This is a genomic window from Micromonospora sp. LOL_021 (assembly GCF_048060215.1).
Lineage (GTDB): Bacteria > Actinomycetota > Actinomycetes > Mycobacteriales > Micromonosporaceae > Micromonospora_E.
In genome coordinates, this window is sequence record NZ_JBHMIN010000006.1 from 1 (window position 1) to 57,671 (window position 57,671).

Here is a 57,671-nt window from a genome sequence, read left to right on the forward strand (position 1 = left end):
TTGATTGTCCGCTTTGGACTACGGATCAGAAGGTTAGGGGTTCGAGTCCCTTCGGGCGCGCGAGATCATCAGGGGTCTGACCTGCCGAAACGGCAGTCAGGCCCCTTCACTCTTCCATCCCTTGTGGTCGGTTGGGTGCTCGTACGACGAGCATCCCTCACCTCCGGCCCCGGGCTACCGTACCGACTGCGCCGCCGCCCGCGCGGAGCCGGCGGCGCCCCAGAGGAAGTCGTTGGCGGCGTTGCCGTAGAGGACACTGCCGGCACCTCCGGCCACGATGTCTCCGGCGATTTGGGTTCCGGTGCTGACTCCGCCCTACGCGCTGGCTGCTGCGCACTCACCGGCGCCGAGAGCGGCACCGGTGAGTGCCCCGGCCCTCGCGCCGACGGCGATCTTCGAAGGCAGGTGTTGCGGTCGTCGCCGCTGAGCCAGCAGTCGATGCCACCGAACGTCGAGGGCCGCACCGCCGCCCCGACCTGCTCCGGACCCTGCGTACCTGCTTTCCCACGATCCGTCTCGTCGGGGCCGACAGCGGCTGCAAGGGTAGAGTCGGGGCCCGGCCGCCGCCCGCCTCGCGATGACCGTGCGCATCGGCCGGTCAGACCACGATCGTGGTCCTGCGCCGCGGGTAGGCATGGAGCGACATTGATCAACCGGAGCCGCCGCACCGTCCGCGACTACGAACGGCTGCGCGAGCACCACTCCGATGGTCCAATGAGCCATGGTCATCGTGATGACCCGCCGGCTCGCCCGCCATCAGGCCACCTGAACCTCTTTTACCAGGCTTTAGGGCCTGGTAACCAGCGACGCGCTAATCCTGGCCTCAGGTTGATCGGAGAAAATGGGCGGCGAAAGCATCGACTGGGAGGGGGCAGCAGCGTGCGGATCATGATCGCGGATGATGACGCGGCCATCCGTGAGTCGCTGGTGCGGGTGCTACAGGTCGAGGGTTACGACACCAGCACCGCCGCCAACGGTCTCGCCGTGCTCGACGGGGTCGGTGGGGCCGGCGGTGACACGCTGGACCTGCTGATACTCGACGTGATGATGCCCCACCTCGGCGGGTTGGAGACCTGCCGGCGGTTGCGGGCCGCGGGTCGGGATCTGCCGGTGCTGATGCTGACCGCCCGGGACCAGGTCTCCGACCGGGTCGCGGGGCTGGACGCGGGCGCCGACGACTATCTGCCCAAGCCGTTCGCCACCGAGGAGTTGCTGGCTCGGGTGCGGGCTCTGTTGCGTCGGCGTGCGCCGGGCGACGGGGAGTCGCAGATCCTGTCGTTCGCCGACGTCCGGCTCGATCCCGACCGGTTTGAGGCGTGGCGTGGCGGGCGGCCGCTGCGCCTGACCCGGACCGAGTTCTCCCTCCTGCAGGTCCTTGTGTGCAACGCGACCCGAGTGTTGACCCGAGACGCGCTGTTCGAGGCAATCTGGGGCTTCGACATGAGCGCCACCGCCAACAACCTCCAGGTGTATGTGAGCTACCTGCGCCGCAAGATGGAGGCCGAGGGTGAGCCGCGATTGATCTACACGCTGCGCGGCCTGGGGTACACGTTGCGGGAGACCCCTCCGTGAGCAGGCCCGCAGGTCGGGAACCGCGCCGGCTGACCCGCTGGTGGCGCTGGCGGTCCCTGCGGACCAGGCTGACGGTGATCGCGGCGACGGCCATCGCCGTCAGCGTGTTCATGGCCTTCCAGGTAGCCAGCGAGCTGCTGGACTGGCAGCTGCGGGACACCGCCGAGAATCAGCTGCGCGCCGACTCCCGCGTCCTGGCGACGAACGCGGAGCGCGCCGGTCTGGCGCAGGTACCGCTATCGCCGTACCTCGGATCCGGTCAGCTGGTGCGGGTCATCCTGCCCGACGGCTCGACCCGGACGCCGGCCGGCCAACCCGCGCTGCCCCCGGTCAGCGAGCACGCCGGGCTCGTGGCGCAGGGCGGCTTGGCCGACCTGATGGAGTCGGACGACAGCGACGAGGACGGCTACCTCGTCTACACGCTGCGGGCGGGCAACGGCGCGGTCCAGGTGGCCCGCGTCGTCGACGACAGCCCGGTCAACCAGTTCGGGTTCGGTATGCTGCTGATCGGGCTGCTCTGCGTGGTCGGCGGCGCCCTTGTCGGGCGGGCCGTGGCGCGGACCGGGTTGGCACCGATCGACCGGCTGACCGCCGCCGCAGAACGTGTCGCGCACACCCAGGATCTCGGCGCCCACATTCCGGATGAGGGTGGTGGGGAGATCCGGCGGCTGATCCAGTCGATCAACGACATGCTCGCCGCGCTCCGGGACTCCCGACAGGCCCAGCGGCTGCTCGCCGAGGATGCCGCCCACGAGCTCAAGACCCCGCTCACCAGCCTGCGCCTCAACGTCGAGCTGCTGATCAGGCTCGATCGACGCGGCACCCTGGACAGCGCGCTGCCGGCGGAGAGCCGGACCCGGCTGCTCAACGATCTCGGCGCCCAGGTGGCCGAGTTGAGCACCCTCGCCGCCGAGCTGACCGACCTGGCGCGCGGCGACGTCAGCGACGAGAGCACCGAGCCGCTCGACCTCGCCGACGTGGTGGTGGCCGCCGCAACCCGGGCGCGTTCCCGCATGCCCGACATCGAGGTCGCGCTCGACGTGGCCTCCGTGTGGGTGAGCGGCCGTCCCGCTGCGCTCCAGCGGGCGGTGATCAACCTCATCGACAACGCCGGCAAGTGGTCACCTGCGGACCAGCCAGTCCAGGTCCGGCTCCGGGCCGTGGGCGCGTCGGCGGTACTCGAAGTCGATGACGCCGGGCCGGGAATCGACGCCGCCGACGTACCGCGGGTGTTCGACCGGTTCTACCGTGCCGACAGCGCCCGGGCGTTGCCGGGATCCGGTCTGGGGCTGTCGATCGTGCAGCGGGTCGTCAACGCCCACGGCGGCCGGGCCACCGTCGCTCGCTCCGCACGCGGTGGCACGCTACTTCGGGTCGATCTTCCGGCCGCCCCGATCGCGCGGCTCGCCGCCGGGCCGGCTCGGTCACCAGATCCGCCAGCCGATCAGTAGGGTGCGGGCCGGCACCAGGACCGACCGCACCAGCGGGGCGTCGAGCAGCACGCCGAAGGCGACCAGGGACCCGACCTCGATCAGCATCGCCAGCGCAAGCGTGGCGACGCCCGCGAACGTGGCGACAACCGCGAACGTCAAGTGACCGCTAGGACCTGGCTTTCCGGCGTGATACGCCACCGGTGGCGGGGAGGACTTTGGGCGTGGCTTCTCTGGTGCCGAGTCGCACGGTCTCCGCCCAGGCCCAGCTGACCAGGAAGACGTAGTAGTCGACGCAAAGCGCCACCATGAACCCGCTGCCGACGAAGGCCGCAGCGAATGGTGGCCATGTGGACCAGCGGGGCCACGATCGCGTGCGGCAGCAGTCCGAGGATGCTCAGGACGAGACCGAGCACCAGCGGGATCGCCAGCTACTCGTCGCGGCTGGTGGTCACCTCGGTGTCAAGGTTCTCCACACTCGGCCCGCCGACGCAGGATCTGGTCCTGTTCCCGCAGGGCGCCGGTGTTGCCGGCCAGCCCGATGGCGAGCACGCCGAGGATTTCGAGCGAGCTGAGCATCGCCACCCACCGGCGGCGGCTGATGGCGGTGCCAAGCCGTCCCCACAGCCCCGGCCTCTCCTCCACGGCCGTGCTGAACCGCAGGATGGCTGGGAACAGCGTCCGCATGGCCACCAGCGTGCACTGGATGCCGGCAGCGCCACACATAGCGGAACAGTTCGCAGAGCGCGGTGATGGACAGGGCGAGACCGAGGCCGACCGCCAGGCCCAGCGTCGGGTTGGATGCATAGGCGGCGCCGCCGAGGTAGCCGATCAGGCCGGCATAGCTGGCCCAGGTGACGGCGGCGATGGCGGTGAACAGGGTGAAGCGGGCAGGCGGGTAGCCGGTGGCACCGCTGGCGGTCACGATCGCGGTGCGACCGCCGGGGACGAACCGGCCCGCGATGATCAGGGCGCCGCCCCGGCGGTGCAGGTGCGGGGCGATCCTGTCGGCGGCGCGGATCAGGCGGCCGCCCGGGCGGCGCTCGCGCAACAAGCGTCCGATGAGGTAGCCGATGTGATCACCGACGAAGGCGCCCAGCGCGGCGAACACGATGATCAGCGGAAGCGACGGGATGCCCGACACGGCGAAGACCGCCGCCGCGATGACGACCGACTCCGACGGCAGGAACGGCAGGAACGCGTCGAGGATCGCCAGCGCGAGGATCGCCAGATAGATGACCGGAGAGGCCATCGCGTTCTCGATCATGGCCATCAGGTCCATCGGGACCGCTCCTCGCCTTCGAGCACCCAGGCGCAGAGCCCGACTACGACGAGCACGAGCGCCAGCAGAACCCGTTCGGCCAGACCCGCGAACGGGAGAGAACCTTGTCCGAGCAGCACCGCGGGCCCGTTCACCGCCGCGAACGCGACGCACGCGGCGAGCGCGGACCATCCGGCCGCCCGCAGCCAGCGGACCCGGGCCGGGTCGGCCCCGCGCCCGGCACGCTTGGCGATGAGCAGGGCGAAGAGCGGTGGCAGCGCCGCCATCAGCGCCGCGCCGAAGCGATGCACCCCGGCGGCGACGCCCGGTTCGGTCCCCGGCAGGTTCGTGGGGAACACCACCACCGCGACCAGGGACACGCACCACACCGACAGCAACACGGTGAGGGGCCAGGCCGGTGGCAGCACACGCCGGACGCCGGCCAGGAGCCATGCGCCGGCTGCCGCGAGCCCACACGCCGCCAGGGCCAGCAGGACGGCGCCCGGCACGGTCCGGATCGATTCGCTGACCATCTCGTCCACCGGGTCGACATCGCCGACCAGCAGCAGGCCCGTCCCGGCCGCCGTGCCCACGCCCAGGCTCAGCTGGACGTTGCGATACCAGCGGGAGGTGCCCGCCGGGACGATCGTCGCTGTCATGCGGCGACCTCGACGGGCGCGGGCGTCGCACGGCCCGGACGGTTCTGGTAAAGCTGCTCGAACGCGGACACCGTGCGGGTCTGGTCGTGCTGCTCGGCCACGGCACGAGCCCGGCGCCCCAGGTCTTCCGCGTGCTTCGGGTCGCAGAGCACCCGGAGCAGTCGCTCGGCGAGCACGACAACGTCGCCGGGCGGGAACAGGTAGCCGGTCTCCTCGTCCCGTACGAGGTGGGGCAGGGCTGCGGCATCGGCGCCGATCACGGGCCTTCCACTGGCCATCGCCTCGAGCGTGACCAGGCTCTGCAGCTCGGCGGTGCCCGCGTTGACGAACACCGTCGACGCCGCGTAGGCGGAGGGAAGGTCCTCGTCAGAGATGAAGCCGGTGAACGTGACATGCTCGGCGACGCCCAGCTCCCCGGCGAGCGACCGCAGCGTCCGGTCCTCGGACCCGGTGCCGACCAGGAGCCATTGGGCGTCGAGGGAAGCCCGCACCAGCGCAAACGCCCGCATCACGACGTCGAGGTTCTTCTCGGCGTCGAGTCGACCCACGTACGTGATGGTGGGCTTGTGCGCGAGGCTGTAGGCCCATCGGAACTCGGCCGCGGGCGTCTGCTCCCGGAAGCGGGTGAGGTCGATGCCGCACGAGATGGGCAGGACCGGCCCGGACACACCGGAGACGACGGCGAGCGCGGCGGCGTACGGGGTCGGGGCCGTGACGATGTCTGCCTTGGCGAACACCCGGGCGGCGTCGCGCCATGCCCACTCGTGCGCCCTCGTCCGGCCAGCGTTACCGATGGGCAGGTAGTGGATCAGGTTCTCGGGCATGAAGTGGTTGGTGGCGATGACGAACAGGCCGCGCTCGTGCGCCGCGTCGACCACCGCCCGGCACAGCGGGAAGTGGCTCTGCACGTGCACCACGTCGGGCTGAACCTCGTCGAGGATCCGGCGGGCTGCCGCGCGCAGCCCAAGTGGCGGGCAGAACCGGAAAGGTGAGTGGCCCGGCACCGGCAAGGAACGCACGCGGTGCTCGACGACGCCGTCGCTGGACCTGCCGGCATAGCTGCGGGTGTCCGTCGACGGCGCGACCACGTGCACCTCGTGCCGGGCGGTCAGTGCCACGGCCAGGCGCTGGGCGAAGTAGGCCGCTCCGTTGACGTGCGGCGCGTAGGTGTCGGCACCGATGAGGATGCGCATGGGACAACTACCTTTCGTAGGAGGTGACGCTACCTTCCGTAGGTGGTAGCGCTTCATGACGAGGTGGAAGACAGCGACCGGCACGACGACGGCCGCGGTGAGCAGGAAGATGCCGCCGGGCAGTGCGAGCAGGCCGGACAGCTGGCTACCGAGCAGAGCGCCGAGACCGATCAGCACCAGGCCGCGTACGGCGGCGATGGCACCCACCCAGGCGGCGAATCTCCGGTACGGGAGCCCGACGAGCCCCGCCGACACGAACGCCGGGAATGCGAAGACGTCAACGAGCTTGGCGGTGATCACCAGCCGAGGCAGTGACATCCCGGCCAGCCGGTCGAGCAGCGCCGTCACCTTGAGCCTGTTCAGCAGGGACGCCACCCAGGGCCGCCGGGCCGACCGGCCGACGAGGTAGAGCAGGCTGTCGCCCACCACCTCGGCCAGCGCGACGATCACCCAGATCGGCCAGAACGCCGCAGCGCCGGCGCCGACCAGGGTGCCCGCGGTGATCGTCGCGGCCGGCCCCTCGATCAACACGAATAATCCGAGCAGCAGGTAGGGGTGATCGAGCACAGCCTGTGTCACAGCCACCATCACTAGCCCCCTACATGCGGGTCACATCCGCTTTCTCTGAGACCTACAAGTACCGAGCGAACCTGAGGCGACCGTTAATGCGCTGCTCAGACCGGGTGACCGAACCAGGTGCCCAGCGCACGCACCAGCCTGGTGACGTCGAGGTCCTGCCCGGCGGACAAGGCCCAGGCGACACACAGCCGTCGGGCCGGATGAGCGACGCGTCAACGTCCACCCGGTTCGTACGGATGGTGAACCGTTCGGTCCACGCGGCTACGGCGTCGCGGACCTCCACGCGGATCGACGAGGTTGAGCAGGAGTCCACGACCCTCGCGCAGCAGTCCGCCGACCAGGTCGCCGCAGCGCGAAGTGGGATCAGATCTTGGATCGGTACGGGCATGCTGCGGGGACTCGTAGGGGGTGAGCCCGGCCGAGTCGCGGGCAGCCCAAGCGCTGGGTCGCTCGCGGGAGGGCCGGTCAGCAAACTGCATCTGCTGGCTGAGGGACGCGGCAGCAGCCTGGTCATACGGCTCGCACCGGGGCAAGCGTCTGACACCAGGGAACTCGGTGGCGGAAATTGCGGTGAGCGGGCCGTACGTGGCGCCGAAGCAGTCGCTGACCCGGACGTACCCGGCCAGCGCCAGGCTCGCCAGCCACCACAGCGCGGTGGCCAGCGTCGCCCCGAACAGCAACCAGGACAACGCCGACCGAATGCGGCGCGGCGTCTACTCGAACAGCAGGCCGACCGCGAACGCGATCAGCACCAGGCTGAGCGGCCAGCGGACAACGTCCCACGCGGTGCGGGTGCCGCCGCGCCAGCCGAGCGGGCGTCGCGCCCACGGTCGATCCCGTCGGCCTTGTACCAGCTGACGGAGTGCAGCGTCACCTGCGCACCTCGGCCGGCGCCGCGCATGTTGGGCCGCAGCACCCACCACAGCAGGCGATTTTCAACACGGACAGAACGACCCAAGCCGGAACAACGCCGGGGCCGTGCTGCAAAGGCAAGGTGGCGAAAGCCTGGAATCGGCCCGGATAACTGGCGATCGGCCCGTCCACGAGTTGCCGGTTGAGACGATAGGCAAGGTCGATGCCCCGGGACGGGCGGTGACGTGGGCGGCTGCACGCGGACCCGGCAGCGGAGCCGGTCGATCACGCGGAGCGGAGCGGATCGGCCCGGAGCGGTGCGGCTGGAATCTACGGCCGCGCCCTCGACGGACGCGCGAGATGAAGCGCTAGTTCGGCCAGGTGAGTCTCAGGTCGTAGGCGAGGGTGACTGCCTGGATCCGGTCCCGTGCGCCGATCTTGGCGAGGACCCGTCCGACGTGGGTCTTCACCGTCGACTCCGACAGCGTGAACCGTTGCGCGATCTCGCCGTTGGTGAGGCCGTGGCCGATGGCGACGAGGATCTCGCGCTCCCGGCCGGTCAGGGAGTCCAGCCGGGGATCCTCCCGCATGGGCCCGCAGAGGTCATTGTCGAGCCGGTCGGCGAACGCGTCGAGCAGCCGCCGCGTCAGCGCCGGCGCGATCGCCGCGTCCCCGGCGGCGACGGCCCGGATGCCGGCGAGCAGTTCCTCCGGGCGGGTGTCCTTGAGCAGGAAACCGCTCGCCCCGGCCCGCAGCGCGGCGAACGCGGACCGGTCCACGTCGAATGTCGTCAGCATCAGGATCCGCGAACGCCCACTGGGGGCGACGATGCGCCGGGTGGCCTCGATACCGTCGACGCCCGGCGTGCGGATGTCCATCAACACCACGTCGGGATGCAGCTCGGTGGTCCGCCGAACGGCCTCGGCGCCGTTCTCGGCCTCGCCGACGATCTCGGTGTCGGGTGTGCTCTCCAGCAGCATGCGAAACCCGAAGCGCCGCAGCGGCTGGTCCTCCACCACGAGCACAGTGATCATGAATGGCTGCCTTCCCGGGTCGCGTGCACGATCTAGCCGCCGTCCGGTGCGGGACCGGCACTGACCGTGCGCCGTGGGACACGGCGCACCTTCGGCCATGCCGCCGAGGCCGAGACCCGCGTCGCCCGGCGATGTCCACCTCATACCGAGCGAACCTGAGACGACTGTTAAAACCAGTGCGTACGGTGCGCATGCCGCCGACGTCGTACTCCCACACGTCCGGGTGACCGAGGAGAAACTTTCCCTCCGCCACCAGCAGGACTTGGTGCTCTGTCGCCCGGGCCTTGCCTACCGGGCAGTACCTCGACGCCACCACGCTGGTGGATGCGCTGGGCACCTGATTCGGCCACCCGGCCTGACCTCCGCATTAACGGTCGTCTCAGGTTCGCTCGGTACGAAGCAGGGACAGCACGCCAGCTTCCAACCCAGATCACTCGCCGCGTCCGGACATCGATCCGCGAGGCAGACCTGCTCGATGAGACAGCTGCGGTGCCGCCGGGCCTGTGCATGCACACCGAACCCGACCCGGAAACAACGACAAAGTTATAGAGCACCCTCGGTTCCATGGGAACACCGTGTGAACCCTAACCAACCACTCATCGGAGATCTCGTGTCCTCACATCCAGATTCAACGGTCGTCGACCGGCAGGCCGCGAGCGCGCTGTCAGCCAGTGCTGATGACGCTGCGGCCACGCTCGTCGGCGCCGTCAAGCGGTACGGCTCCGGCCAGTCGGCCGTCGTCGCGCTCGACGACGTCACCATCGCGTTCCCGGCGGGGAGGTTCACGGCTGTGATGGGCCCGTCGGATTCGGGAAAGTCGACGATGATGCACTGCGCCGCCGGGCTGGATCAACTGACGTCGGGCCGCGCATTCGTCGGCAACACCGATCTGTCGGCCCTCGACGACCGCGAGTTGACCAGGCTGCGCCGAGAACGGATCGGGTTCGTGTTCCAGGCGTTCAATCTCGTGGCGACGCTCACGGCCGAGGAGAACATCTGCCTGCCGTTGACGTTGTCGGGACGCCGGCCGGGTGCCGCGGTGCTCGATCAGGTCGTGTCGCTGCTGCGCCTCGGTGATCGCATGCATCATCGGCCGACGGAGCTCTCGGGTGGCCAGCAACAGCGAGTCGCCGTCGCCCGGGCGCTGGTCGCCCAGCCGCAGGTGGTTTTCGCCGACGAGCCCACCGGCAACCTCGATACCCGGTCCGGACAGGAGATCCTCGGATTCCTGCGATCAGTAGTCGAGCTGCATCACCAGTCGATCGTGATGGTCACGCACGATCCCAACGCCGCTGCCTGGGCGGACCGCGTCGTGTTCGTCGTCGACGGCCGAGTGCACGACGTGATGGATCACCCGTCGGCCGATTCGGTGATCGACGTGATGAAGGGCCTGGGGCGATGAGCCAGATGATGCGGAGTGCGGCTCGAAGCGTGCTCGCGAGTCGGGGTCGGTTCGTGCTAACGGGCACGGCGATCACGCTGTCGGTGGCGTTCCTCGTCGCAACGCTGGTGCTGTCCGACTCGATGCGTGGCCGAGCGGCCAGTGACATCGCCGAAGCGGTGGCCGGGACGGACGCCGTGGTGCAGGGCGTCGTCCTCGGCGAGCCCGGCGGAGGGCCGGGAGACCCGGAAAGGTCGGTTCGGCGATCACTGGATCCCGACATCACCGAGCGCGTGGCTACGGTCGATGGCGTCGACGGGGCCGCCTCGCAATGGGTCGGCTTCGCGAAGCTGGTGGTCGACGAATCGTCAGTCGGAACCGGCACGGCGAGCGACGTGGGTCGCAACTGGATCGCCGACCCGGCGCTCAACCCGTTCCGGCTCACGAGCGGGCGACCACCGATCGAGGTCGGTGAGATTGTTATCGATCGATCGCTTGCCGGTGACGCAGGCTCGGCTCCGGGTGACGTCGTACAGGTCCTGACGACGACGGGGATACACGACGCGACTATCACCGGTGTCGCGACGTTCGCGTCGGCGGACGCGGCACCACTGCAGCGAACGGTGCTGTTGCCCGACGCAGCGGTGTCCGCCTGGCTCGACACCGCGGCGCCGACGGAGGTACTCGTCGACGTCGCAGAGGGCGCTGACCACGCCGAGGTACTCGACCGCCTGTCGACACTGACCGATGCCGAGGTCATCGACGGGCCCGACCACATCCGGACGATGCAGGAGGCCGCGACGTCACCGCTGCAGTTCCTGACTGTGTTCCTCCTGGCCTTCGCCGTGGTCGCGGTGGTGATCGGTGTCACGATCATCTTCAACACGTTCGCGCTCACCGTCGCCTACCGCCGACGGGAGTCGGCGCTACTACGCGCGATCGGTGCGCAACGACGCCAACTGCTCGGCGCAGTGGTGATCGAGGCGGCGATCGTCGGGACGATCGCCACGCTCGTCGGCCTCGTGTGCGGAGTCGCGGGAGTGGGCGCGCTGCGCTGGCTCGTCGGACTCGCCGGGGTCACGTTGCTCACCGGGCCATCGATCGTGAGCACGACCTCGATCGCGGTCGCCGCGACCGTCGGTATCGGCGCGACGATCCTTTCGGCATGGATCCCGGCTCGCCGCGCGGCGGCGACGCCGCCGATCGAGGCGCTGCGCGAGAGCGCGGCGGAACCCCGGGTCGTGCGCCCGGCGCGAACGGCGAGCGGGCTCGTGCTCGCCGCGGTGGCGATCGCTGGAGGAGCTATGGCTGTGGTGCGCTCGAACGCGACGTGGGTCATGCTCGTCGCTGCCATCGTCCCGGCGCTCGTGCTGTGCGGCCCGGCGATCGTGACCGCCGCATCGCGTGGGAGCACTCGGGTGGCCCGCCGCGTCGCCGGTGTGTGTGGCTCGATCGCAGCGGGCAACCTGGCTGCGAGTCCTCGTCGATCGGCGTCGACGGCGCTCGCGCTCATGCTTGGCACCGCGATGGTGACGATGTTCGCGGTCTTCGCGAGCTCACTGACGAGCGCGGTCGGGACGGACGTTCGGGACGGACTGCAGGCGGACCTGGTGGTCACGTCGGCGACCGCCGACTTCCCGACGATCGACGCCACCCTGGCCGGCCGGATCGCAGAGCTGCCCGACGTCGACGCAGTCGCTGCGCTGTCGGTCGCCGAAGGGATCGTGGCAGGCAAAGCCGAGGCGGTCGGCGGCATCGACCCGACGGCGCTGCCCAGCTTGTTCGACCTCGACGCGATCGCCGGCGACCTCGCCGACCTGAGCGCGGGGGGCGTGGCCGTGGTCGGCGACGACCCGACGCTGCTCGGCGGCACCCTCGTGATCGAGTTCGAACGCTCGACACTCGAGGCGCCGATCGTCGCCGTGGTCGCGAGGAGCACCGGCGGTTTCGAAGCCCCTTTGTACTTCGTCGACCGTGCAACACTCGACGCCTTGGTCGGTCGCCTGCTCGACGCTCGGTTGTTCGTCGACCTCGCCGACGGAGCGGTCGCAGACGCCGACGAGGACGTGAGGGCGCTGGTCCGAGCCACGCCTGGGTCGTTCTTCGAGACTCGGGCGGAACACGTCGCCAACAGCGGGAGCGGAATCGCCGCGTTCCGGAACTTCATCGACGGGATGCTCCTCCTCGCGGGCTTCATCGCGCTCCTCGGAGTCGCCAACACCACGGCGCTCGCGATCAATGAACGCTCCGGAGAGCTCGGGCTGCTGCGAGCCGTCGGCGCGACTCGCCGCGATTTGCGTCGAATCGTGCGGCTCGAGGTGGCACTCCTGTCGTTCCTGGCAGCATCGATCGGTATCGCCGTCGCAGTCGGTCTCGGCTGGGTGCTGATCGACGTCGCCGGTGGCACGGAGATCCCATCCGTCGTCGTACCGTGGCCCCGCCTCGCAGCAACGCTCGTCATCGCGGTCGCAGCCGGCGTCGCCGTCGCGGCGTGGCCCGCGTTCCGGGTCTCCCGGGTACCCGTCCTCGAGCTGGCGAGCCGGGACCGCTGATGCATGGGTCCGCACCGGGGCCGGGCAGCCCACGACCGGTCCCGGTACAGGGATTGCCATCACGTCGGCGCGGGCACACGCCGCCTCGCCACCCGGCGGCTCTGTGCAGGCAACGACGGGCCGGGTGACCCATCCGGCCGCTGTGCCGAAGCGGCGCTGACCGTCAGGGCGGTGCGATTCTCGGAATCCGATGTCGGAGGTACGATGAGGTCGAGCAGCAGGTTCTCAGGCAACTCGGTCAAGTGACGCTTGTCCGCCAGCGTCGGTGTCCCGGCGGTACCGCAAGCCGCCAGAGCCCAGTCGTCACCAAGAGTTCATCTACTCGCACCGGCCGGCGGATCAGCCCTCCTCGGTCGGGTCTGAGCTGCGGATTCGTCCGCCGGGGGCGGGCTGCGGCCGCCACGGGCCGACCACCGCCCGTGGCTACCATCAGGGCGCGGTGGCGCCGTACCCGGGCCGGTGACGGGCGGAGGAGGAGCACGGTTGGACACGCCGTCCTTGAGCGATCTCGGCCGGTTCCTGGACACCAACCGGCAGACGCTACTCACCGTACTCACCGTGCTGGAGCTGTTTATCCTGCTGATGGTGCTGTTGCGGTGGTTCGACCGCCGATACGGCGTTCGGGGCACCGGGCGGCGCATCCGGCGCGGTATCGCCGGCGCGGCGCGGGACCTGGCGGCACCGATCGTCGGCTTCGTCCGGCTTCGGCGAGGGATGCGGGTGGTCGCCCGGAGCTTCGCCGGATCGGGCCCGGTGCCGGTGGCCCGAGCCTTGATCGAAACATCTCGATCGACACTGGCCAATTGGAACGATTTCTGGCCATACCTGGTGTTGCTGGGCCATGGGGAGCTCAGCGTGCGGATCGCCGGCGCGGGAGCGGACGTGCCGCCTCCGGCAGCGGAATCTCCGTGGCAGGTCATTGCGCCGCGCCACTGGCGGGCCCGCAGTGCGCCGCCCCCAGGTTCCGCACCGGCCACCGGCGGCGCACTGCCGATCGCCGTAGGAGTAAAGGACAGGACGATGGTTCTGCTGGATTTCGCCCGCTGCCCCGGAATCCTGTCCGTGCATGGTGCGCCGACACCGGCGGAGCGCCTGGTGTCCGCGCTGGTCGTCCAGCTGGCCGCGCTGACCGGCGGGCACGGCGTGCACCGCCTGATCGTCGCGGCGGAACCCGGCTACGGCTCCGGGGCGGTCGGCATCGACCGGATGCCGCTGTCCGAGGCGCTGGCAGCTCTCACGACCCGTCTGACACCGGACGGGCGTACCGTCCTGGTCTGCCGGCGGCCCGATCCGCAGACCGCGGCGCAGCTCGCCGGCCTGGCCGCCGATGATCCCGGACTGCTGGTCCTGGTCGCCGGCTACCTACCCGGATCACGTTGGCGGTTGCGGGCCGACCTGGCCGGTCGGGTGACCGCGCCGGAGTTGCTGCTCGACGTGGACTCCACGCCGCTTGTCCGGTGCCTGTTGCCCCGCCGCCGGACCGCGCCCCCGGCCCCGCCGGCGCCTGCCTGGGCCGAGGAGGAGTTTTCCGGGTCCACCGCCCTCGGCGCAGCATCCTCTGCGCCAGCGGAACCGGCCGTACTTGGGAGCCCTCGGCGACCCGCCCCGGCGGCGGCAACGCTACCGGCCGCCCATCAACCGCCCAGACCGTCGGCTCCGCCCACCGCCAACGATGACCTTATCGAACAGGCGCATGACGGGCAGCGGCCGACGGCGTACTCCGGCGTCGAGTCGGTCAGCCGGAGTGGAGACCATGTCAGCCGATCCGGAGACCGATAGTGCGCCTGCTACTGACCGTCGTCTCCGGCGGTGCCGACCGGGACGTCGCGATGGATCTCGAGGCGGACACCCCGGTGGGTGCGTTCATCGAGCAGGACGGCTCCCGGAGCGACTGGTATCTCGACGGAACGCGGCTGGATCCGACCTGGACGGTCAGCCAGGCAGGGCTGGTCGCCGGAGTCCGGCTGGGCGCCGGTGCGCCGGTACCCGGTGGCGGGGCGCGGTACCTGCCGGGCGACCCTCGGACCCATTGGCTGGAGGTGCACGGCGTCGGTGGCCCGAGCGCCGGGCGAGTCTGGCCGGTCGGCCTGGGCTGTCACGACATCGGCTCGGCACCCGGGTCCGCGATCGATCCGGGCGGCAGCGGGGTGCCCGCGCACGCCGCTCGGCTCACGATTGACGAGCAAGGTCGCGCCTGGGTGGCCACCCGTGGTGCCGGGGCGCGTCTGGCGATGCCACGGCCCCCAGCCCAGAACGACCCGATGCCCGCACCCGGGCACCCTGGTCACATCGAGCAGCGCGGGTCGAATCTCCGGGCCGGACACGGTCCGGAGCACCCGGATGAGCCCGACACCTTGGGACCCGGACGCGATGCATCCCGCCGCTGGCCGACCGGCGTGGACCTAGCGGTGGGCGGCAGCCTGCTACGGCTGGTGTCGCGCCCGGCACCGGATGCCGCGGTAACGCCGGCCGTGGACGTGCCGATGCTGGATTTCAACCGGCCGCCGCGGATCGTGCCGCCGCTGCTCTTCGCACGGCGACGGCTGCCCAGCCCGCCGATCAAGCCGAACAGCCGCCCGATCCCGCTGTTGATGATCCTCGCCCCGATGGTGATGGGGCTGGCGTTCGTCTTCCTCTTCCGGTCGTATTTCTTCCTGCTGATCATGGCGCTCAGTCCGATCCTGGCACTGTCGAACTGGTACACCGACCGACGCAGCGGCCGTAAGCGGTACCGCAGGGATTTCGCCGAGTACCTTCGTAAGCGCAGCCGCATCATGCGGGAGTTGACGGCAGCGGTCGCCGAGGAACGGTTAGCCCGGTGCGAGGCGTCGCCGGACCCGGCGACCGTTCTGTACACGGCCGTCGGCCCTGGCCGTCGGCTGTGGGAACGTCGCCGCCGCGACCCCGATCATCTCGTGCTACGGGTCGGCACGCTGGATCAGCCATCGCTGATCGAGGTGGAGGACCCGGCTCGCGCGGACACGGACCGCCAACTGCGCTGGACCGTGCCGGACGCGCCGGTCACCGTGGATCTGGTCGACCGGAAGGTGATCGGTCTGGCCGGTGCGGCGGAGATGACGTATGCAACGGCACGCTGGCTCGTCCTCCAGGCCGCCGCCCTACACAGCCCACGTGACCTGCGGATTCACGTGTTGACCGAGCCAGCTGGGGAGGAGCGGTGGGGCTGGGTGCGCTGGCTGCCGCACACCCGACCGGCCGAGGACGGCGTCCAGACCGGACGGCCCTACACGCTGGTCGGCAATGACCCGGAGACCGTGGCGAACCGGGTGGCCGAGCTGGTGGCGCTGGTCGCCGCACGGACCAAGGCCCGGGGCTCGCAACTCGGCCAGGTCCTGTTCAGCGAGCCAGACATACTGCTGGTCGTCGACGGCGCCCGCCGGCTGCGCGACGTGTCCGGCATGGTGCAGGTGCTCACCGACGGGCCGGCAGTGCAGGTATTCGCGATCTGCATCGACGCCGAGGAACGGCTGCTGCCGGAGGAGTGCACCGCGGTGTTACGCGCGGACGCGGACGGGCTGACGGTACGGCAGACCGGTGTGCCCGAGGCCACCGGTGTACGTCCGGACGTGATCACCGCCCAGTGGTGCGAGCGGGTGGCCCGGGCGATGGCTCCGCTGCGGGATGTCACCCCGGACGAGACGGCCGGGTTGCCCGACCGCAGCCGACTGCTGGAGCTGCTGGACGCCGACCCGCCGGACGGCGCCGAGCTGGCCGCACGTTGGTCCCGCCAACCCGCCTCCACGAGCTTCGTGATCGGTAGTGGTTTCGACGGAGCGGTTGCGCTCGACCTGGTCCGCGACGGACCGCACGCGCTGGTCGCCGGCACCACCGGCGCAGGCAAGTCCGAGCTGTTGCAGTCCATGGTGGTATCTTTGGCCGCGGTGAACCGCCCGGACGAGATGACCTTCGTGCTGGTCGACTACAAGGGCGGTAGCGCATTCCACAGTTGTGTACGGCTGCCGCACACCCTCGGCATGGTCACCGACCTGGACAGCGCGTCGGTGGTCCGGGCATTGGAGTCGCTCGGCGCGGAGTTGCGCCGCCGCGAGGAGATCCTGGCCCGGGCGGCCGCCAAGGACCTCGTGCAGTACCGGGCGATGCGTGGCCGCGACCCGTCGCTGCCGGCGGTGCCCCGGCTCGTCCTGGTCATCGACGAGTTCGCCACGCTCGTCCGGGAGGTTCCGGACTTCGTGCCCGGGCTGGTCAGCCTCGCGCAGCGTGGTCGCTCGCTGGGCATCCATCTGATCCTCGCCACCCAACGCCCGGCTGGTGTGGTGACCACCGACATTCGCGCCAACACCAACCTGCGCATCGCGCTGCGGGTGACCGATCCGATGGAGAGTTCGGACGTCATCGACGTACCGGACGCCGCGATGATTCCGGCGGCGACCCCGGGCCGGGCGCTCGCCCGACTCGCCCACCGGTCCACCCTGCCCTTCCAGACCGGGTACGTCGGCGCGGTGTACCAGGGTGTCGGCCCGGACACCGCTGAGTCCGGGCCGGCCGCTCCTGTGTACGGCACGGAGTTGCCCTGGTCCCGGCTGGGCCGGGCGCTGCCGCCACCGGTGGTGACGACCCGTGGCGGTGCCGCACCTGACGAGTTGGCCGCCACCGACCTCGACGTACTGGTCGACGCGATCGAAGCCGCCGCCCGGGAGGTGGGCTGCGAGCAGCAGCCGAGCCCATGGCTACCGCCGCTGCCGCCGGTCGTGCTGCTGGACGACCTCACCCTGCCGGAGTCGCGCACCGGGCCCGGTCTGCCGCCGGTACCGTACGCGCTGGCCGACCTGCCGTTGCAGCAGAGCCAGCCGGTGCTCGCCTGTGACCTCGCCGCACTCGGACACCTGTACGTGCTGGGTGCCTCCCGTTCGGGACGGTCGCAGTTGCTGCGCACGCTGGCCGCGTCGCTGGCCCGGTCGCTTCCCTGCGCGGACCTGCATCTGTACGCCGTCGACGCGGCCGGCGGATCGATGATGGCGCTGGCGGAGTTTCCGCACTGCGGTGCGGTGGTGCCCCGGGCCGATCTGGAGCGTCTGGAACGCCTGCTCGGCCGCATGCAGGGCGAGCTTGCCCGCCGACACGAGTTGCTGGCCCAGCATTCCTGCGCCGGCCTCGACGAATTGCGGTCGGCGCTGCCGCCAGCGCAGCGTCCGGCACACCTGATGCTGCTGGTGGACGGCTGGGACTCGCTGGCTGCCGTCCTCAACGACCACGACGGCGGACGGCTGCTGGACCAGTTTCTCGGCCTGCTACGCGAGGGGCCGGCCGCTGGGCTGCACCTCGTGATGTCCTCGGAGCGGTCGCTGTTGACCGGGCGGGTGGCGAATCTCAACGACCACCGGATCATGCTGCGGATGGCCGACCGCACCGACTACTCGGCGATCGGTGTCAGTCACCGTCGGGTGCCGGAGGTGGTGCCGCCCGGACGGGGCTGGCACTCGGCGGACCAGGCGGAGATTCAGGTCGCCCTGCTGGACCTGGATCCGTCCGGCCCGGCGCAGGTCGAGGCGATGCGTCGGATCGCGGCTCGGGCCGCCGCCCGCGACAGCGCGGTGCCGGCGCAGCGACGGCCGTTCCCGGTGGCCGGACTGCCCGCCGCAGTCACCTTCGCCGAGGCGTTTGCACAGGTCCCGGCTGAGCAGCGGCATCCGCTGCGGGCGCTGCTCGGGATCGGCGGCGACGCCGCCGAACCCTGCTATGTGGATTTCGCTGGCCGGCAGGCCACCTTTCTGGTCGCCGGTCCGCCCGGCTCGGGCCGCAGCAACACGCTGGCCACGCTCGCGGTGTCGCTACTGGCCGGGGGCACCGCGCTGGTCATCCTGACGCCCCGCGAGTCGGTGTTGCGCCGGTTGACGGTGCATGACCGGGTGCGGGCGGTCGAGGGGCCTGCACCGGACCCGGCGCAGGTGACCGCCGCGCTGGATGAGCTGGGCGGCCCGTTGGTAGTGCTGGTCGACGACGTCGACCTATTGGGTTTCGCCAATCCAGTGGAAGCGGTACTGCGCCAGGTGGTAGGCAGCGGCCGGGACCGGGCACTCGGTCTGGCGTACGCGGGAACGGCTGAGACCCTCACCCAGTCGTTGGGTGGCTGGATCGCCGAGGCCCGTCGCTCGCGGCAGGGCGTGCTGCTGGCGCCGCAGTCGGCGATCGAGGGTGACCTGGTCGGAGCCAGGGTGCCGCCAGGGCTGCTGCGCTCCGGTGGGCGACCTGGTCGCGGCTACGTTCCGGATCCGGCGACCGGCGCATTGAGTACGGTCACGATTCCGCACACCGTGCTGCGCTGACCCGACTCGGACACGGTCACCGGGGCCACGCAGGGCACGCGGCCCGGTAGCTGGTGACGGCTACCGGGCCGCGCGGCCGACGCGGGCCGCAAGAGGCGACGTGGGTCAGCTCGTGGGTGGCGACTGGGACAGCGCCTGATCCATGTCGCTCAGGTTCTTCGCGATCATCGAGAAGCTCGATGCGAAGGTCTCCAAACTGTTGACCGCTGCGGTCAGCGACTCGGTGAAGTCGGTGTACTGCGAGTCCATCACCGGGCTGGCCTGCTGCAGCCAGAGGCCGCCCTGGCTGGTCAGCAGCTCACTGACGCTAACCTGCAGGTTCTTCAGCACGCTGGCGATCTCCGCGCCCTCGGTGGTCAGCCGCCCGGCGACGGTGTTGACCAGGGCGTAATCGACGTTTACCTCTGCCATCGGATGCCTCCAATCGGTCGGTCAGGCCGAGCTGCTCGAGGCCGCGATCTGCTCGTCCATCGTGCTCAGCTGAACGGTGATGTTGTGGAACTGCTGGGCAAAGGAGCGAATGTTCTCGATCGCCGCGGTCAACTGGGTGTTGAAGGTCTGGTACTGCCCGCTGAGGGTGGGGCTGGACTTCTGCAACCACAGGCCACCGTCGCTGGTGAGCAACTGGGACACCGCAGTGAGTAGATCCTCCAGCCGGGGCACGGTCTGCGTCACGGCGGAATTGAGCTGTTCATTGACCGCCTGCACCTTGCCGAAGTCGACGGTGATGTTGGGCATGGCATTGCTCCAAGGGTGATTGGGTCACATGGTGACGGTGGTGAAGGGGATGTAGTCGTCGTCCTCGGATGACTCCTCGGAGACGAGCGTCCACTCCCCGGTGTTCGGATTGCCGGTGTACTTCTTGGTGCCATCCGAGTCCACGACCGTCTTGGTGCCGGAGTCCGGTCCGGTCACCACGATGTCGGTCGTGGTGGTCTCGCCCTCGTGGTCGACGGTCACCTGGTGCGATCCACCGTCGGGCTTCGGGGTGACGGTGCTGGTTGTGGTGCCCTCGCTGGTGGTGGAGGTCACCACGAACGAACCGTCGTCATTGGTCTTCTTTACGATCTTCTCCTCCATGCCGTCGGAGTGGGTGACGGTGGAGGTGTAGTCGACGACATCAATCTCCCCGTCGCCGTCGGTGTCACGGTAAGTGAACTCGGTCGTCTCGGTATAGGTCAGTCCGTCGCCGGAGGTGACCGTGGTCGTCTCGGAGATGACGTTGCCGTCTTCGTCCAGCACCGCCGAGGTCTTGTTGCTGCCCACCTCCGCGGTGCCGTCGATGGAGGTGGGCGGATCCCCCGGCTCCGGCACCGGGTCACCACTCCACAGCGGCACCGAACCGTCGACCAGGTTCCCGTCCTTGTCGTAGTACTGGAAGGTGATCTCCCGGTCCTTGATGTCGAGATACCGCTCGTACGCGGCGGTGTCGGCCTGCCAGCCGTTCACGCGGGCCTTGAGGCGGTCCAGGTTCACCTTGCCAGCGACGTCCGCGTCCAGGTCGAAGTAGGCCTTGGCGATGCTGTCGAAGGTGTTTGCCAGCTCGTCAAGCAGCTCCATCGAGTCCTTGAACGGGGAATGGCAGGCGGAGAAGAAAGCGCTCAGTGTGCCGTACAGGGCCGAGTTGCCTACCTGGCTGGAGTCGACGACGGTCCCGTCGGAGGTGACCACCGCCCGACGCGACCCGGTCTCCACATCAAACTCGATCTTGCTTTTCAACTCACGCAGGCTGCCCGCGAGACTGTGCAGCAGCGCGTAGTCGAGCACCAGGTCGGCCACCCCGCGCCCCTTCCTCCGGCTCGTCGGCGTACGCCGTCTGTGTGATTCGACGCGGCTGGGGCCGCCAGCGGTTCACTTGTGAACCTCCGCGCGGGTGCGCCACGTCGAACAGGACGACGGCGTCCGGGGCAGCGGGAGGGTCCGGTGGGGGTACGGCCTGGTGACTGGTCACCGCTCACGCTGTCGGGTGATCCCACCCCCGGCGATCCGGATGTGCTGCGCAGCGTCGCCAGCTACATGGACATCATGGCCGACCACGCCAGGACCGCCGACGACGGACTCGCCGCGGTACTGCGCCAGAGCGGGGACGGGGCGTTCGTCGGCAAGACCGCAGACTGGCTGCGCGAGCAGATCAGCAAGGAGATGAGCGGCTTCATCGCAGGGGTGCGGACAGCCTTCTCCGCCGCCGGGCCGGCGATCCGCACGTACGCCGAGGCGCTGCGCGAGGCTCAGGCCACGGCGGACCAGGCGCTGCGTGACGCGACCGGGGCCGGCGACGACGAGGAGCGAATCAAGGCTCTCAAGGCCACCGCGGAGAACGCCGCCGCAGACGTGGAATCCGCAGCGGGTACGGCTCGGCAGGCCATTCTCGACGCGACCGGCCACATCAAGTCACCCGTGACGCCGAAGTCGGCCTGTGAGGTGTTCTGGGAGATCTTCACCTGGTTGACTCTCATCGTCACCGTGGTCGCCATCTTCGTCGGCGGCCCGATCGGTTTGATCGCCTTCGCGATGAACGCCGCGTTGGCGGTGAAGGCGACCCTGGATTTCGCCATGGGCAAGACGAACGCGCTGGGTCTGGCGCTCGGGCTACTCGGGCTACTCGGCCCCAGCACCCGACCGCTGATCGCCCTCGGCGACCTCACCAAGCTGGCCACCTCCGCCTGGCGCAACATCACTCAGTTCAGCCGGCACAGCTTCAGCATGGCGCGCGCCGGCATCAACGACTTCTGGCAAACGGTGTCGACGCTGAGCCTCAGCGGGGCCATGCGCGGCATCGGCGACATCGGGGTCACCCTTGCCAACTCGGTGAAGGTCGGCGCGCTGATGATTCCCCGGATCGTCGGCCCGATCGACGGTCTGGCCGCCCGAGGATTCGTGGCCCTGGAAAAGTTCACCCTGGTCACCGTCCCGGCAGCGGTGACCAGGATGGGGAACGTCGGACAGCAGGGTCTGGTCCGGTTCGCCGGTGTGACGGCCGACGCAGGCAGGTTCATCGCCACCAACGCCGTCAGGTTCGGCAACCTGATGGCCCGTGAGTTCGGCGGCTGGCAATGGCTTCGGATCTTCCTGCCCCTGGCCGGTCATGAGATCCGCGCTGTCGGGGTGTCCGGGGCGTTCAAGCTCGGCGTGCTGGGTCGCGGGCTCGGAATGACCCGGTTCGACGGACTTGCCGCGCTCGGCGGCGGCGTCCGGCTCGCCAACGGCCTCACCACGGTGCACGTCGTCAAGCCCGGCGACGCGCCGCCCCCAGCCGGTGGGATCAACTTCAGTCCGAGTGGGCTGCACCTTCCCGACCTGGTCGAAAAGCCGATGATCGGGGCGCCGGCGGCGCAGCAACTCAGCTTCTCGGCCCGTGGTCTCGACCTGTCCGCGGCACGTGGAGCGCTCGGCCTGCACGACCTCGCGGGGCTTCGCGGCGTACAGGACCTGGACGTACCGGTGCCGGGAACGGCCGGTACGGTCACCCCGATCCCCGCAGCCAATCTCCCCGGCGCGGCGCACGCGGTCGACCTCGGCCTCGTCTCCCGGCTGGATGCGCCGACCGTCAACCCGGTACCTGGGATGAACGGGGTCACCATGCCGGCGGTGGCCACGCCGAGCGCGGTGACCTTGCCGAACATGCAGATCGGCAACCTCAGCGCCACGCTGAACCGGGCTGCCGGTGGCGTCGAGGGCCTGACGGACTTCGGTCGCGCCGAGCTGCGCAACCTGCACATGGGCGAGGTCAGCGCGGTCCGGGTCTCGGAGACCGGGGTGGCGTTCAACCTCGGCGCACCGGAGAAGGCGTTCGGCGATGTCAGCCTGGCCCCGCCCACACCCGCGTCCGCGCCTACCCCGACACCTGCCTCAATGTCCACCTCGACGCCCACCTCCGCGCTCACGCCTAACCCGGTGCACCTCGGCAGGACCGCCGACCTGACCACCGTCCACCAGGCGCTGAACCTGCTCGACGAGCCCGGTGCGGCGGCGCTCACCACCCCGCACCGGCTGGAACCGCCAACGGTCACCCCACCCACCGGCCTCGGTCGTGATTTCTCGGCGCCCGCACCGCCCAGGCTGGATCAGGCCGGTGGCCCGTCACCGCAGCAGCTCAGCCACCTGCAGGCGCTGGAGCAGCTCAAGAAGGCACAGCACACGCTGGCCAACGTCTCCGGGGACGCGTTGACCCTGGCCCGCGCCGAGAAGGACGTCCGGGTCACCGAGGCGCTGGTGCGCCGGACCGCAGACGGGCTCAAGATCGAAGCCCCTGAGGTCTCCCACGCCGTCGATACTTCACCGGCCCACCTGACCGGTGCGGTCGCACCAGACCTCGCGGCGGCCAAACCGGCCTCCGCACCCGACCTGGCAGCGGCCAACCCAGCCGGGACGGCGGATGAGTCCGTGCAGGCGCTGCAGGCCCGGCTGGAGAACCTGCGTGGCCCCGACGCCCCGCGCACCGACCTCGCCGGGCTGGAACTGGAGCACCGGTTCGCCCAGCTGCGCCCGGCAGCCTCGGCCGACCTTGCCAAGCTGCCGGAGGTCCCGACTCACCAGCCCGGTACCAGTATCGCGGAGCTGGAGAGTCGGCTGGCCGCGCTGCGCGGCACCGAGCTGCCCTCCCCCGCAGCCCGCCAGTTGGAGCTTGAACACCGCCTCAGCCAGCTCCGCCCGGGCGCAGCGGCCGAAACCCGCCCGGTCGATCCGGCGATGTTCCCGGACGTCCCCACGATCTCCCCGGTGGAGGCGACCGCCCGCGCCACCGCCGTCGAACGCCTCACCGACCTGGAAGCCCAGCTGGTCGCCGCCCGCGCGGAGACTCCCACCAACATCGGTCCGACATCCCTCGACGACGCCGGAGCTGCGGCGTCACCGCAGGTCGACAGCGCGGGTCGACCGCAGACCCTCGACCAGATGGGTACGCCGGGCCGAGCTGAAGGGCCCGATGGCACGGGTACCGGCGACAACCTGCTGGACCTGCCCAGCGTGCCGCGAACCGATCCGGCGGCCACCCCCGGCGCGGAGGCGCTCAGCCAACGGTTGACCGAGCTCATCTCCGACGCGCGGGGGGTCGACCTGCCCGAGCCAGAGCTGAGGGTGCTCAGCGCCGAGGTCCGTACCGCGATTGAGCAGGGCCGGCACGGTGACGGGGCCCGCGCACTCAACACGCTGCACGACCGCATCGACCGACAGGCCCTGTTCCAGCGGCTCGACTCGTACCGGGCGCATGTGGACGCCGGCCACCAGCGCGCCGCGCAGCTGGACATGGACAAGTCGACCTGGTTGCAGCACGCCATCGACATCGAGCGGGCGACCGCCGCCGGACACACCGACGAACTGCACCGGCTGCTCAACGACTACGAGAACAGCCTCGCCGGCAAACTGGCCGAACAGAAGCTGCACGACCAGGTCGGACCCGATGCGACGCCGGGCCGCACCCCCGACGAAGCCGGGTCGACAGGCGACGTCGACGAGTTGCAGGCCCGCCTCGACGCGCTGCGTGGCGACCGCACCCCCGACGCGCGCAGCACCGAGCTGGAGCTGGAGCTGCGGTTCGCCAATCTGCGCGGCTCCGACGGCCCCGACGTACCACTCCCCCGGTTTCCGCAGCCCCCCACGTTGCCACCCGGCAGCGTCGACGACCTGCAGAAGCGCCTGGACGCGTTGCGCGGGGACAGCACGCCGGACCTGGACCTCGCCGGACTGGAACTGCGCCACCGACTTGCCGCGCTACGCGGTACCGACCCGGGCACCAATGTGGGCAAGCTCGAGGACCTGCCCGACGTACCGACGCTGCCGCCCGGTGCTCTCGATGACCTGCCCGACCGGATTGCCGACCTGCGCGCCCACCGGGAAGAGATGCTCGGCATGCCGCCGGCCGAACGGGCCGAATGGGATGCCGAGTTCGCCCGGACCGGAGACGAGGCCGCCGACGCGGCAGTGCTGGCCAGGTACGAAACGCGCATCGCAAACCTGGAGCGCGAGGTTCGCGTCGCGGAGCTGCGCGGCGGCAGCGGCCCGCTCTCCGCCGACGAGTACCGGTCCTGGCAGGACGCGCTCGCCCGGGTCGGCGACGATCAAGCCGGCATCGACCACGTGCTGTCCCGATACGCCGCCCGGCTCGACGAGCATCGGCTGGACAGCGCCACCCAGATCAACACCGCGCTCACTTCCCCCGACCACCTCCGTCCACTCGACTCCCGTCTGGACGAGGCGCTCGGTGGTCTGTCCCAGAGTCTGCGGAACGACACCGCAGCGCGGCACACCACCCTCGGTGACCGGTTGGCCCAGCTGCGCGGAGCGGACGCCCCACCGGCACCCGGCGGGGCCACAGGCGACCTGCCGATGCCCGGGCCACGGGCCGATGACGCGACGATCGGCCACCGACTCGGCCAGCTGCCGAGCCCGCCCCGTGACCTGCCGGCGCCTCACACCGGTCCCGCTGGCGCCGCCCCCGGGCGGACCGACCCGTCCGTACCCGCACCGACCCGCACCGACCCGCCCGGCGCGGACGTACCGGCGGTCGGCAAACCTGCGGAGCCGTCGACGGCCGCCAAACCGGTCGGCGGGCCGGCAGCGATGAAGCCAGCGGAGACTCCGACGGTGGACAAGCCGCAGGACGGACCGGCACGGCCGACGCCGGCGGCCGGCGACGAGGTTCTCCAGCTGCCGGCACCGCGCCGCCCAGCCGACGACATCTCTGCCGCGCCGCCCGCCGAGCAGGTGACGATGCCACCGCGCAATCTGCTCGGCGACGGCCAACCCGCCGGCCCGGCCCGGGTGATCGAGGTGGACGCCGAGCGGTGGACGCCGTTGAAAGACGCTTTCCGCTTCGAGCCGTCCGCCACCTCCGGCCAGCCGCCGAAGGTGACCCGGCCACCGGCAAGCGGCGAGCGGGTCGGTGTCGGCTATCGACTCAGCGTCACCGATCAGGACATGCACTTCGCGCTCAAGCTGCACCTCGACGCCGCGCCCGGCGTCACGGCGGCAGAGATCGCCGAGGTGAAGGCGCGCACGATCGAAGGGTTGCAGCGATACGTCAACGCACCCCGGCACCACCTGCCGGGCTGGGACGTGCCGATGCGGGTGACCGTCGACTTCGTCGATGACCCGGCCAAGGCGCGTGGCTCCATCACGGTCGCTCCGGCCGGCACGCAGATGTCCCAGCAGACCTGGGCGGCCGACGCGTCGCCGGCCAAGTACGCCCACGAGATCGTGCACAACCTCGGCGTCAAGGACAGCAAAGCGCCGCCGAACGCGTTGCTGCGCGACACCCACCAGCCCGAACACGGCGACCTGATGGGCAGCCACCCGCACGGTGTCGACGGTTTCGTGCTGACCCCCAGGGCGCTCGGTCAGATCGCTGGCGTGCTCTCGCCGCACTTCTCGGGCTCCACCGCCCCACGGCCGGCACCGGACGCCCTTACCGGCAACGCCGCCGAAGAGTTCTGGGCCTCCGGCGTGGATGTCCCGCCCCAGGTCACGGAGCAGGCCACGGTGCCCGCCCCGGCCGAGACGGTATCCACTCCGTCGGGCACCGCACCGGCGCCGCTGGCGACCGGCGCCACGGGCCAGATCGCCGAGCCGCTCACCACGACGGGCTGGACCATCACATCCGACCGCAGCTATCAGTGGCAGGGTGCTGGCTCTCCTCATCGGGCGCTGCCGCCCAATCTGATGCCGGGCACCGCCAGCGGTGCTGAGAACCGCTGTCTACTCGACTCCCTCGCCCAGCTCATCAACGCGCACAGCGCTGACCGAACCAACTCCGACCACCTGCGTACACACCTACTGGAGAACCTGCCAGACTCCAGCAGCGTCCGCGACGACCTGCTGAACAACCGGATGATCGACGTCTACGAAGACGAGCTCCACCAACTCCTTATCCGCAACTTCGGCATCCGTGTCCAGGTATTCGAAACCACTGACCACGGCACCACCGCACACCCGCTGCGCGGCGTCGAAGGTCCGGTCTTCTACCTCCACCATGAGAACCTGCACTTCGTCCCTCTCTGGCCTGCAGCCACCACCACCGCAGCCACCACTGCCGTCAAGACCGCCACCGCCACTGGGGAAACCGCGGTTGTCGAGGCAGAACTCCAGCAGCAGCCGTCGACGGGATCGCTGGCGGACAAGCAGTTGCAGGCGGAGGAACCGCTACCCACTGTCGCTGAGGCGAAGGCCCGGCACGACCAGCTCGCTGCGGAGGTGCAGTCTCTCGCTGAGGCACTGCGAAACCTGGAGAGCCACGTCCACGATCTTTCTGCGAAACTCGAGGAAGCGCGACAGGTTCAGCAGGAGCGTGGCAAGGTGCTGTCGGCGGCCGATGCCGCAGCTGCGGCATCGGCCGCGCAGCGGCAGGAGCAGCGCGAGGCCGCCGAGCGCGAGGCGCTGAGCGCCGCAGATCGCCGCCGCGGCGAGCGTGTGGCCGCGCGTCGGGAGGCCGAACAGCGAGACGCCCGCCGCCAGGTGTTGGACGGGGAGGCGGCGCAGCGACAGGCAGCGCGCGCGGAGGTAGCGCGGCAGCGGTTGGCCGAGGATGCCGTGTTGGAGTCGGTACGCGCCGAAGTCGCCGATCGGACCGCGCGACGCGCAGCTGCGCGGGCTGAGGCTGCGCGGGCTGAGGAGCAGGCGGCAGCGGTCGGCAGCGGCCCCGCCTCGGGGACTCGCGTCGATGCCCGCAACGACGCCACGCCGCCGGTCTCTCCACGCCAGGCCGAGCAGGACCAAGCCCGGCAGGCCGCCGAGCAGCAACGTGACGACGATCGGCTCCAGCAGGCCCAGCAGCGGTGGGCCGAGTTCGACCGGGCAGCGAGGCAGGCTGAGCTGGAACGCGGTCAGGCCGACGTCGATGCCGAGGCCGTAAGACGGGAACTGGACCAGGCCGACCAACTCGCCAGAGTCGCGGAGGCCGGCCGCCAGCAGGCCGAGCGGCAGGAGGCCGCGCGGGCTCTCGAGCTGGAGGAGACCCACCGCCGCGAGGAGGAACAGGACCGTATCCAGGCCGTGGAACGTCAGGCGGAACGCGATCAGCTTGCCACGGCTGTGCGGACTCACGAGGCAGCGCTCGGTCAGGGTACCGAGGAGGCTGTGCAGGCTCGCACCGCGTGGGAGAGCAAGGAGCAGGAGCTTCACGACGCACGGACAATTCTTCAAGAAGTTGAAGATGCTGCCAGGAAGGCAGCCGAGGAGGCGGCAAAGAAGGCCAAGGCGGCTGAGGAGGCTGAGGAGGCTGAGGAGGCGGCTAAGGCTCGGCCGACCGCGACGCCGTGGTACTTCACCGACGGGGCGCTTGGTGAACTGGCGATCGCCCAGGTTCAACGCCGAACTGCCGACGAGATTACCGAAACCCTCGAAGCGCTCAACGCGGCGCTGCCGACCGCTCAACGCACCCGCATCACCGACGTCGAGATGGCAGTATTGAAACCCGGCCAGGATCCGCAGGAGCCAGGCGAGCAGAGTCAGGTGCGGATCGCGGACCTCCCGGATCTGGGCAACGCCCGACAGGAGCAGGGCATCCGACAGAAGATCAAAGATACAATTCGCGAATTACTCGAGGCCGACCCGAAAGACCTGGCTGGCATCGACAAGAATCGCGCCCGGTGGGAAAATGCGTTGTTTCATGGGATCACGATCAGTGCCGGTGATCGACTGATCTGGATCCGCCCGGTACCGCATAATCCACAGAAGGCACCGAATGCCGACGGAGGCAAGGAACGCGAGTACGTGGTCTCATTCGGCTCGACCGCCACCGGCAGGGAGACCTCCCAATCTAGTGGTCTGGACCACGACGGTGCCGCCGAGCTGACCTTCTCACTGCCGACCCAAAAGGCATCCCGGATGCTGACGAAGCTGCCATCTCTGGCCTTCGGCAGCGACATCGCCCGGAAGACCTCGGAGCAGACAACGGTCATCTCCGGCCGGAAGATGTTCGTCTCCGAGTCGACGAAATTCAACAGTGGTGTGGAGTTCCAGATCTTCGTCAACGGCGTCAAGTGGGGACAGTCCCCAGTCGCCGGCGAGGCGGACCTTCTCGGAGTCTCCCTACCAACCGCCTACGCTCGCACACCCCCGGAAGGCGATACCACCACCGCATACGCAAAACCGCCAGCCGGAACCACCGCCACGCATCCGGTCTCCCAGGCGCGGGAGACACTCAACGCGATCAGCCTTGACCAGGTCATCACCGACTGGCACAAGGCCCTGAGCGCGGCGCTGCCGGCCGACGTCGCCGCGAAGGTGGCCGGACTGGCCCACGAACGGCTGCTGAACGAGCGGACCACCCGCAACCGCAGTCGCTACCTGCTCACGAACGGCGACCAGACAGACACTATTCGCGAAGGCAGCGGCCTCCACCGCTTCAACGGATACATCACCACCGCAGTCCGCATCCGCGAAATCCAGTTCCTGGAAACTACGGAGGGCATCACCACCCGGGAAGATCTCGGCGTGGTCTCTACTGTTAACTACCAGGCGTCCGGGAGTAGCGACGTCAGCATGTCCGCTGGAGGCAGTCTGCTCAGACTAAGCAGGGGCGGCTCCAATCCGGACAACGACGACTCGGGCGGGCAGACCACCGGCGGTCTGCAATTCGGCGCTGGGCTCTCTGCCGAAAGCAGCGCCGCGTTGGGCGTTGGAGAAACCGCATCGAACCACACCGTCCTTAACAGAAAGTCCCACCAGGCCCGATACCAGGCCATCGTCGACTTCACCCTCGCTACCCACGGGAACAAGAACATCCCACCCATCACCCGCCAGGTCACTGCCGAAATCGCCATGCCCGCTGCTGAAGCGGCACAGTTCGAACGCAGCATCTTTGGCGCTGTGTTCACCCCCAGGTTCGGAGGCCCCGGCACAGGACGTCCCCGAGTAGTACTCACCCCAGCCACGGAAGTCGAAGCTGGCGTCAAGACGCAAACCAAGACCGTAGCCGAATCCGGCACCAAAGCCGAGGTTCCGCCCATCCGGGGGTCCGCCGTACCGGCGCCGGCGTCTGCTGAGCGGGTGGCCGCGACGTTGCGGCCGGTGATCAACGGGGCACCGCAGGCGCGGCAGGCGTTCGTGCCGAAGGACGGGACCGGCCCGGAACCCCTGGCCCTGGCACTGCGCCGCGGGCAGGGCCTAGGCATCACCGGCAACCTCCCCGGATCCGAACAGGTCGCCAACCTCGTCATCGACGTACTCAAGGCACGGACCGGCCTCGACGACATCGGTGCCAAGGCACGCCGGGACGTCATGATCCGGGTCAGTCGTGCCGTGCTGGAGGCCGACCCGAGCCGGGTCCAAGCCGGCCGCAAGTTCAGCGTCGCCAGCAACGGACGCACGTTCGAGGTGCTGGCGACCGCTCACCAGTTCGACCTGCTGGATCGTACCCGGTACCCGATGACGGTCAACGCGCGTGCGCTGACCGGGGCCGCCACTTCTGGCGCCCGGTCCGGCGAAACCACCGGCACCGGCGAATTCGGCAGCGGCCCCTCGGTCCGCGTCGGCGACCTCGACGGGCAGCACCGGGGCGGAATCAGTGCCCCACGCGTCGGGGTGTCCACCAAGGCGGGGTGGAGCAACGAACAATCACTGAGCCGCAACGTCCAGGAGTACGCCCGCACCGAGACCGTCGGTGACATCGTCGACCATCGTTACCGCACCGTCTATGAGGTCGCGATCCGTGAGGTCACCGACCCCGACCGTCCGAGCCCACGTGAGACCTGGCTGATCGGGGACGACCCGAACCTGCAAGTCACCACCCAGACCGCCATCCCGATCGAACATCTCCCCCCCGAAGGCACCACCTACAGCGAACAGGAACTCAGAAACCACGGGAGGGCCGAGGTCAGCGACGATCCGAAGGGCGCCTGGGAGCCCGGCGGCAAGGCATCCCATCTCCCCTTGGACACCCTCGGCAGCGCCGGGCTCTTTCCCGCTTTCCGGCACATCCCGGAACTGTCCGCTACCGCCGCGAAGCTCTACCAGCAGGTCAACGGCCTTTCCGACACATGGTTCAGCGAGCCGATGAACTGGCCCGACCAGGTCCTGGACCTCTCCGCCCCCAGCGAGCTCGCCAGTCAGAGTCCTGACATCGTCGACGAGTACGGCTGGGAGATACAACTACCCGCTCGCGACGGATACGACCAGTTCATCCGCGTCCGGGGCCGCCTGTTCAAGGACAGCCTGGACCACCAGAAGAGCCACCAGGACGGCGTCGAACTCGAACACTACCGGCAGTTCGCGTCCAGCCACGGCGATGCCCGGAGCAAGGAGCTCACCACCAAGGGCAAGATCGGATTCGGCGGCCACTACCAGAACTACAACGTCGACACCGAGGAGCCCTTCGAGCAGGGCCGGCTCGGCGGCGGGATCGACGCGGAGGGGGAGGTGTCCACCGGCATGTCGACAAACAGCACCAAGGGCGCTACCGACATCACCCGCGCCACCTACAACGACACCGTCCACTCCTACAACGGTCGCATGGTCTTCGAGATCACCGCGATCCGCTCCAAAAACGGCGCCCAGAACACCTCGGCCGGACCCCATTACATCAACGCCCGCCACGCCCTCGACCTGTTGATCACCGACCGCGCCGCCGAGGATCTCGAACTCGTCGGCGGCACCGCCGTCAACGCGCCAGCCCTTGAGCTGATCGACCCGAAACTGCTGCCCGCCGTCGGTCACCCCGAACAGCTACGGGCCAACGACGTCCTGAGATCGATCCTCCGTGCGCTGGAGGGGCAGGGCCTCATTCCCGCTGGAGAGAACGCCACCAGCCCACTACGCCGCGCGGTGATCAGCAACTTCCGCAGCCGAGCCCTCACCGCGCAGTACTTCCCCTTGTCTGGGCAAGGCGTGTACGGATGGTTCCCCATCCCCGGTCCTTACCCCACCCGGTACCTGTGGATTCGCGTCGCCGCCACCACCGACCACATACCATCATCCGACCGACCCCGCGACCAGGTCAGCCTCACCCTCCGCGGACAGACCAGCGACAACGCACAGGGCAGCAGCAGCTCCGGCTGGGGCTGGTCCGCAGCTTTCGACTTCCACGGCCGCGGTGTGGTCAGTAAGGCAAACCGCGGCGAGCTCGGCGGCCTTGGCCATGGCCGCTACGGAAAGTCCTACTCCAGCGAACACAGCAACCAGTCCGCCACCAAGGACATCTTCCGCACCTCGCCCAAAAAATCCCACGAGTTCGAACACCCACTCAACTTCATGATCGAACTCGCCACCACCACCCAACTACCCAAAATCGCCGAACTCATCGTCGCCACTGGCCGTGCCATACTGTTCTCGATCACCACAGCCGCCGCCGGCCTGCGGCCAGGCCTGAATCACTCCGTCCAAAAATTCTGGTACGACCACACCCCCTTCGCTTGGGATAACAATGATCTGACTGCCGGTGGCCGGGTCCGCCTCATCGTCCCCAAATCCTTCACGCAACCCAGGAACACCGACAACAGCGGGTGGCGCGGACCCAAGCCCACGCCTCCCACAGCCAAGCCGGCAACCCCCGCTCCGCGACCCATACCGCGCTGGGCCGAGGACACCAGCCCCAAACCCGCCGGGGCGAATACCGAACTCCTCGAGGACCGCGCCCTGCACCCGTGGCGGATGGAGGCGGCCGCTCGTGAGTTCGCCCGTTGGGCCGCCCTGACCACGGCACGACCCAGCCTCCGCCCCGGCACCGACCTGAAGGTCGACGGCGCCTGGAAGGTACCCGGCGTCGACAGCCGCAGCGCCCTGCACCACCTGATCACTCACTACACCAGCGAATCGATGCTGCGCACCAGGATCAACCAGCTCCTCAAACACGAGTACGTGATCCCCGACACCAACATCACACTTGGCATTGACATCCGCGCCGGTGAATACTACGGATCCGACACCGATCCGCTGAGTGACTTGCAAAAGGGCAGACGCTACCAACAGAATGAGTCCGGCACGTCCAGCAGCCAGGACACCTCCCAAGCCGGCGACATCGGTTTCGGCCCACAGGGCGGAGCCCGCACCGGACTTGTCAGGAAGGCCGGCTTCATTGGCGAGGTCCTCTCTCGCAACAGCCAGTCCGGCCAGGGCGGTTCCGCCGAGATGAGCGAGGTCAACGAACGCAACAGAGAGGCAAAGCGCAACTTCCATCAGTACCGCTACGACGCCACTCTCGTCATCAAGGGGCCGCACGGAACCCTCCTCATCGACGTCGATGAAGACATCTACCTGATGCGAGACAAGAAGCCCGACCCCACAGTCCCCGTCGTCCCTCCGCCGAAGGCCGAGCCGAAACCAGTAACGGAATTGGCCGAAGAAACCAGTTCGACGCCAAAAACCGCGAGCGGCACCAAGATGCCCGGCTCGTGGCCTGAGGACGAGGGACCACTCCTCCCGCTCCACAACCCACCACAACCGCCCGCATCACCACAACCGCCCGCATCACCACTGCCACCAGCACCAGCCACCGACACCACGTCACCACCCCCTGTTCAGAAGAAGACCACCGATCACACAGCCGTCGCACCGTCACACGTTCACGCCACTCAAGGCAGTCCGGCACCGGCCACCCGACCGCCGTCGCCCGTACGGCCGATCACCCCGACCGCCACCCCGGAGGACGCCGCCACCACCGCCGTACCACGAGACGACCTGCGCGAACGGTGGGTGGAGTTCCAGACGCAGCGCCTGCGGGCCGAGGGCACCGATCCGGCCGTGGCGGGAATCGTCGCCAGCGGCCTGACGGCCGACCGCGACACCATGCTCGCCGACCTGACCACGCGGCAGACGGCACCCACCGACCCGGTCAAGACCGCCACCACGGACCTGACCACCGCCGGGACCGCCCCGAGTACCCAGCCGGCGACCACCGCCACGACGGCGCCTACCACGGCGACGACCACCGAGCCGTTGGGGCACCTACCGCCACCCGGGCCGGACTACCGGATACTCCGCTCCGCTGACACGGCGCATCTGGATGAGCTGCACGACCAAGTGAGTCGGTTGGTCACCGCGAAGGCCGACACCGAGGGACGACTTCCGGTCGAGGTCTGGCGCGAAATCGCCGACCTCATCACCACGGCCCTCGACGCGCCACCGGTACGGGAAATCGTCGGAGTCCGCGACGGCCTTGACGGCGCTTTCCGCCTCCAGCAGTGGATCATGGAACTCGCGACGGACCGTCCGGTGGACGAGGTGGTGACCTTTCTGGTGCACGAGCTGGCACATCTCGAACAGTTCTCGGTGATCGCCCAAATGCTGGCCACCCGGGCCGGTGATCCGTCGGCGGCCGGAGCGGTCACCGCCAACCGCGACGTCCAACGGGAACTGTGGGATCTGCGGGTCACCGACGACCCGAGGCATCCGGCGATGCAGCAGGTGTGGGAAAGCCACATGGACCCTGCCGCGCCTCACCTCAACGACTCCTTCCTCCAGTTCAAGCTGCTGGCCCGCGACGCGCACCAACGACTCACGGCGGCCGACCGGACCAACGAATTTCAGCCCCGGGTTCTCGATCGGCTGAGCCGCAGCTTCGAACTACTGCACGCGCAGAGTCAGGTCGCTCCGCTGCGCTACAACACCCAACCGACGGAGATGCAGGCATTCCTGACGCAGCTTCGATTCGCGTCCTTGGGATCGGTACGCGACTGGAGCGGCACACCGGTCACCCGACTCGCACCGCCGGACGGCTACGAATTGATCAGCCTCGGTCGGGCCGGCAGTCTTCTCCACCCGGCGGGGTCGGCCGCCGCACCGCCTCAGCGATTGGCGCATCCGGACCGGCCGCTGCTGGTCATCTCGCTTCCCGACCCGGCCAAGGCAGACCAGACACTCACCGAGCTACGCACCCGGCTGCCCGACCGAACGCTCGTGGAGCTGGATATTCCCGCTCCGATCAGCGCGGCCAGAGCGATGGAACTGTCCCGGCTGCTCGGCCCGGAGCAGCAACTCGCGTTCGCGCCCCACCTGGTCGAGACGCCCGGGACGGAGCTGGCCAACCACTTCGTGTCGCACAGTCGGTTGCACAGTGCGACACTGCCGGCGTTCGCCCGGTACGTCACCGTGCACGACACGCCGCAGTTCCCACAGCTCGTCCTCCCCGTGAGCGACCTGGACAACCTCGGCCACGGCCGTTGGACGGTCTTCGGCGACGACTGGCAGGCCATGTCCGTGGGCGACCGGGTCTGGGTGGGGCCGAAGGACGCGACACCGGTGATCGAGGACGGCGACCCGCGGGTCGTCATCGGCGTACCGTCACGAGACACCCCCTGGCCGGCCTGGCAGTACGGCATGTGGCTGGCTCGAATGCTGGCTAGTCAGGAAGGCACCCCGGACGCCCCGATCGCCCGGGTGCACAGACCCGAGACGGAGCAGCCACCGCCGGTGCGGCCCGACGCCGAACTGGTGCATGCCGTGACCGAACAGGACGCCGAACTGGCCCGGCTGGTCACCGGCATGCAGGACCCCATCGCCGCGTACGAGTACTCCTTCCCCACTCCGTACCCGCCACTCGGGGTCGTACCGGGCCAGGATCTCTCGTTCACCGTGCACAACCTGATCGATGCGTTGCTCGCCGTGACCGACGTGGCACCGGCCGAACGGAACGTAACGGTGCTCCTCGACGCCCTGACCGGGTTGGCCGGCAAGCTCGGGCTGGCCGGCCCGGATGCCCTGCGAAACCTACTCGCCGCCGGTTACCTGGCCGCGCGGGCGTACGGCATCGGCGGGTTCGGTCCCCGCCGGCTTGCCGCGGCGTACCGCGCCCTGCGGCTGCTGGAGCCCACCGGCCCGCTGCCCTCGGGTCCACAGGTGCCGGCTGACCTGCTCTCCTGGATCGATGGTCGCAACGTCGACAGCTGGGACAGCATGCTTCCGGTGCGGCTCATGCAGGTGCTGGACCGCATCACGGAGCAGGGCATCGGCGTGACCGAGTTGACTCAGCTGACCGCGGCCAGCACAGCGGACGCGGAGCAGATCCGCCTCCTCCTCGACGGACTTCAGCAGTTGGACGCCGGTGTCTGGGCCACCGCTGGCGGTCGCCCGCAGGTCGCACCGTCGTCGGTTGGCGGCGAACTCGTGCTGACGTACCCGGCCGGTTCCCAACTACAGATGGTGTCGCCGGACGGCACTCCGATCGGCGCCACCGGCCAGGTCGCCGCCGCACCGCTGGCGCTCCTGGGTGACCAGGCCCGCGCCCGGGTCAACCCGGACGGCGGCCGGGAACTTTGGGTACGGCTGGTGCCGGTGACCGACCTGCCGCTCACCGAAGACGACTTCTACCTCCTCCGGGACGACCTCGCGGAGCTGAACCAACGGCTGGGCTGGCGGGTGGTCTTGGACGATCCGGTACATACCGACGGGAGCCCGGTCCAGTTCACCGAGGCGACCCCGGATCCGGAGGCCTCAACCACCTGAACGCCGCCGGTCCCGACCGCGCCAGGTCAGGCTGCGGCGCGGCCGGTCACGCCATGCTGGCTCAACGCCCGTTGCAGTTCGCGGGTGGCGTTGTGGGTGCGTGACTTCACCGTGCCCGGGGGTACGCCGAGCACCCCAGCCACCTCGCGATGCGTACGGTCCTGGTAGTAGACCAGGAGCAGCGCCTCGCGGTGCACGGCCGAGAGGCTACGTAGCGCCGGCTCCAGCGCGACCCGGTCCAGAGCTGCGTCGAAGAGGTTCTCCGCCGGCTGCCAGGCCATGGCGGTGACGTCCTCGCTGACCTCGGCAGGGCGAGCCGTCACCCGCCGGGCCTGGTCGACGCTGAGGTTGTGGGCGACCCGCGACAGCCAGGCCTGCGGCGACCGGGCGCTGGCCACCGAGGCCAGGTTGCGCCAGGCCCGCAGCAGCGTTTCCTGGACCAGATCCTCGGCGCGATGCGGATCGCCTGGCATCAGACGCCGGGCGTACCGCTGCAGCGCTGGCCGGCTCTGCGGCACCAGTACCCGCTCGTACCAGGTGACCAGGTCGGCGTGGGTCGGCCGCTCACCCTCGATGATCTCCATCGGATACCTCATCTCTGGCCGTGAAACCGATCAGGCCACCGAACCGGCGGCCGGCACGTCGGACGCGGTGAGTCGCAGCAGGTCATCGGTCGACGGGTCGGTGAGATCGGCCACCCGCTGCGCCTGGTGTTCGGTCATCCGCTGGAAGATCTGGCGCGCGGCGCGGCCGTTGCCGAACCCGTGGCCGTGGTTGATCGCAGCGAACAGGTCGTGGACGGCGGCCCGCGCGTCGTCGGCGAGCTGGTACTCGTGCTGCCGGCACTGGGCCTCGACGATGTCGGTCAGTTCGGTGGACCCGTAGTCCTCGAACGTCAGAGTTCGGGAGAACCGGGAGGCCAGGCCCGGGTTCGAGGCAATGAAGCGGCTCATCTCGAGGGGGTAGCCGGCTACGATCACCACCACGTCGTCGCGGTAATCCTCCATCAGCTTGACCAGCGTGGCGATGGCTTCCTGCCCGAAGTCGTTGGTGTGACCGGGTGGAACCAGCGAGTAGGCCTCGTCGATGAAGAGGACTCCGCCGAGTGCCCGGCGGAAGACCGCCTGGGTACGGGGGCCGGTGTGCCCGACGTACTCGCCGACCATCGTGGTCCGGTCGGCCTCGACGAGGTGGCCGCGCTCCAGCATGCCCAACGCGGCAAGCAGCCGGCCGTAGAGTCGGGCCACAGTGGTCTTGCCGGTGCCGGGGTTGCCGGCGAAGACCAGGTGCCGGCTCAATGGCGGCGCGGCGAGCCCGGCCTCCCGGCGTCGACGTACCGTCTGCATGAGTTTGATCTGTGCCTGCACATCCTGCTTGACCCGGTCCAGTCCGACCAACGCGTCCAGCTCGGCCAGCAGATCCGGCAGGTCTGCCTCGGTAGGTCGGGCCGCCTCAGTCGGAGCTGCCTCGGCCAGCACGGCACCGGCAGCCGGAGCCCCGGCCACCGCCGGGACGGCGGGATCACCGCTGGCGGCCAGTGCGGTCGGCGGCAACAAGGATTTGGCCACTTCAGTCAGCCGGATCTCCTCGAAGACCGGCCGGGCCTGTGGGTCCACATCGACGTCGAGCTCGGTGTCGCGGATCCGGGCGCGCACGATGGCCGGTGTCGCCCCGGCCCCGATATGGATCGCCGGATACGCGCTGTCGGTGAAGACGCAGTCGACGTACCGACCGCCGCCGCCCTCGGCGACGAACAACGCGTTCTTCGCGCCCGCCGTGCACGACGTGGCTGTCACCTGTGGGCTGGCCCCGGTCCACACCACGATGCCGGAGCCTTCGGCGTCACGCACCGCGCACCGCTCCACGGTGCCCCCGCTGTCCTGCTCGAAGACGATCCCGGCGGTGCCGGCCCGGTCGATACGGCAGTCGTCCAGCTCCACGGCGGCACCGACGCCGACCTGAACGCCGGACCGGCTGCTGGTGTCGACCACACAGCCGGTCAGTCGCACAGGCCGGTCCGAGCCGACGACCACCCCGTTGCGGTTGCCGGCCAGCACGGTGCCCGTGGCCGTCACCCCGGCGCTGTCGGCGGTGCTCAGTCCGGCGAGCCCGCAGCCACGCACCCAGCCGCCGGTCAACTCGACGCTACCTGCCCCGATGGCGTGCAGCCCATGCTCTGCGGATGGCCCCACCAGGGCACCGGTGGCGGTCAGTCGGCCGGTGCCGCCGACGTGCAGCACGCTGTACGTCGAGTCGCCCAGCAGGGTGTCGGTGAGTGTCACCGTGCCGCGATCGGTGACGAAGACCCCGTTGCCGGCGCAGCCGCGCACCGATCCGGCGGAGATGTTGACCTCGGCATCGTCCCGGCACACCACTCCGGTCGCGCCGGCCCGGTCCACGTCGCAGCGGTTCAGGACCAGTTGCGACCGGTCGGCGGCGACCGCGCCTGCGGCGGCGGGGTCAATCAACCGACACCCGGTCAGCTCCGTCCGCGCCGACCCGAAGGTGAACACCGAGTCTCCGCTGCTGCGACTCACGGTGACGTCCAATCCGGTGACCGACGCCGACTCTTCGGCCCGGATCCCGTTGCGTCCAGCCGCGACGACCGTACAGCGAAGCATCTCGATCCGGGCGGTGCCACGTGCCCGAACGCCCGATCCGGTGACGGAGTCGATCCACATGTCACGCAGAGTCGTCTGCGCCGATTCGCCGGCCACCACACCTATGCCGTCGACGTCCGTGACGACGCACCGTTCGAGTAGGACTGCGGCGTTTCCGGTGGCATACAGCCCGGCCAGCCGGGCACCGGTCAGCCGGCATTCGCGCAGCACCGAGCGGGCGTTCCCGATGACCTCGATCCTGCCGCCACGCAGGTCGCAGCCGACGAGTTCCACGCTGCCGTCCTCGATCCGCAGCAGCGGTTCACCGGGGTCGGCACCGACCACCGTCAGATCGGTCAACGTCGCCGCAGCGGTGATGCGCACCGGGGTACGCAGCGCCAACGACACGCTGCCCGGCCCCTGCTCCGCACAGACCCGTGCCGCAGTGTCGACGAACAGATCCTCGTGGTACCGGCCGGGTGCCACCAGCACGGTCTGCCCAGCCGAGGCTGCCCGCAGGCCGGCCGCGATGTTCTGCGCAGCCCCCCGTTCGCCGGGCGCCACCCGGACGACGTCCGGATCGGCACCCGCCCGGCGGCCCTTCAGTCGCACCATCTCCACCCCAGCCGCACACCGTCGGTGCCGGTACTCACGTCTTTCCACCGTGCGCGTGCACCAGTTGATCCGCGTCCTCGGCACGGCTGCCGAACGGGTCGTCGGCCCGCTCCAGCGCCAGCCGACGCCGCCTGCGCGCCGCCTGGTAGCGGACCCAGAGCCGACCGCCGGCAAACAGCGCCCCGAGCACGGCGAGGACCGCCGACACCACCGACCAGGGAACCGGTTGAGACCGTTCGTCCTGCTCGAGGACAGTTACGGGCAGCCTTTCATCGACCAGCCGGCCGGTGACCGCCGCGTACGGATCAAGCCGCCCGACGCTGTCCGGGCCGTCGTCGGCGGGCCGGTCGGCGGACACGACAAGCTGCCGGCCAGTCTGTTCCCCGGACAGTCCGGGATGGGCCGAACGCACCAGCGCCGCCGCACCGGCGACGAACGCGGCGGCGTACTCCGGACCGGTGCCGACGTAGGCCCCGGTACCGGTCGCGCTGATGCTACGGATGCCGGCCGCCGGCGCGAGCAGGTCCACCGAGCCGGCCGGGTAGTCGGCGATCGGTCGCTGGTCGGGGCCGAGGCCGCCGACTCGGAGCAGGCCGTCCCCCGGGGCGATCGTCGGTCCGGCGGACGGGGCCGGCGCCACCACGAGCACGCCCCAGCCGACCGCATCGTCGACCGCCGAACGAATCGTCTGGTCGGTGACGTCGACGGAGGCACCGAGCAGAATCACCTTCGCGCCGGTGGCCACCGCGACCTCGATGGCTGTCACGGCCGCCGGCGGGCTCGCCGGGAGGCCCCGGTCCACCAGCCGCACCGGGATGATCACGGCTTTCGGCGCCACCCCGACCAGTTCCCCGTCTTTACCGTCGTCGGCGGCGACGATACCTGCCAGCGCGGTGCCCGAGCCGACGCAGTCGGTGTCGCCCAGGCCGTTGCCGAAGACGATGTCCGCGCCTCGGCCGAGCCGCTCATCGAGTTCCGGCCGACCCCCCGCGACACCCGAGTCGACGACGGCCACCCGGACGCCGGCACCGGTGGTGGTCCGCCACGCCCGCTGCGGCGCCACCAGGCGCTGCCCCCAGTTTGAATCGGCTGGTGGAGTTGCGACGGCGGTCGGCAGGCAGGCGGAGCGGTCGGGGGACGCAGAGCCGGAACCCGGCGCCTGACCGGCGAGGGACACACCGCTGCGCCCCGCTGCGCTTGCCGGGTCCGCCTCGCCATTGGCGGAATCCGGCTCGTCGTGGCCGGAATCCGTCTCACGGACGACCGGGGCTGTCGGCTTGGGTGATGGTGTCGCGCCGGGTGTCACAACCGCCGTCGTGGTGGGTAGCGGGCCGTGCCGCAGGCCGGTGCCGATCGCGTCCCAGGGCAGCACGAGGTGCCAGCCCTCGTTCAGCTGGCTGGGATCGGTCAGCCGGCCGCCGTCCGGCTGCTGCCGCCCGGTGTTGAGTTCCAGAATCTCGCCGGCCCGCTCGGCGTCGCCGAGGAACCGCTCGGCGACTGACCAGAGGGTTTCCGGCTTACCCTGGTACGACGCCATCACCGTGTAGTAGAGGACGTACGGTTGCTCTTGCGGATCGGCCGGCGCGGCATGTGCGGGTCGACGCTCGGTGACCATGTCCGTGGTCGCCGCCGTCACCGCGATGAGCGTCGCCAGACCGGCCAGGGCCGCCCTGACCCGTCGCCCGGTCACCAGTTGGCCTTCCGGATCAGTGCCCAGTCGTGATCGTCGTTGGACCGGCAGCCGAACACCTCGAGGCGAATGTCCAGCGTCGCGGCGGCGATGCCGGGAACGTCCAGACAGAGGTTCGAGGCGGTGTTGACGATCCAGTAGTACTGGACGTTGCCGGACTTGGCTGTGGGCTGCAGCCGCCAGTACTGGTTCTCGTCGTCGAAGCAGCCGGTTTCGTTCAGCGGCGTGGCCGGCGAAACCGAGCCCTTGCCAGGCAGGTCCAGGCAGTACTGGGAAGTGACGCTACGGATCCAGTACAGCTGGTTCCCCGAGCTGTCTACTCGGCGCGGGACGAAGGCGTACTCCTGGTTGTCCGGGGTGTGCGGGTAGCAGAGGTTTTGGTTGACCGGCCCGTCGCGTGGACCGGGGCCAACACCCGGTATGTCGACACACCTGTCGGTGCCGAGGTTGTGGATGAAGTACGGCCCGTACGATCGGTTTGTCCCATCGGCGTCCTTTGCCCTGACCGGCGGCTGGTCAGAGTCGGTCTGTGCCGGGGTGCTCGGCTTCGTCGCCGTCGGCGAAGGTCGCGGGGGCGGTGCGGTCGTCGGGGCGGTGCTCGCCTCCGCTGATCGCTGGGGCCCGGTGGTCGGGCTCGTCACTGGAGCGGCCGACGGTGAGGGATCGGCCGACGGGGCCAGCCGAGGATCCTTGCCGTACTCGGTCTCGAAGTGGCCCACCTGCTCGGCCAGGGCGACGACCCGTTCAACGCCCGGCACGTCGGCAAGCGACCGGATCGTCGGGTCGCCCCGTAGGAACGCGGCCAGCGCGAGCGAATAGGCGTCGGGGCCGGTGCCGGGCAGAGCTTCCAGCAGCGCGCACATGGTCTCGCCGAGGGCCGGCACCGCCGAGGCCGGGGTCCAGGGTGAGGCCTCCGCCGATGGCCGTACGTAGGCCACCCACATCTCGGGTAGGAACTGCGCGATGCCCTGCTCGCCGGTCGGGCCGAGCCGCTGCGGGTCGAACTCGGAAGCGGCCATGAGCTGCGCGGCGACCCGAGCCGGGGGCATCTGTGGGCAGACTGCGCCCGCGGCCAGGATCAGCTCGAGGTACACGTCGGGCACCGGCAACGGTGCGGCCCTGGTGATCCGCTGCGCGACCGCCGGTTGGGTGGCCTCGGCTGCGGCCCTTCCGCTGCCGCCGAAGGCCGGCTGCGACGCATACCAGATGGCGTACCGCTCCACGGTGTCCACGTACTCCAGGGCACCGGCCGGCACATCGCCGGCTTCGACGACCGACTCGACGCCGAGCCGATGCGCCGCCAAGGCCAACTGCCACCGGTCGCCCTCGAGCTCGAGCACTCGGAGCTGGCCGACCAGCTGGCACATGTGGTGGGCGAGCGCGGTGATGCTGGCCGGCCGATCAGCCGGCCGTGCCCCGTCCCACGGTGCCCACTTCTGCCACACGGTCGGCACCAGCCCGGCAGTGCCCTGCCCGCCGACGGCCTGCACAGCCTCGACCGGGGTCGCCGAGAACCGGGACGCGGCCATCACCTGACCGGCCAGCCGAGCCGGGGTCAGGGTGGGGCATGAGGCTGCCGCGTCGGTCAGCAGCCGGACGTCCGCGTCGGTGATCGGCGTGCCGGGTAGTGGTTCTCGCGCATCGGCCGGGCTTGGTGCCAGAGAGGCCGTCAGGGTGACCATCGCGACCATGCCCAGGGCCAACCCGATGAACGCCCGGTTGCGGAACCTGGTCGACATGCCCATTCTGGCCACCAACCTTCTCAGCCTTACCTCAAGCCAACTCACCGTGCCCGCCCGAGGCGGCGGTACCGGTAAATCGGAGTGGACCTGCTGCAAGCTAGATGCACACAATGTGGAACACAGGCGATCATACCGAACCATCGATGAACTTCGCGTAAATCGACGGCCGTATGGGTCACTCCTCCAACGATGGCGAGGATGCTGCGGCTCCGCTCGGACGACCCCTCTCCGACGGCTGCCGTCGACGCCGTACCTGGCCAGTCTACGAGGGTCCCTCGGTAGATCATGTACTTCGAGGGATGTCCCTAGTAGTGCCTTGTCACACTCCGATATTGATCGGTGTCTGTATATTGCCCGCTGGCGGGGCCTGGGCCCAAGCTCGGGGTCCATGTGCCGTCCACCACGGTACGACCAAGCCCGCATAACCGACAACATACGTAAATTGAAAGATAGCTAACAGACACGTCGATATCCTTTTGAGCGCGGCGGCGTGGGCCTGGGAGCGCAAAGAGACGAGCAGGCCGCCGTCCAGTTTCCCCGGGCACGGGGAGCCTCAGTCGCCGGCAGTTGCCGCGACGCCGCGGCCGACGAGTCCCGCGAGCCTGGAAGCTGAACCGGGCCGAGCTAGCTGCAGTCCGGGCCTGAGGTGGTGAGGCGCTACCGGAAGGCAGTCGTTGCAGGCACCAGCTATGATACGTCGCCGACGGGCCGACGGGCCGAGGTCGAGAGGCTCGGGGCGAGTACCGACATATTCACTGGCTGCGGTCGGCGTGGTTGGTCAGCCCTGGTGCCGGGGCCTGCCCTTGACTCGACGGCTGAACTCCCGGGCGATTTCCCGGTCCGCCTCCCGTTCGGCGATGGCCTGCCGCTTGTCGAAACTGCGCAGGCCCTTCGCGAGGCCGAGTTCGACCTTCGCCCAACCGTTCTCGAAGTACAGCGACAGCGGAACGAGCGTCAGGCCGCCCTCCCGGAGGCGGTCCAGGATCCGATCGATCTCCACCCGACGCAGGAGCAGCTTCCGAGTACGCCGGGGCTGGTGGTTCGTCCAACTCCCGAAGCCGTACTCGGCGATGTGCAGCCCATGCAACATGATCTCGCCGTCCCTCTGCTGCGCGAAGGCGTCCACCAACGACACCCGACCGGCGCGCAGCGACTTCACCTCGGTGCCGACCAGGACTATCCCCGCCTCGTAGGTACGCAGAATCTGGTAGTCATGCCGCGCCCTCTTGTTGGTGGCCACCAGCAGGTGACCGCTCTCGCCGGACCTTCCCATGGAAATCACCACCTCGCTGCGGTACCTCCTCACAAGGGTATCGGGGCGCGGTGTGAAGCAGGCTCGACGCAAGAAAGGGGGGATCCAGATGAGACTCGCAAGAGTTACGATAGCCGCTGACTGCACCTCACTCGGCCACGACCAGCCCGGTCAGGCCGTGACGTTCCCTGCCCGGAAGCGACGGTGCCTCAGACGGGCCGCTGCGTGGTGTCGCTGTCGCGGAGGCGGTCCAGCTCGTCGTGGTACATCGCCTGGATGCGGTCGTAGTGCCGGACCAGCAGCCCAATCTGCTCGACGCTGTAGCCGTCGACGAGCCGCCCCGTCTGTTCGGCGAACCGCTCGTACGGTCGCTCCAGGTCGGCTGCCCGCTCCGGCCGCAGGGTGACGATGACCCGCCGCCGGTCGGCCGGATCGCGCTCGGCGCTGACATAGCCGGCCTGCTGGAGCCGGCGCAGCATGCTGGTCACCGCCCCGGTGGTGAGGTTGGTGCGCTCGGCGACCTGCCCAGCGGTGGCGGATCCGACGTCCGCCAGGTAGTCCAGGCACTCCAGGTCGCTCACGGTAAGTCCCAGCCGCTCGGCGATGGCGTACCGGAACACCATGGACAGCCGCGACGTCTCCCGCCCGGCGCGCATCAAGTTGGCGATCGCGGCCGCACGGGCCGGCTCGTGAGACATGCCGGCAATCATGCCTCCGGCACGGTGACCCGGTGCAGCCGAGGTAGCACGCGGGTCAGCACCCAGTGCGGTGCGGCCGCGCCCCCGGTGAGGCGGCGCATCAGCCCAGCGGCCGTGTCGACGGCACGGAAGGCGTACGGCACCATCTCGTCCTGGTAGGAAGCGATCGCCTCCTCCACTGGCGTACCGCTCGCCCGGGCCTGGACGAGTCTGCGGCCGAGCAGGGCGGCGTCGCGCAGCGCGGTGTTGCCACCCTGAGCGCCGAACGGCGGCATGACGTGCACGGCGTCACCCATCATCGTCGCCCGGGGCACCGCCCACCGGCGCGGGCGTCGGCCGGCGGCGAAGACGTTGAGCACGGTGGCATCCACCTCGGACGTGTCGACCAGCCGCCGGACGAGCGGGTGGAAGTCCGCACTCGTCCGGGCGGCCAGATCCCGCAGCGCCCGCAGGTCCCCGCGGACGACGGCGGGCACCTCCTCCTGCCGCAGCAGCACTCCCCACATGACGTAGTCGTCGCCGGTGGGGGCGTAACTGCCGGGTGCCAGGCGGGCGAACGCCTCGGGCGGGCGTTCGCCGAACCGCATGGAGGTGAAGAAGAACGCGCGGCCCGGCCGGTCGGCGATGGCCAGAACCCCGCTGGTACGCAACGCGTCGGGGATGACGCTCTCGCCGCCCTGCCACAGCGGTGACCGGCCGTAGATGCCCACCATCGGGGTGGTCGCCGGGTCCGCGTACGGGATGAGCTGCGCGCGCAGCGCCGAGCCGACGCCGTCGGCGCCCACGACGACGGACGCCGGGGCGGACCCGCCGTCGGAGAACCGTAGCCGCAGCCCGGCCGGACCACCGCTGTCGACCGCGACGGCGGTCTTGCCGTAGTGGATGCGCCCGTCCAGCCCGTACTGCAGGATCGACCGCAGGGTCAGCCGGTCGACCTGGCGGGTTGCGTGTGGCTCGTCCTTGAAGGTGATGGTGAACGCGTCCCGCAGCCGGCGGTCGGTGAAGCGCAGGCGTCCGCCGGGCTCGTCACCGGTGGCCAGCGCCAAACGGTACAGCGGGCGGGGCAGGCTCTCCCGCAGCGCCGCCAGCCCGTGCCGGTCGAGGATGATCCGGTAGCCCTGCCGCCTGACGAAGGGGCCTGGGTCCCGCTCGTAGACGTGCACGTCGATGCCGGCGCGCGCCAGGTACTGGGCAAGGCAGAGCCCGGCGAGCCCGGCGCCGGCGATCGCCACCGTGAAGTCAGTCGATACGCTCATCCAGTTATCTTAATGACTAAGGCAATCTGGGCAAGGCCGTCACGACGGTACGGGCCGCGCTGCTCAGGTCGAGCGGCGCGGCCCGTACGGCAATTTCTGACTGCGGCTCGGCGCGGAACCGGCGGTGCTCAGCCCGGCATTGCCACCTGTGCCGGGGTCGACCGGTGGGTGGTGGTGCCGTCACCGAGCTGCCCGAACGTGTTGTCACCCCAGCACCACAGGCTGCCGTCGGTGCGTGCGGCGCAGGCGTGGTAGGTGACGGAGAAGCCGTCCGTCCAGGTGGTTGCGGTGCCTACCTGTGCCGGGGTCGAACGGTGGGTGGTGGTGCCATCGCCGAGCTGCCCGGACGAATTCTTGCCCCAGCACCACAGGCTGCCATCGGTACGGGTCGCGCACGACGAGTCGAGGCTCGCGTCCACGCTTGCCCAGTTGCTGGCGGTGCCGATCCGCAGCGGGGTGGTCTGGGAGCCGACGCCCCCGCCGACCTGGCCGTACCCGTCCTCACCCCAGCACCACAGCGTCCCGTCGACGCGGACCGCGCAGGTGTGTACGTAGCCGGCCGTCACCTCGGCCCACGTCGTCGCGGTGCCCACCTGCGTCGGTGTCGCCCGGTAGCTCAGGATGCCGAGACCGAGCTGACCGTCCGAGCTACTGCCCCAGCACCACAGGGTCCCGTCGGTCCGCACGGCGCAGGTGTGGGCGTAGCCGGTCGTGACGCTCGCCCAGGTGGTCGCCGTACCCACCTGCAGCGGGGTCGTTGCCTTGTAGGGGGACAAGCCGACGCCGAGCTGAGCGTGACGGTTCAGGCCCCAGCACCACAGAGTCCCGTCGGTCCGCACGGCGCAGGCGTGATTGCTACCGATGCTGACGCTCGCCCAGGTGGTGGCGGTGCCGACCGGCACCGGACTGGTCCGCCTCGTGGTCGTGCCGTCGCCGATCTGCCCGCTGGCGTTGTTGCCCCAGCACCAGAGCGTTCCATCCGTGCGTACCCCGCAGGTGTTGCCGCTGCCGGCGTCGATACCCGCCCACGTGGTGGCGCTGCCGATCTGAACCGGACCGGTCCGGTTCGTGGTGGTCCCGTCGCCGAGCTGGCCGTAGAAGTTGTTGCCCCAGCACCACAGGGTTCCATCGGTCTGGGTCACACAGGTGTGCAGATTGCCGGCGGCGACCTGGGACACCGGCGCGGCGGCGATCGCCACCTCCCGCACGTTCCGGTCGGCGGAGCCGACGCCTGCTGCCGCGCCCGCCGTAAACCCGATGGCCAACACGGTGATCCCGACAGAGGCCGTCACCGCGACAGCGGTTCGGGCTGTCCGCAGCCATCGCGTCCGCAGCCAACCCTCCTGGTGTTCGTTCATGTCCTGTTCTCCCAGACATCGTCGGTTCCGGTGGTGGAGGCGGCGTTGCCCCGGCAGGTCACCAGAGACCCGCAACTACATGCCAGTGAACTATACATCGACATACATCGAATCTTACCGAGGCCATGGGACAGCGTTGCCAATGACGGGAACGCCCCGCATGAGAGCACTGTAGGAATACGTCTTATTAACGCGCTTTCCTGATGATGTACGGTCAGCCGCATCACCAGGATCACGGCGTAGTGCTGGCGGACCTGCCACTTCCACCAGTGCCTACGTGGACAGTGGCAGGCTGGTGGAGGACTGCACGACGGGACCGTCTGCCTGCCGTACGCTGAAAAATGCGACCTTGTCGGGGCACCGCGCTACGGTTTCTCCAGACACTCCCCGGACATCGACCGAATGGTCGTTGCCTGACAGGTTGGCCACTCCGTCCGGGTAACTGCGACGGCGGCGATGGTGGGCCGTGCCGGCTACCGCGCGCCGAGATGCTCGGCGGCGTACGCGGTGATCGTCTTGCCGAGGATCGCGGCGAGTTCGGCGCACTCGTCGGTGCTGATGGTCAACGGCGGCAGCAGCGGCATCACGCCGTCGGAGTAGCTGGTCAGCAGCCCGTTGTCCCGGCAGGCCAGCCGGAGCTGGTAGACGTCGCGCACCGTCCACGGCGTACCGTCGTCGCGGTAGCGCAGCTCCAGGCCGAGCAGCATCCCCTCACCGCGTACGTCACCGACGTGCGGATCGTCGGCCAGCGCGTCACGCAGGATGCCGCACAGCTGCCGGCCACGGTCGCGGACGCCGTCGAGAAACCCGTCGGCGGTGAGGATGTCCAGGACGGCGAGTCCGGCGGCGGCACCGAGCGGGTGCCCGTCGGTGGTGCTGCCGTTCGGGAAGCCGAGCCGGAACGGCGGCTCGGCGAGTGCGTCGAAGATCGGATCGGCGACCGCGAGCGCGGCGAGCGGGAAGTAGCCGGCGCTGAGACCCTTGCCGAGCACGATCATGTCGGGCGGGCTGGGCAGCCGCTCGCTGACCGTCATCGCCGCGACCCGGCCGGCGCCGGTGGTCACCTCGTCGGCGACGACATGGATGTCCCGGGCCCGGCAGTAGTCGATCAGCGCCGCCAACTGGTCCACGCTGGCGGCGTGCAGATAGTTGCCCATCACCGGTTCGACGATGACGGCGGTCACCTGCGACGCGCCGAGCCGGTCGACGACACCGGCGACGGCGTCGAGCAGTCCGTCGCCCCCGGCGACGTGCACCACGCGGTCGTCCAGCGGCGCCGACCACTCGTGCAGGATCTGCTCACCGGTGAGCGCGGTGGCCAACGGCCCGGTGCCGTGGTAGCTGCCGTGCACCGCGATGATCCGATCCCGGCCGGTCTCGCCGGTCATTCTGCGGTGGAAGCGGGACAGCATGCCGGCCGCCTCGGTCATCTGGCTGCCGGTGTTGCCGAACCGGATGTGCCGCAGGGTCGGCGGCAGCGTCGCGGCGAGGGCGGCGGCGTACCGCACGGTGACCCGGGGCGGATGCTCGTAGCGCATGACCGTGCCGGACGGCAACTCGTCGAGCTGGCGGCGCATCGCCGCCTTGACCGGCTCGCACGAGTAACCGAGGGTGACGTTCCACATCGACGAGCGGGCGTCGAGGTAACGTCGGCCGGCCTGGTCGACGGCGTAGCTGCCGTCGCCGCCGACGAGAAACATGTCCGCGTCGGACTCGGCGAGGAACTCGCCCATCGGGGTGATGCCGTGCCAGGCGTGGTAGGTGGACCGGTCGATCATCGGGTGGCTCCTCGGCGGGCGGTGGACACGACGTGTTCCTCGTCCGGCAGCAGGGCGGCGCTCAGTGGCGGGCTCACCGGCGCCGGGACCGGCGCACCGGCGAGCAGGTCGAGCCGGTGCGGCGCGACCGCGCCGGCCCGCACCAGATGCAGGCCGAGCGCGGACATGACGCTGACGCCGGCCGGGGCCTCGTCGACCAGGATCACCTGACCACCGGCGGCGCGGACCATGGCGGTGACGCCGTCGAGGTCCAGCGGTGCGGCGGTACGCAGGTCGACCACCTGGGCGTGCAGCCCGTCCCGGTCAAGGACGGCGGCGGCCCGCAGGCAGGTGGCGACGGTGTTGCCGATGCCGACGAGGGTGAGGTCGCGGCCGGGGCGGGCGCGGCCGGCGACGCCGAACGGCAGTGCGGCGTCGGTCGGCTCCGGCTCGGGCAGCGACGCCCAGTCGGCGGCGTACAGCCGGGGCGATTCCAGCACCACCACCGGATCCGGGTGCACCAGCGCGGTGCGCAGCAGCCCGGCGGCGGAGTTCGGTGACCCGGGAACCGCGACGATCAGCCCGGGAATCTGGCTGAGCAGGCCGTGCGCGGCGTGTTCGTGCTGGGCACCGAGCTGCTCGCCGCCCTGGGTCAGCCCGCGCACCACCACCGGTACGGTGAACTGCCCGTCGGACATGTACCGCCACTTGGTGGCCTCGTTGACCAGCTGGTCGAAGGCGGTGAACAGGAAGGCGGCCCGGGCGATGCTGACCAGCACCCGGCGGCCGAGCAACGCCATCCCGACCGCCATGCCGAGCATGGTGTTCTCGGCGATCGGCAGCCGGACCATCCGCTCGGCACCGAACAGCTCGATGAGGTCGGGCTGTTGGTACGTGCAGAACATGCTCATCGTGGGCTGGTCGGCCAGGGCGCCGCGGACCGCCCCGACGGACGGGTGCCGGCGGGTCATGCCACCGGCTCCCGCACCGTGACGGCCTCCGACCAGGTGGCACCGGGCGGCCAGGCCGCGGCGGTGACCGCGGTGACCGCGCTCGCCGGATCCGGTCGGTCGGCGGCCAGCGCGTCGGCGAAAACCCCGGTCAGCTCCTCGGTGACCTGCTCGCGGATCTCAGCAGCCTGCTCATGGATCTCGGCGGAGGGTCCGGCGAGGGCCGCCTCGACGCGGGACAGCGGATCCTGGGCCAGCCAGCGCTCCCGTTCGGCGGCCGGACGGTACTCACCCGGCGGCTGCGGGCCGAGCTGGGCATGGAAGTGCCGCAGGTAGGTGTGGGCGACGAGGACCTGCGGGCGGCCGGCCCGGCAGTGGGCCAGGGCCGCCGCCGCAGCCCGGTGCACCGCGGCCACGTCGTTGCCGTCGACCTCGTCGCAGTCCAGCCCCAGGCCGCGGGCGATCTCACCGGGGGTACGGTGCCGCACCAGGTCGCTCGGGGTGTGGTCCTGCCAGCCGTTCTCCTCGCAGACCAGCAGCAGCGGTAACCCGAGCACGGCGGCGACGGTGAGCGTCTCGTAGGCGGCGCCGGCGCCGAACGCGCCGTCACCGCAGAACGCGACGACCGCCCGGCCGCTGCCGGCGGTCTTCTCCGCCAGCGCTGCTCCGGCCGCGATCGGCAGCTGCGCGGCCACAATGGAGCTGGCACCGAGCAGGTAGCGGGACCGGTCGGCGATGTGCATCGAGCCGGCCTTGCCGCCGCAGACCCCGCCGACCCGGCCGAGGATCTCCCGGGCCAGCCCGGCGGCCGCCACCCCGGCGGCCAACGCGTGCCCGTGGCACCGGTAGAAGCTCACCACCCACTCGTCGGGCTGCCGGGCGGCCAGCACCCCGACCGCGACAGCCTCCTGCCCGGTGTACGGGTGGACCGATCCGGGTACCTGGCCGGCGGCGGCGCACCGCAGAACGTGCTCCTCGAAGACCCTGATCCGAACCATCTCGCGGTACGCGTCCGACAGGTCCATCGTCTGGGCGTTCCCCGTCCCTGCGCCGGCGGAGAACCATTCACCGGCCGCATCGGAAGCAATCATGATCACCTGCTGAATGTCGCCAATTATAGGTGGCTGATCGACGCTGGTCGCAATACTGGAATTGGTCGGGGTCCGGTCAGGATGTGGTCAGGTTGTGGGTGGCCACCCGCCGGGAAACGACGGTGACGGTGCCCAGAAAAGCTACGGCAGCGAAGCAGATCAGGGTGGGCAGCACCCCCCAGAGTTGCGCCGCGACACCAGCGAGCAGCGATCCGACCGGCACCGCCAGCACCGCGAGCGCCCGGCTCAACGCGAGCACCCGGCCCAGCAGCGGGCCGGGGACCACGGACTGCTGCAGCGACACCGAGGCGATCAGCCAGACCGTGGCGCAGAACCCGAAGATCATCTCGTAGACGATCAGGGTCAGCACCGACGGCGTGACGGCGGCCAGCGGGATCAGCATCAGAGCGGCCCCGGCGAGCGGGGCGAACACCGGGACCACCCGGGGATGGCCGAGCCGGGCGATCACCCGTCGCGCGGTGGCCACGCCGACGACGGCGGCGACGCTGTTCACCGCGAAGGTCAACCCGAGCACCCACGGCGACAGGTCGAGGACCCGGTAGGCGTACAGCACGTAGAGACCGCCGATCGCGGACCCGCCGAGGTTCAGCGCGGCGGCGGTGACCGCGATCCGGACCAACTCCGGACGGCCGCGTAGCGCCGCCACCCCGTCGCGCAACGCCCGTAGTGGATGTTCCGGCACCGGCGGCACCCCGCCCGGCCGGGGCCGCAGCGCGGCGAAACCGGCGGCGGCCAGCGCCTGCGCCGCAGCGTTCGCCGACATCGCCAGCGCCCCGCCGAGGGTCTGCACCAGCCAGCCGGCCAGCGCCGGCCCGGCAATCTGGCCGGCCGACTGGGCACCGGCCAGCGCGGCGTTCGCCGGCACCAGCCGGCCCGGTTCGACCAGTTGCGGCACGGTGGCCTGCAGGCCGATGGTGACCAGCCCGCCGAGGATGCCGGACAGGCCGGCTACGGCGTACAGCAGCGGCAGCGAGAGCACTCCGGCCAGCGCGGCGACCGGTACGGCCAGCACCACGGCGGCGGTTCCGGCGCTGGCGGCCATGAGCAGCCGGCGCCGGTCGACGACCCGGTCGACGACCACCCCGAGCAGCGGTGCGGCGAGCGCCTGGGCGCCGTACTCGAGGGCGAACAGGGTGGCCGCCGCCACCGGCGAGGCGTGCAGCGCCACCACGGCGACGGTCGGCAGGGCCAGCGCGGCGACGTGGGTGCCGACGACGCTGGCGGCCTGAGCGGCGACGGCCGGGCGCAGCGGTCGATCCACCGCGATCGACGTGGCGAGACGGCCGGGCATGGGCACCACTCCTCGGCTCGGTCGGTCGAGTCACCTTCCCACAGCCGCGGTCGACATCGGAAGTAACGGTGATCGAGGTAAATACCTTTCGCCCGTTTCGCTGGTCGCGGACCGACCACCGGCCGGCCCGGTAATGCTTGCCGTTCCGACGCGACGTCATTTATGCTCATCACATCGTGCGCCGCAGACGGCGCGCATCCTCGCCGACGCACACGAATCAGCGCACCGAGAATCTCCTGCTTGTCGTAATCCCGTGACCGACGCTGGGCGGCAAGCCTGCCGGGGAGTTGCCAATGGCACTCATCGATGCCGATGATCTTGATTGCAACGAGTTGGCGTACCGCGTCTTCGGCGTGACCCGCGACAAGACGCCGTGGCGCGCCGCGGACATCATCGCCGACGGGCCAACGGACCCCGGCTGGGAGCGGGCCGAGCTGGCCTGGCGGATGTCCTCGCGCGGCTACTACGCCGAGCAGGCCGGGCTGGTCGCCGCCGCGACGCTGGCCGCGCAGACCGAGGACGCGCCGCTGCGGTTCAGCCTGGCCCTGGCCACCGCCGACGAGGCCCGACACGCGGACGCCTTCTACCAGTACGCGAAGCTGGTCGGCGGCGGTGAGCCGGAGCCGGAGGCGCCCGAGCTGATGGAGCCGCTGGACACGGCGCTGACCCGGCTGCCGTACATGGGCCGGGCGCTGGTGCACACCATGCTGGAGGGGTTCGCCGCCGACGAGTTCATCCTGCTGCGCGAGGTGTTCGCCGGTGACCCGCTCGGCCTGCTCTACCACCACGTACGCCGCGACGAGATTCAGCACGTCGCGATCGGCCTGAACTACCTGGCCCGCGAGTCCGCCACGGGCGAGGGGCGCGAGCTGTGGCGCGAGCACGGGTCTCAGTGGCATGAGATCGGCATGCGACTGACCTACCTGGACAAGATTTCGGTGTCCCTCGCCGAGCTGACCGGCCGCGAGCCCGACCGGCTGCGGCACTGGTTTCTCCGCCGGCACCGGGCCCGCCTGAGCGCCGGTGGAGTCGACATGGACGGAGGGAGGTGAAGATCTTGACCATCAAGAAGGTCACCATCAAGACGCCGGCTCACGGCACCTGCAAGTACCTGGTCCCGACTCGGAAGGCCGAGAAGTGACCGCGGCCGGCGAAGCGCGGGTAGGACCGCGTGGAGGGCCGAAGACGTGATCGGCCGGATGGGGCGGTCCCGCCCCATCCGGCGCACCTCGGCACAACGCGCTCACCAACTGGAGGCCCGGCCGATGTCCGTATGTCTGGTCGCCATGCCCTGGCAGGCCATCGAATCACCATCACTGCCGATCGGGTTGCTCAAGGCGGTGACCGTCGCCAGTGGGCGGCCTGCCCCGACGGCGTACCACGGGAGCCTGCGCTGGGCCGAGTTCCTGATGGAACGCAGCGCCGGCGAGCTGAGCCCGGCCGACTACACCGAGGTCGCCGAGGTGGGCCTGTTCGACGGCCTCGGTGACTGGGTCTTCGCCGGGGTGCTGCACGACGACCCCGAGTTCGGCGTGGAGACGCTGCGCCGCTACGCGGCCGAGTACGGCACCGGCATTGCCGGCCCGACCGCGATGCGCCAGTACGCCGCCGACTTCGTCGAGCTGGCCGCCGCCGAGATCCTCGCCACCGGTCCCCGGCTGGTCGGCTTCACCACCACGTTCATGCAGAACGTGCCGAGCCTCGCGGTCGCCCGGCGGATCCGCCAGCTCGACCCGGGCGTACGGATCGCGTTCGGGGGTGGCAACTGCGACGGCGCGATGGGGATCGCCCTGCACCGCAACTTCCCGTTCGTCGACTTCGTGGTACGCGGCGAAGGCGAGGTCGCGTTCCCGATGCTGCTAGACGCGCTCGACGCCGGCGACAACCTCGACGCTGGCGACAGCCTCGACGCCCGGCTCGCACGGATACCCGGACTGTCCTGGCGCCGGGCCGACGGCACAGCGCGGCACAACCCGCAGGGCTCGCTGCTGCCCCCGGCACGCATCCCGACCCCGGACTTCGACGACTGGTTCGACCAGCTCGCCGCATCGCCGGTCGGCGAGTACATCGAGCCCAAGCTGGTCCTGGAGGGCGCCCGGGGCTGCTGGTGGGGCGAAAAGCACCACTGCACCTTCTGCGGGCTCAACGGCACCGCGATGACGTTCCGGGCCAAGCCCGCCGAACGCATGATCGCCGAGATGACCGAGCTGGTCGGCCGGCACCAGACCCTCGACGTGATCATGGTGGACAACATCATCGACAACCACTACTACGCCGACTTCCTGCCCCGTGTCGCCGCGCTCGGCTGGGACCTGCGGCTGCACTACGAGGTCAAGTCCAACCTGCGGCCAACCGAAATCGACGCACTGCGCGCCGCCGGGGTCGCCCACGTACAGCCCGGCATCGAGTCGCTGGTCAGCCCGGTGCTCAAGCTGATGGACAAGGGCGTCTCCGGCGTCCACAACGTACGGACCCTGCGCGACTGCGAGTCCGCCGGGCTCACCGTGTCGTGGAACTGGCTGTACGGATTCCCCGGCGAACGCCGCGTCGACTACGACTCGGTGCTGCGTCAGCTCCCCCGGCTGATGCACCTGCAGCCGCCGGCCGGTTCGTCGCGAATCCTGCTCGAACGCTTCAGCCCGTACTTCGAGAACCCGGTGCTCGGCTTCCCGACCCGCCGGGCCGCCCGGCTCTACCAGCACGTCTACGACCTGCCCGAGAACGAGCTGGCCGACCTGGTCTACCTGTTCGACACCGAACCCGCCGGCCTGTCCGAGCAGGACGCCGAGCCGTTGAACGAGCTACTGAAACGCTGGACCGACGGCTATCCGGCCAGCGCGCTGCAGCTGCTCACCGGCCTGGACGCCGACGAGATCGTGATCGCCGACCGGCGGGTCGGCTGGCCGGACCGCGAACACCGCATCGCCGACCCCCGGCTGCGCCGCGCCTACGCCGAGCTGGAACATGGCCGGACCGTCGGGGCCCTGGCCGGGCGGCTCGCCGCCGCCGGGCTGCCGGTGGAGACCGACCAGCTGGGGCGGTGGCTGGCCGAACTCGACGACGCCGGGCTGGTCTTCGAGGAGAACGGCCGGTGGATCACCCTGGCGACCGCCGTCGAACCGGTCAAGGTGGCTTGAGATGGGTACGGCGACACTGCTCACCGACCGTACCGAACTGGCCACCTGGTCGCTGCGGACGGTGACCCTGCCGGAGCCGCTGGACTTCGGTGACTCCCCCGAGCAGGACCTGGCCCAGTTGCGGTTCCTGCGGGCGGTGACCAGCCACGCCGTCCGGCTGCGCTGGACGCTGCGCGGGCGGCCGTCGTTCCCGCTGGAAACCCACGTGCACCTGGTCGCGCCGTCGGCCGGCACCGACCAGGCCAGCCGGGCCTACGCCGGCGAATGGGGCCTGGCCTACCGATACGGCAGCTGCTACTACCGTCGCGGGCCGGCCATGGTGGTGGTCAAGGATGTCCGGCCCGGGGTCGAGGCAAGCCGGATGGTGATCACCGACGGTGCCGACGCGTTCCTGCGGCTGGCCGAGGCCCCGTCCGGGGTGCCGGCGCCGGGCGACGTCGACGCGGCGGCCGTCGCCGTCGAAGCCGGGTTGGCCTGCGCGGCCGGCGACGCGGTGCTGATCCTGCCCTACCGGATGCGGCACTGGCCGGTGCCGCACGTGGCGGTGTGAGGCGGTTCGACCGTGACCGCGTCCGCGCCGCACGAGCCGCAGCCGCACGAGCCGCAGCCGCCGCTGTACCCGTTCCGTGACTACGACGAGTTGGGGCTGGACCCACGGTTGGCCCGGCTGCGCACCGAGTGCCCGGTGTCCCGGATCCGGCTGCCGTACGGCGGCGACGCCTGGCTCGCCACCCGGTACGCCGACGTGACGACGGTGCTCGCCGACCCCAGGTTCAGCCGGGCCGCCGCCTGCGGCCCCGACGTGCCCCGGCAGACCGAGGCCCCACCGGTGGCCACCACCATCCTGGACCTGGACCGACCCGAGCACGGTCGACTGAGACGCATCGCCGCCAGCGCGTTCGCCCAGTGGCGCATCGAACAACTGCGCCCGTACGTCCGGCAGGTCGCCGCCGAACGGATCGACGCGCTGCTGGCCGGCCCGGTGCCGGGTGACCTGTACGCCACGGTTGCGCTGCCCGTGCCGCTAACCGTGCTGTGCCACGTGCTCGGCGTACCGCTGGCCGACCGCGACCGGTTCCGCGCCTGGACGCACGCGCTGCTGATGCCCGGGCCGATGCCGGCCGACGAGTTCCGGTCGGTTGCCGCCGCGCTGGAGGACTACCTGCGGGAGCTGATCGCTTACCGCCGCGAGTCGGCTACCGGCGACCTGCTGAGCATGCTGGTCCGGGCGACCGACGACGGCGACCGGATGACCGAGCAGGAGCTGGTGTCGTTCGGCGTGACCCTGCTCGCCGCCGGGTTCGAGACCACGGCCAGCCAACTGGCCAGTTCGGCGTACCTGCTGCTGCGCCGCCGGCAGGTGTGGGAGTTGCTGTGCCGGGAGCCGGAGCGGGTGCCGGCGGTGGTCGACGAGCTGCTCCGGTTCGTGCCGCTCAACGGCGGCAGCGGGCTGCCCCGGGTGGCGACCGAGGACGTCGAGCTGGGTGGGGTGACGGTCCGGGCCGGGGAGGCGATTTTCGCCTCGACCATCTCCGCCAACCGTGACGACGGGGTGTTCCCGGACGCGGACACCTTCGACCCGGACCGGCGTCCGACGGCCCGGCATGTCACATTCGGCTACGGCCCGCACCGCTGCCTCGGCGCCTGGCTGGCCACGATGGAAATCCAGGAGATGATCGGCGCGCTGGTCGCGGCGGTGCCGGGTCTGCGGCTGACCGACCCGGACGGGGTACGGTGGCGCGCCGGCACCATCGTGCGCGGCCCGCTCACGCTGCCGGTCGACTGGCCGACAGGCCGGCCGTCCACCGGTGCGGCCGGCGGGCCACCGCCGGCCTGGCCGGTGTCAGTGGCCGACCCTGAGCTGCCCGGCGAGGGTGCCGTGGATCCGGGCGCTGGGCTGGTTCAGCTCGATGATCTCGACGCTCTTGCCGCGGCTGGCGTACTTGGTGGTGATGGCGTCGAGCGCGGCCACCGACGAGGCGTCCCAGATGTGCGCGTGCGTCATGTCAATGATCACCCGGTCCG

At 70.1% G+C, this 57,671-nt stretch carries 33 protein-coding genes and 1 pseudogene (1 of these 34 running past the window's edge); 12 read left to right on the top strand and 22 right to left on the bottom strand.

The features are described from left to right. The first annotated feature begins 879 nt into the window (after nt 1-879). Nucleotides 880-1,572 carry a response regulator transcription factor gene (locus tag ACFHWT_RS06610; RefSeq protein ID WP_416593681.1) on the top strand — a complete coding sequence of 231 codons (693 nt, stop codon included), beginning with the start codon at nt 880-882 and terminating at the stop codon, nt 1,570-1,572. After that, the gene (locus tag ACFHWT_RS06615; protein WP_416593682.1) at nt 1,569-3,023 is read left to right on the top strand and encodes a HAMP domain-containing sensor histidine kinase; all 1,455 of its coding nucleotides are present in this window, start codon (nt 1,569-1,571) and stop codon (nt 3,021-3,023) included. Before ACFHWT_RS06610 ends, ACFHWT_RS06615 begins: the two co-directional genes overlap by 4 nt. On the opposite strand, the gene ACFHWT_RS06620 is transcribed toward ACFHWT_RS06615, so the two are convergent. From ACFHWT_RS06620 to ACFHWT_RS06635, 4 genes are all read right to left on the bottom strand, one after another. Further along, nucleotides 2,997-3,164, bottom strand: coding sequence for a hypothetical protein (locus tag ACFHWT_RS06620; protein WP_416593683.1), 168 nt, complete (start codon nt 3,162-3,164; stop codon nt 2,997-2,999). The two genes, ACFHWT_RS06615 and ACFHWT_RS06620, sit on opposite strands and share 27 nt — an antisense overlap. Before the next feature lie 289 nt (nt 3,165-3,453). Beyond that, the gene (locus tag ACFHWT_RS06625) at nt 3,454-4,284 is read right to left on the bottom strand and encodes a DedA family protein (protein ID WP_416593684.1); all 831 of its coding nucleotides are present in this window, start codon (nt 4,282-4,284) and stop codon (nt 3,454-3,456) included. Beyond that, the gene (locus ACFHWT_RS06630) at nt 4,275-4,922 is read right to left on the bottom strand and encodes a DUF998 domain-containing protein (protein ID WP_416593685.1); all 648 of its coding nucleotides are present in this window, start codon (nt 4,920-4,922) and stop codon (nt 4,275-4,277) included. The genes ACFHWT_RS06625 and ACFHWT_RS06630 overlap by 10 nt, the downstream gene beginning before the upstream one ends. After that, on the bottom strand, nt 4,919-6,703 hold the full coding sequence (locus ACFHWT_RS06635; RefSeq protein ID WP_416593686.1) for a glycosyltransferase: 1,785 nt from the start codon (nt 6,701-6,703) through the stop codon (nt 4,919-4,921). Before ACFHWT_RS06635 ends, ACFHWT_RS06630 begins: the two co-directional genes overlap by 4 nt. A gap of 561 nt (nt 6,704-7,264) precedes the next feature. Here ACFHWT_RS06635 and ACFHWT_RS06640 point away from each other — a divergent pair. Continuing rightward, nucleotides 7,265-7,552, top strand: a complete 288-nt coding sequence (locus ACFHWT_RS06640) for a hypothetical protein (protein ID WP_416593687.1) — start codon at nt 7,265-7,267, stop codon at nt 7,550-7,552. A 362-nt stretch (nt 7,553-7,914) separates the two neighbouring features. On the opposite strand, the gene ACFHWT_RS06645 is transcribed toward ACFHWT_RS06640, so the two are convergent. Further along, nucleotides 7,915-8,580 (bottom strand): response regulator, encoded by a 666-nt coding sequence (locus ACFHWT_RS06645; RefSeq protein ID WP_416593688.1) that lies wholly within the window; start codon nt 8,578-8,580, stop codon nt 7,915-7,917. A gap of 475 nt (nt 8,581-9,055) precedes the next feature. Here ACFHWT_RS06645 and ACFHWT_RS06650 point away from each other — a divergent pair, with 475 nt between their 5' ends. From ACFHWT_RS06650 to ACFHWT_RS06665, 4 genes are all read left to right on the top strand, one after another. Next, nucleotides 9,056-9,982, top strand: a complete 927-nt coding sequence (locus tag ACFHWT_RS06650) for an ABC transporter ATP-binding protein (protein WP_416593689.1) — start codon at nt 9,056-9,058, stop codon at nt 9,980-9,982. After that, entirely contained in the window at nt 9,979-12,513 is a 2,535-nt protein-coding gene (locus ACFHWT_RS06655) for an FtsX-like permease family protein (protein ID WP_416593690.1), read from the top strand. The genes ACFHWT_RS06650 and ACFHWT_RS06655 overlap by 4 nt, the downstream gene beginning before the upstream one ends. A 483-nt stretch (nt 12,514-12,996) precedes the next feature. Beyond that, a complete protein-coding gene (locus tag ACFHWT_RS06660; RefSeq protein ID WP_416593691.1) occupies nt 12,997-14,292 on the top strand; it encodes a hypothetical protein in 1,296 nt (431 codons plus the stop codon). Next, a complete protein-coding gene (locus ACFHWT_RS06665; RefSeq protein WP_416593692.1) occupies nt 14,292-18,818 on the top strand; it encodes an FtsK/SpoIIIE domain-containing protein in 4,527 nt (1,508 codons plus the stop codon). The genes ACFHWT_RS06660 and ACFHWT_RS06665 overlap by 1 nt, the downstream gene beginning before the upstream one ends. A gap of 105 nt (nt 18,819-18,923) precedes the next feature. On the opposite strand, the gene ACFHWT_RS06670 is transcribed toward ACFHWT_RS06665, so the two are convergent. From ACFHWT_RS06670 to ACFHWT_RS06680, 3 genes are read right to left on the bottom strand one after another with little or no spacing between them, the layout of a single operon-like run. After that, on the bottom strand, nt 18,924-19,229 hold the full coding sequence (locus ACFHWT_RS06670; RefSeq protein WP_416593693.1) for a WXG100 family type VII secretion target: 306 nt from the start codon (nt 19,227-19,229) through the stop codon (nt 18,924-18,926). 21 nt (nt 19,230-19,250) lie between these two features. Continuing rightward, nucleotides 19,251-19,556, bottom strand: a complete 306-nt coding sequence (locus ACFHWT_RS06675; protein ID WP_416593694.1) for a hypothetical protein — start codon at nt 19,554-19,556, stop codon at nt 19,251-19,253. Between the two features lie 24 nt (nt 19,557-19,580). Continuing rightward, complete coding sequence (locus ACFHWT_RS06680) at nt 19,581-20,597, bottom strand: hypothetical protein (RefSeq protein ID WP_416593695.1); 1,017 nt, start codon at nt 20,595-20,597, stop codon at nt 19,581-19,583. Nucleotides 20,598-20,741: 144 nt separating this feature from the next. Between ACFHWT_RS06680 and ACFHWT_RS06685 the strand changes: the two genes are divergently transcribed. Then, nucleotides 20,742-36,188, top strand: a complete 15,447-nt coding sequence (locus ACFHWT_RS06685; RefSeq protein WP_416593696.1) for a hypothetical protein — start codon at nt 20,742-20,744, stop codon at nt 36,186-36,188. 26 nt (nt 36,189-36,214) lie between these two features. Here ACFHWT_RS06685 and ACFHWT_RS06690 read toward each other — a convergent pair whose 3' ends face one another. The 12 genes from ACFHWT_RS06690 to ACFHWT_RS06745 form a co-directional block, all read right to left on the bottom strand. Continuing rightward, nucleotides 36,215-36,772 (bottom strand): sigma-70 family RNA polymerase sigma factor, encoded by a 558-nt coding sequence (locus ACFHWT_RS06690; RefSeq protein ID WP_282232686.1) that lies wholly within the window; start codon nt 36,770-36,772, stop codon nt 36,215-36,217. Nucleotides 36,773-36,802: 30 nt separating this feature from the next. Then, nucleotides 36,803-39,400 carry a right-handed parallel beta-helix repeat-containing protein gene (locus ACFHWT_RS06695; RefSeq protein ID WP_416593697.1) on the bottom strand — a complete coding sequence of 866 codons (2,598 nt, stop codon included), beginning with the start codon at nt 39,398-39,400 and terminating at the stop codon, nt 36,803-36,805. 37 nt (nt 39,401-39,437) lie between these two features. Then, nucleotides 39,438-41,093, bottom strand: coding sequence for a S8 family serine peptidase (locus ACFHWT_RS06700; protein WP_416593698.1), 1,656 nt, complete (start codon nt 41,091-41,093; stop codon nt 39,438-39,440). Beyond that, the gene (locus tag ACFHWT_RS06705) at nt 41,090-42,832 is read right to left on the bottom strand and encodes an RICIN domain-containing protein (protein ID WP_416593699.1); all 1,743 of its coding nucleotides are present in this window, start codon (nt 42,830-42,832) and stop codon (nt 41,090-41,092) included. The genes ACFHWT_RS06700 and ACFHWT_RS06705 overlap by 4 nt, the downstream gene beginning before the upstream one ends. A gap of 781 nt (nt 42,833-43,613) precedes the next feature. Then, nucleotides 43,614-44,108 carry an SsrA-binding protein SmpB gene (gene smpB / locus ACFHWT_RS06710; protein ID WP_416593700.1) on the bottom strand — a complete coding sequence of 165 codons (495 nt, stop codon included), beginning with the start codon at nt 44,106-44,108 and terminating at the stop codon, nt 43,614-43,616. Nucleotides 44,109-44,296: 188 nt separating this feature from the next. After that, the gene (locus ACFHWT_RS06715) at nt 44,297-44,785 is read right to left on the bottom strand and encodes a MarR family transcriptional regulator (RefSeq protein WP_416593701.1); all 489 of its coding nucleotides are present in this window, start codon (nt 44,783-44,785) and stop codon (nt 44,297-44,299) included. Nucleotides 44,786-44,793: 8 nt separating this feature from the next. Further along, nucleotides 44,794-46,041: an FAD-dependent oxidoreductase gene (locus ACFHWT_RS06720; protein ID WP_416593702.1), complete on the bottom strand. Its 1,248-nt coding sequence runs from the start codon at nt 46,039-46,041 to the stop codon at nt 44,794-44,796. A gap of 128 nt (nt 46,042-46,169) precedes the next feature. Beyond that, a complete protein-coding gene (locus ACFHWT_RS06725) occupies nt 46,170-47,399 on the bottom strand; it encodes an RCC1 domain-containing protein (protein WP_416593703.1) in 1,230 nt (409 codons plus the stop codon). Between the two features lie 473 nt (nt 47,400-47,872). Continuing rightward, on the bottom strand, nt 47,873-49,177 hold the full coding sequence (locus tag ACFHWT_RS06730; protein WP_416593704.1) for an aminotransferase class III-fold pyridoxal phosphate-dependent enzyme: 1,305 nt from the start codon (nt 49,175-49,177) through the stop codon (nt 47,873-47,875). After that, a complete protein-coding gene (locus ACFHWT_RS06735; RefSeq protein WP_416593705.1) occupies nt 49,174-50,127 on the bottom strand; it encodes a transketolase C-terminal domain-containing protein in 954 nt (317 codons plus the stop codon). Before ACFHWT_RS06735 ends, ACFHWT_RS06730 begins: the two co-directional genes overlap by 4 nt. Then, nucleotides 50,124-51,197, bottom strand: a complete 1,074-nt coding sequence (locus ACFHWT_RS06740; protein ID WP_416593706.1) for a thiamine pyrophosphate-dependent enzyme — start codon at nt 51,195-51,197, stop codon at nt 50,124-50,126. The genes ACFHWT_RS06735 and ACFHWT_RS06740 overlap by 4 nt, the downstream gene beginning before the upstream one ends. Nucleotides 51,198-51,273: 76 nt before the next feature. Next, nucleotides 51,274-52,509 carry an MFS transporter gene (locus tag ACFHWT_RS06745; RefSeq protein ID WP_416593707.1) on the bottom strand — a complete coding sequence of 412 codons (1,236 nt, stop codon included), beginning with the start codon at nt 52,507-52,509 and terminating at the stop codon, nt 51,274-51,276. Nucleotides 52,510-52,802: 293 nt separating this feature from the next. Here ACFHWT_RS06745 and ACFHWT_RS06750 point away from each other — a divergent pair, with 293 nt between their 5' ends. From ACFHWT_RS06750 to ACFHWT_RS06760, 3 genes are all read left to right on the top strand, one after another. Then, nucleotides 52,803-53,561: a ferritin-like domain-containing protein gene (locus tag ACFHWT_RS06750; RefSeq protein WP_416593708.1), complete on the top strand. Its 759-nt coding sequence runs from the start codon at nt 52,803-52,805 to the stop codon at nt 53,559-53,561. Nucleotides 53,562-53,774: 213 nt separating this feature from the next. Then, nucleotides 53,775-55,646, top strand: a complete 1,872-nt coding sequence (locus ACFHWT_RS06755; protein WP_416593709.1) for a RiPP maturation radical SAM C-methyltransferase — start codon at nt 53,775-53,777, stop codon at nt 55,644-55,646. A gap of 1 nt (nt 55,647) precedes the next feature. Beyond that, on the top strand, nt 55,648-56,196 hold the full coding sequence (locus ACFHWT_RS06760) for a DUF5825 family protein (RefSeq protein WP_416593710.1): 549 nt from the start codon (nt 55,648-55,650) through the stop codon (nt 56,194-56,196). Nucleotides 56,197-56,276: 80 nt separating this feature from the next. Here ACFHWT_RS06760 and ACFHWT_RS06765 read toward each other — a convergent pair whose 3' ends face one another. Further along, nucleotides 56,277-56,483, bottom strand: a complete 207-nt coding sequence (locus tag ACFHWT_RS06765) for a hypothetical protein (protein WP_416593711.1) — start codon at nt 56,481-56,483, stop codon at nt 56,277-56,279. Between the two features lie 277 nt (nt 56,484-56,760). Between ACFHWT_RS06765 and ACFHWT_RS06770 the strand changes: the two are divergent. Further along, nucleotides 56,761-57,273, top strand: a pseudogene (locus tag ACFHWT_RS06770) (cytochrome P450); the annotation flags it as partial. A 216-nt stretch (nt 57,274-57,489) separates the two neighbouring features. Here the strand turns inward: ACFHWT_RS06770 and ACFHWT_RS06775 are convergent. Beyond that, nucleotides 57,490-57,671, bottom strand: the end of a protein-coding gene (locus tag ACFHWT_RS06775; RefSeq protein ID WP_416593712.1) for a SulP family inorganic anion transporter. 1,318 nt of this gene lie beyond the right edge of the window; the window shows 182 of its 1,500 coding nt (coding positions 1,319-1,500); its start codon lies off the right edge, out of view — the gene reads right to left on this strand; its stop codon occupies nt 57,490-57,492.

Coding starts and splice junctions, on each gene's coding strand:
- ACFHWT_RS06625 (WP_416593684.1), bottom strand. CDS start 4,284: ATGGACCTGATGGCCATGATCGAGAACGCGATGGCCTCTCCGGTCATC.
- ACFHWT_RS06630 (WP_416593685.1), bottom strand. CDS start 4,922: ATGACAGCGACGATCGTCCCGGCGGGCACCTCCCGCTGGTATCGCAAC.
- ACFHWT_RS06635 (WP_416593686.1), bottom strand. CDS start 6,703: ATGGTGGCTGTGACACAGGCTGTGCTCGATCACCCCTACCTGCTGCTC.
- ACFHWT_RS06645 (WP_416593688.1), bottom strand. CDS start 8,580: ATGATCACTGTGCTCGTGGTGGAGGACCAGCCGCTGCGGCGCTTCGGG.
- ACFHWT_RS06650 (WP_416593689.1), top strand. CDS start 9,056: ATGAGACAGCTGCGGTGCCGCCGGGCCTGTGCATGCACACCGAACCCG.
- ACFHWT_RS06655 (WP_416593690.1), top strand. CDS start 9,979: ATGAGCCAGATGATGCGGAGTGCGGCTCGAAGCGTGCTCGCGAGTCGG.
- ACFHWT_RS06670 (WP_416593693.1), bottom strand. CDS start 19,229: ATGGCAGAGGTAAACGTCGATTACGCCCTGGTCAACACCGTCGCCGGG.
- ACFHWT_RS06675 (WP_416593694.1), bottom strand. CDS start 19,556: ATGCCCAACATCACCGTCGACTTCGGCAAGGTGCAGGCGGTCAATGAA.
- ACFHWT_RS06690 (WP_282232686.1), bottom strand. CDS start 36,772: ATGGAGATCATCGAGGGTGAGCGGCCGACCCACGCCGACCTGGTCACC.
- ACFHWT_RS06705 (WP_416593699.1), bottom strand. CDS start 42,832: ATGTCGACCAGGTTCCGCAACCGGGCGTTCATCGGGTTGGCCCTGGGC.
- smpB (WP_416593700.1), bottom strand. CDS start 44,108: ATGGGAAGGTCCGGCGAGAGCGGTCACCTGCTGGTGGCCACCAACAAG.
- ACFHWT_RS06715 (WP_416593701.1), bottom strand. CDS start 44,785: ATGTCTCACGAGCCGGCCCGTGCGGCCGCGATCGCCAACTTGATGCGC.
- ACFHWT_RS06720 (WP_416593702.1), bottom strand. CDS start 46,041: ATGAGCGTATCGACTGACTTCACGGTGGCGATCGCCGGCGCCGGGCTC.
- ACFHWT_RS06725 (WP_416593703.1), bottom strand. CDS start 47,399: ATGAACGAACACCAGGAGGGTTGGCTGCGGACGCGATGGCTGCGGACA.
- ACFHWT_RS06730 (WP_416593704.1), bottom strand. CDS start 49,177: ATGATCGACCGGTCCACCTACCACGCCTGGCACGGCATCACCCCGATG.
- ACFHWT_RS06735 (WP_416593705.1), bottom strand. CDS start 50,127: ATGACCCGCCGGCACCCGTCCGTCGGGGCGGTCCGCGGCGCCCTGGCC.
- ACFHWT_RS06740 (WP_416593706.1), bottom strand. CDS start 51,197: ATGATTGCTTCCGATGCGGCCGGTGAATGGTTCTCCGCCGGCGCAGGG.
- ACFHWT_RS06745 (WP_416593707.1), bottom strand. CDS start 52,509: ATGCCCGGCCGTCTCGCCACGTCGATCGCGGTGGATCGACCGCTGCGC.
- ACFHWT_RS06750 (WP_416593708.1), top strand. CDS start 52,803: ATGGCACTCATCGATGCCGATGATCTTGATTGCAACGAGTTGGCGTAC.
- ACFHWT_RS06755 (WP_416593709.1), top strand. CDS start 53,775: ATGTCCGTATGTCTGGTCGCCATGCCCTGGCAGGCCATCGAATCACCA.
- ACFHWT_RS06760 (WP_416593710.1), top strand. CDS start 55,648: ATGGGTACGGCGACACTGCTCACCGACCGTACCGAACTGGCCACCTGG.